50 protein-coding genes, 2 tRNA genes, 1 other RNA gene and 1 pseudogene (2 of these 54 running past the window's edge) are annotated in these 57,671 nt (G+C 58.4%); 16 read left to right on the forward strand and 38 right to left on the reverse strand.

Annotated features, from left to right (window positions below):
• The 15 genes from pnp to rlmE all read right to left on the reverse strand — a co-directional run.
• A protein-coding gene (pnp, locus tag HK44_RS22030; RefSeq protein ID WP_019691798.1) for a polyribonucleotide nucleotidyltransferase crosses the window boundary here: on the reverse strand, window positions 1-1,702 show its 5' portion. The gene continues 404 nt to the left of window position 1, outside the view; 1,702 of the gene's 2,106 nt are visible here — the first part of the coding sequence; the start codon lies at window positions 1,700-1,702; its stop codon lies beyond the left edge, outside the window.
• Window positions 1,703-1,898: 196 nt separating this feature from the next.
• Entirely contained in the window at window positions 1,899-2,168 is a 270-nt protein-coding gene (gene rpsO / locus HK44_RS22035) for a 30S ribosomal protein S15 (protein ID WP_019691797.1), read from the reverse strand.
• A gap of 115 nt (window positions 2,169-2,283) precedes the next feature.
• Window positions 2,284-3,201, reverse strand: coding sequence for a tRNA pseudouridine(55) synthase TruB (gene truB / locus HK44_RS22040; RefSeq protein ID WP_019691796.1), 918 nt, complete (start codon window positions 3,199-3,201; stop codon window positions 2,284-2,286).
• A 3-nt stretch (window positions 3,202-3,204) separates the two neighbouring features.
• Window positions 3,205-3,606, reverse strand: coding sequence for a 30S ribosome-binding factor RbfA (gene rbfA, locus HK44_RS22045; protein WP_019691795.1), 402 nt, complete (start codon window positions 3,604-3,606; stop codon window positions 3,205-3,207).
• 159 nt (window positions 3,607-3,765) lie between these two features.
• Window positions 3,766-6,279: a translation initiation factor IF-2 gene (gene infB, locus HK44_RS22050; RefSeq protein WP_019691794.1), complete on the reverse strand. Its 2,514-nt coding sequence runs from the start codon at window positions 6,277-6,279 to the stop codon at window positions 3,766-3,768.
• A gap of 26 nt (window positions 6,280-6,305) precedes the next feature.
• Complete coding sequence (gene nusA, locus HK44_RS22055; protein ID WP_019691793.1) at window positions 6,306-7,787, reverse strand: transcription termination factor NusA; 1,482 nt, start codon at window positions 7,785-7,787, stop codon at window positions 6,306-6,308.
• A gap of 47 nt (window positions 7,788-7,834) precedes the next feature.
• Entirely contained in the window at window positions 7,835-8,293 is a 459-nt protein-coding gene (rimP, locus tag HK44_RS22060) for a ribosome maturation factor RimP (protein ID WP_024265126.1), read from the reverse strand.
• A gap of 139 nt (window positions 8,294-8,432) precedes the next feature.
• Window positions 8,433-8,509: transfer RNA gene (locus HK44_RS22065), tRNA-Met, on the reverse strand.
• A 96-nt stretch (window positions 8,510-8,605) separates the two neighbouring features.
• Window positions 8,606-8,691 (reverse strand) — tRNA-Leu (locus HK44_RS22070).
• A 22-nt stretch (window positions 8,692-8,713) separates the two neighbouring features.
• On the reverse strand, window positions 8,714-9,097 hold the full coding sequence (secG, locus tag HK44_RS22075) for a preprotein translocase subunit SecG (RefSeq protein ID WP_019691791.1): 384 nt from the start codon (window positions 9,095-9,097) through the stop codon (window positions 8,714-8,716).
• Between the two features lie 4 nt (window positions 9,098-9,101).
• Window positions 9,102-9,857: a triose-phosphate isomerase gene (gene tpiA / locus HK44_RS22080; protein ID WP_019691790.1), complete on the reverse strand. Its 756-nt coding sequence runs from the start codon at window positions 9,855-9,857 to the stop codon at window positions 9,102-9,104.
• Window positions 9,858-9,923: 66 nt separating this feature from the next.
• Window positions 9,924-11,261, reverse strand: coding sequence for a phosphoglucosamine mutase (gene glmM, locus HK44_RS22085; protein ID WP_019691789.1), 1,338 nt, complete (start codon window positions 11,259-11,261; stop codon window positions 9,924-9,926).
• A gap of 16 nt (window positions 11,262-11,277) precedes the next feature.
• On the reverse strand, window positions 11,278-12,129 hold the full coding sequence (gene folP / locus HK44_RS22090; protein ID WP_019691788.1) for a dihydropteroate synthase: 852 nt from the start codon (window positions 12,127-12,129) through the stop codon (window positions 11,278-11,280).
• Between the two features lie 8 nt (window positions 12,130-12,137).
• Window positions 12,138-14,039, reverse strand: a complete 1,902-nt coding sequence (ftsH, locus tag HK44_RS22095) for an ATP-dependent zinc metalloprotease FtsH (protein WP_019691787.1) — start codon at window positions 14,037-14,039, stop codon at window positions 12,138-12,140.
• A 190-nt stretch (window positions 14,040-14,229) separates the two neighbouring features.
• Window positions 14,230-14,880 (reverse strand): 23S rRNA (uridine(2552)-2'-O)-methyltransferase RlmE, encoded by a 651-nt coding sequence (gene rlmE / locus HK44_RS22100; protein WP_019691786.1) that lies wholly within the window; start codon window positions 14,878-14,880, stop codon window positions 14,230-14,232.
• A 106-nt stretch (window positions 14,881-14,986) separates the two neighbouring features.
• Here rlmE and HK44_RS22105 point away from each other — a divergent pair, with 106 nt between their 5' ends.
• Window positions 14,987-15,295, forward strand: coding sequence for a YhbY family RNA-binding protein (locus HK44_RS22105; RefSeq protein WP_019691785.1), 309 nt, complete (start codon window positions 14,987-14,989; stop codon window positions 15,293-15,295).
• 9 nt (window positions 15,296-15,304) lie between these two features.
• Here HK44_RS22105 and HK44_RS22110 read toward each other — a convergent pair whose 3' ends face one another.
• From HK44_RS22110 to grpE, 8 genes are all read right to left on the reverse strand, one after another.
• The gene (locus HK44_RS22110) at window positions 15,305-15,709 is read right to left on the reverse strand and encodes a hypothetical protein (RefSeq protein WP_019691784.1); all 405 of its coding nucleotides are present in this window, start codon (window positions 15,707-15,709) and stop codon (window positions 15,305-15,307) included.
• A gap of 28 nt (window positions 15,710-15,737) precedes the next feature.
• Window positions 15,738-16,214 (reverse strand): transcription elongation factor GreA, encoded by a 477-nt coding sequence (gene greA, locus HK44_RS22115; RefSeq protein WP_024265127.1) that lies wholly within the window; start codon window positions 16,212-16,214, stop codon window positions 15,738-15,740.
• 2 nt (window positions 16,215-16,216) lie between these two features.
• Window positions 16,217-19,438: a carbamoyl-phosphate synthase large subunit gene (gene carB / locus HK44_RS22120; RefSeq protein WP_019691782.1), complete on the reverse strand. Its 3,222-nt coding sequence runs from the start codon at window positions 19,436-19,438 to the stop codon at window positions 16,217-16,219.
• A 139-nt stretch (window positions 19,439-19,577) separates the two neighbouring features.
• Window positions 19,578-20,714: a glutamine-hydrolyzing carbamoyl-phosphate synthase small subunit gene (gene carA, locus HK44_RS22125; protein ID WP_019691781.1), complete on the reverse strand. Its 1,137-nt coding sequence runs from the start codon at window positions 20,712-20,714 to the stop codon at window positions 19,578-19,580.
• Between the two features lie 258 nt (window positions 20,715-20,972).
• Entirely contained in the window at window positions 20,973-21,779 is an 807-nt protein-coding gene (gene dapB / locus HK44_RS22130; RefSeq protein WP_019691780.1) for a 4-hydroxy-tetrahydrodipicolinate reductase, read from the reverse strand.
• A 10-nt stretch (window positions 21,780-21,789) separates the two neighbouring features.
• The gene (dnaJ, locus tag HK44_RS22135; RefSeq protein ID WP_019691779.1) at window positions 21,790-22,914 is read right to left on the reverse strand and encodes a molecular chaperone DnaJ; all 1,125 of its coding nucleotides are present in this window, start codon (window positions 22,912-22,914) and stop codon (window positions 21,790-21,792) included.
• Between the two features lie 297 nt (window positions 22,915-23,211).
• Window positions 23,212-25,128 carry a molecular chaperone DnaK gene (gene dnaK, locus HK44_RS22140; protein ID WP_019691778.1) on the reverse strand — a complete coding sequence of 639 codons (1,917 nt, stop codon included), beginning with the start codon at window positions 25,126-25,128 and terminating at the stop codon, window positions 23,212-23,214.
• A 102-nt stretch (window positions 25,129-25,230) separates the two neighbouring features.
• Window positions 25,231-25,797 (reverse strand): nucleotide exchange factor GrpE, encoded by a 567-nt coding sequence (gene grpE / locus HK44_RS22145; RefSeq protein WP_019691777.1) that lies wholly within the window; start codon window positions 25,795-25,797, stop codon window positions 25,231-25,233.
• A gap of 248 nt (window positions 25,798-26,045) precedes the next feature.
• Between grpE and recN the strand changes: the two genes are divergently transcribed.
• A complete protein-coding gene (recN, locus tag HK44_RS22150) occupies window positions 26,046-27,719 on the forward strand; it encodes a DNA repair protein RecN (protein WP_019691776.1) in 1,674 nt (557 codons plus the stop codon).
• A gap of 75 nt (window positions 27,720-27,794) precedes the next feature.
• Here recN and fur read toward each other — a convergent pair whose 3' ends face one another.
• On the reverse strand, window positions 27,795-28,199 hold the full coding sequence (gene fur / locus HK44_RS22155; protein WP_019691775.1) for a ferric iron uptake transcriptional regulator: 405 nt from the start codon (window positions 28,197-28,199) through the stop codon (window positions 27,795-27,797).
• 97 nt (window positions 28,200-28,296) lie between these two features.
• On the opposite strand from fur, the gene HK44_RS22160 reads away from it, so the two are divergent.
• Complete coding sequence (locus tag HK44_RS22160) at window positions 28,297-28,824, forward strand: outer membrane protein assembly factor BamE (protein ID WP_019691774.1); 528 nt, start codon at window positions 28,297-28,299, stop codon at window positions 28,822-28,824.
• Between the two features lie 60 nt (window positions 28,825-28,884).
• Here the strand turns inward: HK44_RS22160 and HK44_RS22165 are convergent, their stop codons facing one another.
• Genes HK44_RS22165 through HK44_RS22175 form a run of 3 tightly spaced genes read right to left on the reverse strand, consistent with a single transcriptional unit; the run spans window position 28,885 to window position 31,040 of the window.
• Window positions 28,885-29,202 (reverse strand): RnfH family protein, encoded by a 318-nt coding sequence (locus HK44_RS22165; RefSeq protein WP_019691773.1) that lies wholly within the window; start codon window positions 29,200-29,202, stop codon window positions 28,885-28,887.
• A complete protein-coding gene (locus HK44_RS22170; RefSeq protein WP_019691772.1) occupies window positions 29,195-29,629 on the reverse strand; it encodes a type II toxin-antitoxin system RatA family toxin in 435 nt (144 codons plus the stop codon). Before HK44_RS22170 ends, HK44_RS22165 begins: the two co-directional genes overlap by 8 nt.
• A 7-nt stretch (window positions 29,630-29,636) precedes the next feature.
• Complete coding sequence (locus HK44_RS22175; RefSeq protein ID WP_019691771.1) at window positions 29,637-31,040, reverse strand: sodium-dependent transporter; 1,404 nt, start codon at window positions 31,038-31,040, stop codon at window positions 29,637-29,639.
• A gap of 118 nt (window positions 31,041-31,158) precedes the next feature.
• On the opposite strand from HK44_RS22175, the gene smpB reads away from it, so the two are divergent.
• Window positions 31,159-31,641, forward strand: a complete 483-nt coding sequence (gene smpB, locus HK44_RS22180; RefSeq protein ID WP_019691770.1) for an SsrA-binding protein SmpB — start codon at window positions 31,159-31,161, stop codon at window positions 31,639-31,641.
• 151 nt (window positions 31,642-31,792) lie between these two features.
• On the opposite strand, the gene HK44_RS22185 is transcribed toward smpB, so the two are convergent.
• Window positions 31,793-32,560, reverse strand: coding sequence for an FCD domain-containing protein (locus tag HK44_RS22185; RefSeq protein WP_019691769.1), 768 nt, complete (start codon window positions 32,558-32,560; stop codon window positions 31,793-31,795).
• Window positions 32,561-32,821: 261 nt separating this feature from the next.
• On the opposite strand from HK44_RS22185, the gene HK44_RS22190 reads away from it, so the two are divergent.
• The 8 genes from HK44_RS22190 (at window position 32,822) to HK44_RS22225 (ending at window position 42,778) form a co-directional block, all read left to right on the forward strand.
• Window positions 32,822-34,510: a lactate permease LctP family transporter gene (locus HK44_RS22190; protein WP_019691768.1), complete on the forward strand. Its 1,689-nt coding sequence runs from the start codon at window positions 32,822-32,824 to the stop codon at window positions 34,508-34,510.
• A 145-nt stretch (window positions 34,511-34,655) separates the two neighbouring features.
• Window positions 34,656-35,480 (forward strand): (Fe-S)-binding protein, encoded by an 825-nt coding sequence (locus tag HK44_RS22195; protein ID WP_019691767.1) that lies wholly within the window; start codon window positions 34,656-34,658, stop codon window positions 35,478-35,480.
• Window positions 35,477-36,931: a LutB/LldF family L-lactate oxidation iron-sulfur protein gene (locus HK44_RS22200; protein ID WP_019691766.1), complete on the forward strand. Its 1,455-nt coding sequence runs from the start codon at window positions 35,477-35,479 to the stop codon at window positions 36,929-36,931. The genes HK44_RS22195 and HK44_RS22200 overlap by 4 nt, the downstream gene beginning before the upstream one ends.
• The gene (locus HK44_RS22205) at window positions 36,931-37,602 is read left to right on the forward strand and encodes a LutC/YkgG family protein (RefSeq protein ID WP_019691765.1); all 672 of its coding nucleotides are present in this window, start codon (window positions 36,931-36,933) and stop codon (window positions 37,600-37,602) included. Before HK44_RS22200 ends, HK44_RS22205 begins: the two co-directional genes overlap by 1 nt.
• Complete coding sequence (locus HK44_RS22210) at window positions 37,599-40,409, forward strand: FAD-binding and (Fe-S)-binding domain-containing protein (protein WP_019691764.1); 2,811 nt, start codon at window positions 37,599-37,601, stop codon at window positions 40,407-40,409. Before HK44_RS22205 ends, HK44_RS22210 begins: the two co-directional genes overlap by 4 nt.
• A 164-nt stretch (window positions 40,410-40,573) precedes the next feature.
• Window positions 40,574-40,849, forward strand: coding sequence for a hypothetical protein (locus tag HK44_RS22215; RefSeq protein WP_019691763.1), 276 nt, complete (start codon window positions 40,574-40,576; stop codon window positions 40,847-40,849).
• A 93-nt stretch (window positions 40,850-40,942) separates the two neighbouring features.
• Window positions 40,943-41,336, forward strand: a transfer-messenger RNA (tmRNA) gene (ssrA, locus tag HK44_RS22220).
• Between the two features lie 185 nt (window positions 41,337-41,521).
• On the forward strand, window positions 41,522-42,778 hold the full coding sequence (locus HK44_RS22225; RefSeq protein ID WP_019691762.1) for an integrase domain-containing protein: 1,257 nt from the start codon (window positions 41,522-41,524) through the stop codon (window positions 42,776-42,778).
• A gap of 167 nt (window positions 42,779-42,945) precedes the next feature.
• Here HK44_RS22225 and HK44_RS29930 read toward each other — a convergent pair whose 3' ends face one another.
• From HK44_RS29930 to HK44_RS22255, 8 genes are all read right to left on the reverse strand, one after another.
• A complete protein-coding gene (locus HK44_RS29930) occupies window positions 42,946-43,212 on the reverse strand; it encodes a hypothetical protein (protein ID WP_019691761.1) in 267 nt (88 codons plus the stop codon).
• 76 nt (window positions 43,213-43,288) lie between these two features.
• Window positions 43,289-43,810 carry an aldo/keto reductase gene (locus HK44_RS30680; protein ID WP_431357344.1) on the reverse strand — a complete coding sequence of 174 codons (522 nt, stop codon included), beginning with the start codon at window positions 43,808-43,810 and terminating at the stop codon, window positions 43,289-43,291.
• Complete coding sequence (locus tag HK44_RS30685) at window positions 43,729-44,292, reverse strand: aldo/keto reductase (protein ID WP_431357345.1); 564 nt, start codon at window positions 44,290-44,292, stop codon at window positions 43,729-43,731. The genes HK44_RS30680 and HK44_RS30685 overlap by 82 nt, the downstream gene beginning before the upstream one ends.
• Window positions 44,293-44,434: 142 nt before the next feature.
• The gene (locus HK44_RS22235; RefSeq protein ID WP_019691760.1) at window positions 44,435-44,836 is read right to left on the reverse strand and encodes an ExbD/TolR family protein; all 402 of its coding nucleotides are present in this window, start codon (window positions 44,834-44,836) and stop codon (window positions 44,435-44,437) included.
• A 1-nt stretch (window position 44,837) separates the two neighbouring features.
• The gene (locus HK44_RS22240) at window positions 44,838-45,563 is read right to left on the reverse strand and encodes a MotA/TolQ/ExbB proton channel family protein (protein ID WP_019691759.1); all 726 of its coding nucleotides are present in this window, start codon (window positions 45,561-45,563) and stop codon (window positions 44,838-44,840) included.
• Window positions 45,564-45,607: 44 nt separating this feature from the next.
• Window positions 45,608-46,414 carry an energy transducer TonB gene (locus HK44_RS22245; RefSeq protein WP_019691758.1) on the reverse strand — a complete coding sequence of 269 codons (807 nt, stop codon included), beginning with the start codon at window positions 46,412-46,414 and terminating at the stop codon, window positions 45,608-45,610.
• 273 nt (window positions 46,415-46,687) lie between these two features.
• Window positions 46,688-48,031 carry an aryl-sulfate sulfotransferase gene (locus HK44_RS22250; RefSeq protein WP_019691757.1) on the reverse strand — a complete coding sequence of 448 codons (1,344 nt, stop codon included), beginning with the start codon at window positions 48,029-48,031 and terminating at the stop codon, window positions 46,688-46,690.
• Window positions 48,032-48,054: 23 nt separating this feature from the next.
• Window positions 48,055-50,427 carry a TonB-dependent receptor gene (locus HK44_RS22255; RefSeq protein WP_019691756.1) on the reverse strand — a complete coding sequence of 791 codons (2,373 nt, stop codon included), beginning with the start codon at window positions 50,425-50,427 and terminating at the stop codon, window positions 48,055-48,057.
• A 166-nt stretch (window positions 50,428-50,593) separates the two neighbouring features.
• On the opposite strand from HK44_RS22255, the gene HK44_RS22260 reads away from it, so the two are divergent.
• Both HK44_RS22260 and HK44_RS22265 read left to right on the forward strand, forming a co-directional pair.
• Complete coding sequence (locus HK44_RS22260) at window positions 50,594-51,538, forward strand: LysR family transcriptional regulator (protein ID WP_019691755.1); 945 nt, start codon at window positions 50,594-50,596, stop codon at window positions 51,536-51,538.
• Between the two features lie 215 nt (window positions 51,539-51,753).
• A complete protein-coding gene (locus tag HK44_RS22265) occupies window positions 51,754-53,370 on the forward strand; it encodes an alkaline phosphatase family protein (protein ID WP_019691754.1) in 1,617 nt (538 codons plus the stop codon).
• A gap of 106 nt (window positions 53,371-53,476) precedes the next feature.
• On the opposite strand, the gene HK44_RS22270 is transcribed toward HK44_RS22265, so the two are convergent.
• The gene (locus tag HK44_RS22270; protein WP_019691753.1) at window positions 53,477-54,397 is read right to left on the reverse strand and encodes a TauD/TfdA dioxygenase family protein; all 921 of its coding nucleotides are present in this window, start codon (window positions 54,395-54,397) and stop codon (window positions 53,477-53,479) included.
• 183 nt (window positions 54,398-54,580) lie between these two features.
• Between HK44_RS22270 and HK44_RS22275 the strand changes: the two genes are divergently transcribed.
• Both HK44_RS22275 and HK44_RS22280 read left to right on the forward strand, forming a co-directional pair.
• A complete protein-coding gene (locus HK44_RS22275; protein WP_019691752.1) occupies window positions 54,581-55,501 on the forward strand; it encodes a LysR family transcriptional regulator in 921 nt (306 codons plus the stop codon).
• A 150-nt stretch (window positions 55,502-55,651) separates the two neighbouring features.
• Window positions 55,652-56,677, forward strand: a pseudogene (locus HK44_RS22280) (IS110 family transposase).
• Between the two features lie 292 nt (window positions 56,678-56,969).
• Here the strand turns inward: HK44_RS22280 and HK44_RS22285 are convergent.
• Window positions 56,970-57,671 carry the 3' portion of an ABC transporter substrate-binding protein gene (locus HK44_RS22285; RefSeq protein WP_019691751.1) on the reverse strand. It continues 312 nt past the right edge of the window, so the window shows 702 of its 1,014 coding nt (coding positions 313-1,014); its start codon lies beyond the right edge, outside the window — the gene reads right to left on this strand; it ends in the stop codon at window positions 56,970-56,972.

Here is a 57,671-nt window from a genome sequence, read left to right on the forward strand (position 1 = left end):
CACGGATTTTGTCGGTGTCGATTTTCATCGCGATCATGGTCGGAGCGTTTTCCGACAGCTCGGTACGCGACTGGGCAATGATCTGGTTCATCTGGCCGAGGATGTTCAGGCGCGCTTCCAGGGCTTGGCCCAGAGCGATCTCCATGATTTCTTCGGTGATGCCTTTGATCTTGATGTCCATCTGCAGCGCGGTAACACCTTTGGAGGTACCGGCTACCTTGAAGTCCATGTCGCCCAGGTGGTCTTCGTCACCCAGGATGTCGGTCAGGACGGCGAATTTCTCGCCTTCTTTAACCAGACCCATGGCGATACCGGCAACCGGCGCCTTCATCGGCACACCAGCGTCCATCAGAGCCAGGGAAGCGCCGCAAACCGACGCCATCGAGCTGGAGCCGTTGGACTCGGTGATTTCCGATACCACACGGATGGTGTACGGGAACACGTCAGCAGCAGGCAGCATGGCCTGAACCGAACGGCGGGCCAGACGGCCGTGACCGATTTCGCGACGACCGGCGCCACCCATGCGGCCACACTCGCCCACCGAGAACGGAGGGAAGTTGTAGTGCAGCATGAACGGGTCTTTTTTCTCGCCTTCCAGGGTGTCCAGCAGTTGTGCGTCACGGGCGGTGCCCAGAGTCGCGACTACCAGAGCCTGGGTTTCGCCACGGGTGAACAGCGCCGAACCGTGGGTCTTCGGCAGAACGCCAACTTCGATGTTCAGCGGACGTACGGTGCGGGTGTCCCGGCCGTCGATACGTGGCTTGCCGTTTACGATGTTCTCGCGAACGGTGCGGTATTCGATTTCACCGAAAGCCGCTTTGACTTCGCTGGAAGAAGGCTGGCCTTCTTCACCGGACAACTTGGCAACAACCTGGTCTTTCAGTTCGCCCAGGCGAGCGTAACGGTCGGCCTTGACGGTGATGGTGTAAGCCTGGGAGATCGCGTCGCCGAACTCGGCACGGATAGCGCCCAGCAGTGCGGTGGCTTCAGGCGCAGGAGCCCAGGTCCAGGTTGGCTTGGCAGCTTCGGCAGCCAGTTCTTTGACAGCGTTGATCACAACCTGGAACTCGTCGTGAGCAAACAGTACCGCGCCCAGCATCTGGTCTTCGGTCAGCTCTTTGGCTTCCGATTCAACCATCAATACCGCTTCCGAAGTACCGGCAACGACCATGTCCAGGCTCGAGGCTTTCAGTTGTTCGTAAGTCGGGTTCAGCAGGTAACCGGTGCTTTCGTGGAACGCGACGCGGGCAGCGCCGATCGGGCCATCGAAAGGAATGCCGGAGATGGCCAGTGCAGCCGAGGTACCGATCATCGCAGCGATGTCCGGATCGGTCTTCTTGCTGGTGGAAACGACGGTGCAGACTACCTGCACTTCGTTCATGAAGCCTTCCGGGAACAGCGGACGGATCGGACGGTCGATCAGTCGGGAAGTCAGGGTTTCTTTCTCGGAAGGACGGCCTTCGCGCTTGAAGAAACCGCCAGGGATCTTACCGGCAGCGTAGGTTTTTTCCTGGTAGTGAACAGACAGGGGGAAGAAGCCCTTGCCTGGATCGGCTTGCTTGGCACCGACTACGGTCACCAATACGCTGACGTCGTCGTCAACGGTGACCAATACTGCGCCGGAGGCCTGACGGGCGATACGGCCAGTCTCGAGGGTAACGGTCGACTGACCGAACTGGAATTTTTTGATTACCGGGTTCACGGTGTCCTACCTTCTTTGTGGCTCTTGGGGGAACTGGTTTTCTTGCGAAATTCTTGGGCAATGTCGGGAATCGGCCCAACCCTTGTCCAGGGGTAAAACGTGTGTCCAGATAAAACTTGAGGCTGGGAGCCTGCCATGCGCCTGCAGGAAACCCGCAGACGCACGACAGACAACCAACCTCTAGCGCAATCGCTGATTAGCGACGCAGACCCAGGCGACCGATCAGAGCCTGGTAACGGCTCAGATCTTTGCCTTTCAGGTAGTCCAGCAGCTTACGGCGCTGGTTTACCATGCGGATCAGACCACGACGGGAGTGGTGATCTTTACCGTTGGCCTTGAAGTGACCTTGCAGCTTGTTGATGTTGTGGGTCAGCAGTGCAACTTGCACTTCTGGCGAACCAGTGTCACCAACAGCTTGCTGGTAGTCAGCTACGATTTGAGCTTTTTCTTGAACGTCGAGAGCCATGAGGCAATCCTTTTATCAGGAAACCACCCAAAGGGCGATTTCAACAGGCCAGGGACAAATCCCTGTATCTAAAAATGAGTAGTGACCGTGCCTGTTAACAGCCACCCTCGTTCGGTCATTCTGACCGAATCAGTCGACGCGGTGCGATGCGCCCGTCTTCGCTCACTTCACCGATACCGATGAAGCGACCATTGTGATCCTGTACGCGTACCATGCCAAACTTCGGTGCATCCGGGGCGCGTACCGGCTGGCCGTTGAGCCAGTAGAACGAGCTGTGCTCCGAGAACTGCAACAGTGGCCAATCCAGCAGGCCGCTGTCCGATGGCATCAGGAAGCGATCAACCGCTTCGTTGCCGCCTTCGGCATGTACTGCTTCCAACTCTTCCAGCGTGACCGTCTGGGCCAGGCTGAACGGACCGGCCTGGGTACGTCGCAACTGCGCAACGTAAGCGCCACAACCGAGTGCTTCACCAATATCCTCCACGAGGGTGCGGATATAGGTGCCTTTGCTGCAATCTACGGCGAAGCGCGCAGTATCACCTTCAAAGGCCAGCAATTCCAAGCGCGCAATAGTAACAGAACGCGGTTCGCGCTCCACCACTTCACCTGCACGAGCCAACTTGTACAACGGCTGACCGTCACGCTTGAGGGCTGAGTACATCGGCGGTATCTGACTGATTTGCCCACGAAATTTCGGCAAAACCGCTTCGATATCGGCGCGACCAACGGTCACCGGGCGCTCCTGCAAAACTTCGCCTTCAGCGTCTGCCGTGGTGGTGGTCTTGCCCAATTGCGCCAGGGTTTCATAGCCCTTGTCGGAGTCGAGCAGGTATTGCGAGAACTTGGTCGCCTCACCGAAGCACAGCGGCAACACGCCGGTGGCCAACGGATCAAGACTGCCGGTGTGCCCGGCCTTCTCGGCATTGAGCAGCCAGCGAACCTTCTGCAACGCCGCGTTGGAGGTGAACCCCAGCGGCTTGTCGAGCAGGATGATGCCGCTGACGTTACGACGGATACGTTTGACCTGAGCCACCGATTACTCCTTGGTGTCTACGGGTTCTGCCGCAACCGGGTGCTGATTGTCTTCAGCCACGGCGCGTTCGATCAATGCCGACAGATGAGCGCCACGCACGACGCTTTCGTCGTAGTGGAAGTGCAGCTGAGGAACGCTGCGCAGCTTCATCTCGCGAGCCAACTGCATGCGCAGGAAACCGGCAGCCGAGTTCAGTACTTTGATGCTTTGAGCAATATCGTCTGCGCTGTCCTGGCCCATTACGGTGATGAAGATCTTGGCGTGACCGACGTCACGGCTGACTTCAACAGCGGTAATGGTGACCAGGCCGACGCGTGGGTCTTTGACTTCACGACGGATCAGCTGTGCCAGCTCACGCTGCATCTGATCGCCGATACGTTGGGTACGGCTGTATTCTTTTGCCATGTCTTGTTACCTGTTACTGCCTCACGGTGAAACCCGTGTGGTCTGAAAGCGGCAAACGCCCGGCCTGACAGAAGCCAGACCGGGCGTTGCGTTTAGAGTCCGGGCGATGCGCCGTGCATTTGCATGCGGCTGCCCATCACGGCTCTTGAAGTGCGCGAGTTAGAGGCTGCGAGCAACCTGAACCTTCTCGAAGACTTCGATCTTGTCACCGACTTTGACGTCGTTGTAGCTCTTCACGCCGATACCGCATTCCATGCCGGCACGTACTTCGGAAGCGTCATCCTTGAAGCGGCGCAGGGATTCCAGCTCGCCTTCGAAGATAACGATGTCTTCACGCAGCACACGGATTGGACGGTTACGGTGCACAACACCTTCGATAACCATGCAACCGGCGATCGCGCCAAACTTCGGCGAACGGAACACGTCGCGGACTTCAGCGATACCCAGGATGTTCTCCCGAACGTCGCTGCCAAGCATACCGGTCAGGGCTTTCTTGACGTCTTCGATGATGTCGTAGATCACGTTGTAGTAACGCATATCCAGACCTTCCTGCTCGACGATCTTGCGAGCGCCGGCATCGGCACGCACGTTGAAGCCGAACAGTACAGCGTTGGAGGCCAGTGCCAGGTTGGCGTCGCTCTCGGTGATACCACCGACACCGCCACCGACTACACGCACTTGCACTTCGTCGTTACCCAGGCCGTTCAAGGCGCCGTTCAACGCTTCCAGCGAACCACGGACGTCGGATTTGAGGACGATGTTAAGCGTCTTCTTCTCTTCCTGGCCCATGTTCTCGAAGATGTTTTCCAGCTTGCCTGCGTGAGCACGAGCCAGTTTGACTTCACGGAACTTGCCTTGACGGAACAGAGCCACTTCACGGGCTTTCTTCTCGTCGGCAACCACGCTCATCTCGTCGCCAGCGTCCGGGGTACCGTCCAGGCCGAGAATCTCGACAGGGATGGAAGGACCGGCTTCCTTGATTGGCTTGCCGTTCTCGTCGAGCATGGCGCGAACGCGGCCATAGTTCGAACCGACCAGCACCATGTCGCCTTGGCGCAGGGTGCCGTCCTGAACCAGAACGGTTGCAACCGGGCCACGACCTTTGTCGAGACGCGATTCAACCACGACACCACGGCCAGGAGCCGAAGGAGTCGCTTTCAGTTCGAGAACTTCAGCTTGCAGCAGAACAGCTTCGAGCAGCTCGTCTACACCCGTACCGACTTTCGCCGAAACCGATACGAACGGAGTGTCGCCGCCCCACTCTTCCGAGGTCACGCCGTGAACCGACAGTTCGCTACGGATGCGATCGAGATCGGCGCCCGGCTTGTCGATTTTGTTCACTGCAACAACCAGTGGAACACCAGCAGCCTTGGCGTGCTGTACGGCTTCAATGGTCTGCGGCATTACGCCGTCGTCCGCTGCAACCACCAGGATCACGATGTCGGTCGCCTTGGCACCACGAGCACGCATGGCGGTAAACGCGGCGTGACCCGGGGTGTCGAGGAAGGTGACCATGCCGCGTTCGGTTTCAACGTGGTATGCACCGATGTGCTGGGTGATACCGCCGGCTTCGCCAGCCGCTACCTTGGCACGACGGATATAGTCGAGCAGCGAGGTCTTACCATGGTCAACGTGGCCCATTACGGTCACGACTGGCGCACGGGAGAAAGCCTCACCTTCAAACTTCAGGGACTCGGCCAGGGAATCTTCCAGGGCGGTGTCGCTGACCAGGGTCACTTTGTGGCCCAGCTCTTCAGCAACCAGTTGAGCAGTTTCCTGATCAAGTACCTGGTTGATGGTCGCTGGGGTACCCAGTTTGAACATGAACTTGATGATTTCAGCAGCCTTGACCGACATCTGCTGAGCGAGATCGCCAACAGTGATGGTCTCGCCGATCTTCACTTCACGCACGACAGGGCCGGTTGGGCTCTGGAAACCGTGGGCGTTGCGTTTCTTCAGCTTGGCCTTGCCGCGACCGCCACGACGGAAACCATCGCTTTCTTCGTCGGTAGTCCGTGGAGCAACGCGTGGAGCAGGCGCCTTTTCCTTGACCGACGCACGATGTGGAGCGTTTTTGCGCTCACCATCACCCGCGCCACGACGATTGTTATCGTCGGCACGTGGTTTGTCCGGACGACGCTGTTCGTCGCGTTTGCGAGTGTCAGCCGCTGGCGCAGCTGCTACAACCGGTGCTTCACGCACTGGCTCGGCAACTGCAGCAGGTGCTGCAACAGCTTCAGTAGCAGGTTGCACAGCAGCAGGCTGGCGACGCGCTTCTTCTTCGGCGCGACGCTTGGCTTCTTCTTCAGCCTTCTGACGTGCAGCATTTTCTACTGCGCGACGTTCTTCCAGCTCGCGTTTGCGCTCGGCTTCGATTTCTTCCGGGCTGCGCTGTACGAAGACTTTCTTCTTGCGTACTTCAACGCTGATGCTTTTGCTGCCAGCAACACGCAGGGTGCTGGTGGTTTTACGCTGCAACGTGATTTTGCGCGGTTCTTCCACTTTCGCCTTGTGGCTGCTTTTCAAGTGAGTCAGCAAAGATTGCTTCTCACTGTCGGTCACATGTTCCTCGGCGGCGGTGTGCGGCAGACCTGCCTCACGCATCTGCTGCAGCAGGCGCTCTACCGGTGTTTTGACCTCATCGGCCAGTTGTTTCACCGTGACTTGCGTCATGCACTTCTCTCCTCAGGCCGCGCCTATTACTCGAACCAATGGGCTCGGGCGGCCATGATCAACTTGCCGGCACGATCATCGTCAATGCCGTCGATGTCGAGCAGGTCGTCAATAGACTGCTCGGCCAGGTCTTCGCGGGTAATTACGCCGCGCACCGCCAGTTCCATCGCCAAATCCTTGTCCATACCCTCAAGCGAGAGCAGGTCTTCGGCCGGATGGGCGTCTGCCAGCTTTTCCTCAGTAGCGATGGCTTTAGTCAACAAACGATCCTTGGCGCGAGCGCGAAGCTCGTTGACGGTGTCTTCGTCAAAGCCATCGATGTTGAGCATTTCTTCCAACGGTACGTAGGCAATCTCTTCCAGGCTGGTGAAGCCCTCATCAACCAGCACCTGTGCCAGATCTTCGTCGACTTCCAGCTCGTCGATGAAGTTGCGCAGGATATCGCCGGTTTCTGCTTGCTGCTTAGCCTGGATGTCCGATTCGGTCATCACGTTCAGGGTCCAGCCAGTCAACTGGCTAGCCAGACGCACGTTCTGACCACCGCGACCGATGGCCTGAGCCAGATTGTCTGCGCCAACGGCGATGTCCATTGCATGGGCATCTTCGTCAACGATAATTGCCGCAACCTCAGCCGGGGACATGGCGTTGATCACGAACTGCGCCGGGTTGTCGTCCCACAGGACGATATCCACACGCTCACCACCCAATTCGCCCGACACTGCCTGGACGCGCGAACCGCGCATACCAATGCAAGCACCTTGCGGGTCGATGCGTTTGTCTTTGGAGCGGACCGCGATCTTGGCGCGCGAACCCGGGTCACGGGACGCAGCCATTACTTCGATCAGGCCTTCAGCGATTTCCGGCACTTCGATGCGGAACAATTCGATCAGCATTTCTGGCGCGGTACGCGACAGAATCAGCTGTGGGCCACGGTTCTCGGTGCGGATTTCCTTGAGCAGTGCACGCAGGCGCACACCTACCCGGAAAGTTTCACGAGAAATGATGTCTTCACGAGCCAGCAGCGCTTCAGCGTTGTTACCCAGATCAACGATCACGTTGTCGCGGGTTACTTTTTTCACAGTGCCGGAGATGATTTCTCCCAGGCGCTCGCGGTAGGCATCAACGACTTGAGCACGCTCGGCTTCGCGGACTTTCTGCACGATAACCTGCTTGGCAGTCTGCGCAGCGATACGGCCGAACTCGATGGACTCGATTTTTTCTTCGACAACATCACCGACCTTCGCGCCAGGATGCGTTTCCTGGACCTTGCTCGGCCAGGTTTCAACAGCCGGATCATCCAGGTCAGCTTCTTCAACTACCGTCCAGCGACGGAAAGTTTCATAAGCACCGGTGTGGCGATTGATTTCCACACGCAGATCAACTTCGTCTTCAAAACGCTTTTTGGTAGCAGTGGCCAGAGCCAGCTCCAGCGCTTCAAAAATTACGTTTGCCGGTACGCCCTTTTCATTGGATACCGACTCAACAACCAGCAGTACTTCTTTGCTCATCGTACGCCTCGCCTTTCGCAAGCCATTGGATCCGCGGGATCCGCGTCTCAGTCAAAACTGGGAATAATGTTGGCCTTGTCGATCATATCGATCGGCAACAGGAATTCATGGTCTTCAACCTGCACCACGACGTCCTGCTCTTCTACACCGCGCAGAAGGCCCTGAAAGTTGCGTCGTCCTTCGAAAGGCGAGCGCAGCTTGATCTTCACTTGGTCACCGGCAAACTTTGCAAACTGTTCAAGCGTGAACAGCGGGCGTTCCATGCCAGGCGAGGAAACTTCAAGGGTGTATTCAACGGAGATCGGATCTTCAACATCCAGCACACCGCTGATCTGACGGCTGACGATGGCACAATCGTCCACCAGCACACCGCCTTCTTTATCGATATAAACGCGCAACAGTGAGTGGCGACCTTGAGCCGAAAACTCAATACCCCAGCATTCATAGCCAAGGGCCACGACCACCGGGGCCAACAAGGCCTGCAACTGTTCTAGCTTGCTCGACACCTGAACCCCCTCGTGCATGTAAATGCATGCTATGCAAAATAAAAAAATGGGCGAAACGCCCATCCCTGAAACGCCGTTGAACAGCGGCGTTATAAAGTGTCCAGCTAACAAAAAGCCCCTGAAAAGGGGCTCCTGAAACTGGTTGCGGGGGCCGGATTTGAACCGACGACCTTCGGGTTATGAGCCCGACGAGCTACCAGACTGCTCCACCCCGCGACAAAGCTGGGGCGGAAGTATACGACCGATCCCTAACAGGGTCAATGTAACCTTCCACCTACAAGAAAGCCCGCAACAGCGGGCTCTCCTGATAATTGGTACCGAGAAGGGGACTCGAACCCCTACACCCTATGGGCACAACCACCTCAAGGTTGCGTGTCTACCAATTCCACCACCTCGGCAATACTACGTTTGAAACCCTTCTTACTTTTGCTCTTGAGCTGGAGGTACGTCAGTCGCATTGGTTGCCGACTTTTGCTCTTGAAGCACCGGGACGTCATCAGAAGCCGGTTTTTGCTTTGGAACTTCCAACACTGCCGGACTTGGTAAACCTACTTGAGTCAGCTGGTGAGCTTTCTCTTTAGCAAAGTAACCTAACCCTAAGCTGGTTATGAAGAAACCTGCGGCAAGTATAGCAGTAAACTTACTAAGAAAGGTAGAGGAACCTTGGCTTCCGAACACAGTATTTGAAGCACCTGCTCCGAAAGACGCGCCAGCATCCGCACCTTTACCCTGCTGCAGCAATACGAGAGCAACTACGCCCAGTGCACCCAGCAGATGAAAAACGACTACGACTGTTTCCAGCATTTTTTCAGTTTCCCGCGGCGCGACAAATCGCACCGAACTCATCTGCATTCAGGGAAGCTCCACCAATGAGCCCCCCATCGATATCCGGCATGCCGAACAGTTCGACCGCATTGGCCGCCTTCACGCTGCCGCCGTATAGAAGCCGCACACCTTGTGCGACCTCAGAATTCTCTGCCGCCAACTGCTCACGAATGGCTGCGTGCACATCCTGCGCTTGTTGCGGCGAAGCAGTCAGCCCGGTGCCAATGGCCCAGACCGGCTCGTAAGCGATTACCGCTTTTGCAAACACACCAACACCCAGCTCATCGATGATGCTACCCAGCTGACGCCCGACAACCTCAAGCGTTTTTCCGGCTTCACGCTGCTCAAGGGTCTCCCCTATGCACAACACCGGAATCAAGCCACATGCCTGTGCTGCTGCAAACTTGCGAATCAGCGTCTCCTCACGCTCGCCGATGATCTGGCGACGCTCGGAGTGCCCAATGAGCACCAGGGAGCAACCTGCATCCACCAATTGACTCGGTGCAATCTCACCGGTCAATGCACCTTGCATGGCTTCCACCGCAGAATTCTGCGCGCCGACCGAAATCGACGTGCCTTCCAGTCCATCAACCACTTGATTGATATACAAGCAAGGCGGGAATACCGCGACCTCAACATCGCTCGGCAAGGCCAGATGACGAAGGCCGTTAATCAGCTCAGCGACGCTGGCGCGGGTACCGTGCATCTTCCAGTTACCAGCTACCATAGGGCGACGCATGCTGTACCTCGTCGGTCAAAGTGGGCGCAGATGTTACCCAACCACATCATTACTGGCAAGCCGAAATCAGGCAGAAACTTCAGCAACCAGTTTTGCCAGCTCTTCGGCGTAACCGCGAACCAGTGTTTCGTCCTCGCCTTCGACCATGACCCGCACCAACGGCTCTGTGCCAGACTTGCGCAACAACACGCGACCACGCCCGGCCATGGCCTTGGTGACGCGCTCGCTGACTTCTTTGACAGTCGCATGCTCGACCGGGTTTTCACCGCCGCCGAAACGCACATTGATCAATACCTGAGGGCACTTGTGCAGTGCCTGACGCGATTGCGCAAGACCTTCGGAACGGCGTTTCAGAGACATCAACACCTGCAACGCAGCGATAATCGCGTCACCCGTGGTGGTATGACTGAAGCACACGACGTGACCGGAGTTTTCACCACCCACCAGCCAGTTACGCTCAAGCAGTTCGGCGATTACATAGCGGTCACCGACGTTGGCCCGCACAAAAGGAATCCCCAGATCCGCCAGGGCCAGTTCCAGCCCCAGGTTACTCATCAAGGTTCCAACAACACCGCCTTGCAATTTGCCACACTCATGCAGGTCGCGCGCGATGATGAACAACAACTCGTCGCCATCGACGATCGCGCCCGTGTGATCAACCATCAACACCCTGTCGCCATCACCATCGAAGGCAATGCCCAGATCTGCGCGCTCGGCCACTACGGCCGCCTGCAATTGCCCCATATGGGTCGAACCGCAATTGTGATTGATGTTCAGGCCATCAGGCTGCGCAGAAAGCACCGTCACCTGCGCGCCCAACTCACGAAAAACACTCGGGGCCACCTTATAGGTGGCACCGTGTGCGCAATCAATCACAATTTTCAGACCCGCGAAATTGGTGCCGGTCGGCACACTGCTTTTGCAGAACTCGATGTAACGACCGGAGGCATCATTGATTCGCGAGACCTTGCCGATCTTGCTCGACTCGACCACGGTCATCGGCATATCAAGCAATTCTTCGATCATCAATTCAACATCATCCGGCAGTTTCGTGCCTTGGCCGGAGAAGAACTTGATGCCGTTATCGTCATGCGGATTGTGCGAGGCACTGATTACAATACCGGCCTCAGCATTGAAGGTACGCGTCAAATAGGCGATAGCCGGAGTAGGCATCGGCCCCAGCAGCATGACGTCGGCCCCGGCAGAGGTTAGCCCGGCCTCAAGCGCCGATTCGAACATATAACCAGAGATTCGAGTGTCCTTGCCGACCAGAACCTTGCAAGTACCCTTACTGCGGAAGGCCATGCCCGCGGCCCAACCAAGCTTGAGCATGAATTCTGGGGTAATCGGATACTCGCCGACCCGACCGCGAATGCCGTCGGTGCCAAAATATTTCTTAGTCATAAGTGCTCCATCATTCTTATTCGGCTGATTCAACTGCAGTGATCATCCGTACCACATCGACTGTTTCGGCCACGTCATGCACGCGCAAGATGCGCGCACCCTTGGCAACAGCCAATGCCGCGAGAGCCAGACCGCCATGCAGCCGCTCTCCCACCGGACGATTCAATGCCTGCCCGATCATGCTCTTTCGCGAAACCCCGACCAACAGGGGCCGCCCCAAGGCATGCAGGGCTTCCATATGCTTGAACAGACTCAAATTGTGCTGCAAATTTTTTGCAAACCCGAAACCCGGATCAAGAATGATCCGTTCGTGCGCAATACCGACCGCAGCACATGACGCCATACGCTCGGCAAGAAACTCACCAACCTCTTTCGTCACGTCATCATAATGCGGGTTGTCCTGCATATCTCCCGGTTCACCGAGCATATGCATCAGGCACACCGGCAATCCGGTGGCTGCTGCCGCATCCAGCGCGCCGTCTCGACGTAGCGAACGCACGTCGTTGATCAGACCCGCTCCCAGGCGGGCAGTTTCACGCATGACCGCAGGTGTCGAGGTATCGACCGAAATAATCACATCCAGTTCGCGATGAATACGCTCGACGATCGGCGCCACGCGCTCTAGCTCCTCAAGCGGCGAGACCGCACGAGCGCCGGGCCGGGTCGACTCCCCCCCCACATCAATGAGGGTCGCACCGGCAGCCACCATCGCCTCAGCGTGCCGCAGAGCAGCTTCGAGCTGACTGAAGCGACCACCGTCGGAGAAGGAATCGGGAGTGACATTGAGGATGCCCATGACATGTGCATGAGCCAAATCAAGAACCCGGTTGCCGCAAGGCAACCGGGCTGAGGACTGTACTAGAGTCATTTCAAACCTTAGACGTCGGCAGCCGGGCCACCGATGGGAGTTTCCGGACGCTCTTCCTGTACGACGGGAGGAGTACCCGTACCACCCGACCAATCACGAGGCTCACGCGGCATGCGACCTGCCATGATGTCGTCGATCTGATCAGCATCAATGGTTTCGTACTTCATCAGCGCATCAGCCATGGCGTCGAGCTTGTCGCGGTTATCCGTCAGGATCTGCTTGGCCGTGCCGTAGCACTGGTCAATGATGCTGCGCACTTCAGAGTCGATCAGCTTGGCAGTCTCGCCCGAGAAGCTGGCGTGTTGACCACCACCACCGCGACCGAGGAATACTTCGCCCTCTTCTTCGGCATACATCAAAGGACCGAGTTTTTCCGACAGGCCCCACTTGGTGACCATGTTTCGCGCAATCTGGCTGGCACGCATGATGTCGTTCGACGCACCCGTGGTTACACCATCGAAGCCCAAGGTCATCTCTTCAGCAATACGCCCACCGTACAGCGAGCAGATCTGGCTGATCAACGCACGCTTGGACAGGCTATAGCGATCCTCTTCCGGCAGGAACATCGTCACACCCAACGCTCGGCCGCGCGGGATGATCGAGACCTTGTAGACCGGATCGTGCTCGGGAACCACACGACCAACGATCGCGTGACCCGCTTCGTGATAAGCGGTGTTCTGCTTCTCTTTCTCGGACATGACCATGGACTTGCGCTCAGCGCCCATCATGATCTTGTCTTTCGCCAGTTCGAACTCTTTCATCTCGACAATGCGCTTGCCGGTACGGGCAGCGAACAGCGAAGCCTCGTTCACCAGATTGGCCAGGTCCGCACCGGAGAAACCAGGCGTACCACGCGCAATAACCGCCGGAGCAACGTCATCACCCATCGGCACTTTGCGCATGTGGACTTTCAGGATTTGCTCACGACCACGAATATCCGGCAGCCCCACGACAACCTGACGGTCGAAACGACCTGGACGCAGCAGCGCAGGGTCAAGCACGTCAGGACGGTTGGTTGCGGCGATGACGATGATGCCGTCATTCATTTCGAAACCATCCATCTCTACCAGCAACTGGTTGAGAGTCTGTTCACGCTCGTCGTGACCACCGCCCATGCCAGCACCACGATGGCGACCGACAGCGTCGATTTCATCGATGAAAATGATGCACGGAGCGTGTTTTTTCGCCTGCTCGAACATGTCGCGAACTCGGCTGGCACCCACACCGACGAACATTTCGACAAAGTCGGAACCGGAGATGGTGAAAAACGGTACTTTGGCTTCACCGGCAATGGCTTTGGCCAACAGCGTTTTACCGGTACCCGGTGGACCTACCATCAGTACGCCGCGAGGAATACGACCACCCAGGCGCTGGAACTTGCCCGGATCTCGCAGGAACTCGACCAGTTCACCCACTTCTTCCTTCGCTTCGTCGCAACCGGCAACGTCAGCCAGGGTAGTTTTCACCTGATCTTCGGAGAGCAGGCGCGCCTTGCTCTTGCCGAAGCTCATCGGTCCGCCCTTGCCGCCGGCACCGCCCTGCATCTGCCGCATGAAGAACATGAAGACGGCGATGATTACCAGGATCGGGAAGCTGGCGACCAGGAGTTGAGTCCAGATGCTTTGCTGTTCTGGCTGCTTGCCTTCAACGACTACATGGTTATCCACCAGGTCGCCGATCAGACCGTTGTCCTGAATGGCCGGACGAATGGTCTTGAAGTTGTCGCCATCATTGCGCTTGCCAGTAATGACATAGCCGTCCACGGCTACGCGCTCGACCTTGCCATCCTTGACCTGCTGGATGAAGTCGGAATAGTTGAGGGTCTGTGGCTCGTTAGGGCTGGAGAAGTTGTTCATCACCGTCACGAGGACAGCTGCGATGATCAACCACAGGATCAGATTCTTTGCCATATCGTTCAATTAACTACCCTCTGAAGCAAGCTCCGCTACTGGCGCGCGCTTCGCATGATATTCACCGGCCTAACTTACTACATTACCTACGGCTCTGGCAGGCGCCGTCTGTAACCCTTTGTGAAACAATGACTACACAATATTCGTTATACCGGCTCTGTAAAGCGATACAAAAAAACCTATCGCCCCCTTAGAAACGCTCGACGCTCTCGGAACCTTCAACACCGCGGAAACCGCGTCCCAGCAAGTACTGCTCGCGAGACCTGTCACGCGAAGACAAAGGCTTGCGCATCTGTACCTTGTCAAACAGCTTGCGGATTTCCTTGTGGTATTCGTCGAAGCCTTCACCCTGGAAGACCTTGATCAAAAAATCACCACCGGGCCGTAAAACCCGACCGGCGAGATCCAGTGCCAACTCGCAGAGGAACATCGCCCGTGGCATATCTACAGCTGCCAATCCACTCATATTGGGGGCCATATCGGAAATCACAAGGTCTACCTGTGTATTTCCGACCGCCTCGAGGATCTGAGCCAGCACCGCATCTTCGGTAAAGTCGCCCTGAATGAACGTCACATCAGGGATGCTGTCCATTTCCAGGATGTCAGAGGCGATCAAACGACCCTGACCACCAATCAGACGACTGGTCACTTGCGACCAACCACCCGGTGCTGCACCGAGATCGATTACGGTCATGCCCGGACGGATCAGGCGATCCTTTTCCTGGATCTCCAGCAATTTGTAACTGGCACGCGAACGATACCCGTCTTTTTGCGCCATTTTGACGTACGGGTCGTTGAAATGCTCTTTCAGCCAGTTAAGGCTAGTCTTGGAACGGGCCACGGGCCACCTCAAAAAAATAAACGAGTCGCGATTAACTGGGCGGTCCCGGACTTGCTCGGGTAAACTGGCCGCCGCTTTTTACAAGATCAGACGCAGGGGTCAGATTATGCCGCTCACTCAAGAGCAGAAGAAACAGTACAAGTCCATTGGCCACCATCTGAAACCAGTTTTGACTGTGGCTGACAACGGCTTGACTGAAGGTGTTTTAGCCGAACTGGAACGCGCACTGGGCGATCACGAGCTGATCAAGATCAAGCTCAGCATCCTCGATCGCGAATCGCGCCTGGCAGCCATTGCAGAACTGTGCAAGGCCGGCAAAGCGGATCTGGTGCAAGTCATCGGCAAGATGGCGCTGATTTACCGCAAGAACTTCAGCGTCAACAAGCAGTTGTCGAACGTTCATCGCTTCAAGTGATGATACGGGTCAAGGGTGTGCTTCGCGCACCCTGCCACCCCATCCCGGCACCGGCTGCAAAACCAGCAGCAACCCGGAAAAACCCAGCACAAGATAGCTGAACAACAACCAGTGCTGTGCCTGCGGCCAGTCGATTCGCACGACGAAGTACATCGCACTCGCGTATAGCGCTATCAACAGCAGTTGCCCGCGAATATCGCGCCATAGACTGACAAGGCCCTTGGCCTGAACCAGCACCAAAACCTGAAAAACCACGCACGCCGCTGAAAACCCGACCAGCAGCGCACTCAGCATGCTTGAAATTTCTTCGACCAACAGCGGCGCCAGGCCAATACGACCCAGCACCGGCAGCAGACCGATGTGCAACAACCACAGGCCGCCAACCCACAACATCTGAGTCAGTTGCCAAAGCATGGCGCCCGCGCGAAGCAGGCGCTTGCCTTCAGATATGGCGGACTTCGACAATCTCGTACTCGATAACGCCGCTAGGCGTTTTGACGGCCACCACATCACCCTCTACCTTGGCAATCAAGGCACGAGCAAGTGGCGAACTGACGGAGATCTTGCCGAGTTTGAAGTCAGCCTCATCCTCGCCCACGATGTGGTAAGTGACACTTTCATCCGTTTCGACATTGGCGATTTCAACGGTGGTACCGAAAATCACTTTGCCGGTGTGAGGAATGCTCGTGACATCAATGATCACCGCATTCTGCATGCGGCCTTCGATGTCACGGATCCGCGCCTCGACCATACCCTGCTGCTCGCGAGCAGCGTGGTATTCAGCGTTTTCCTTCAAATCACCCAACTCGCGGGCCGTACCGATGTCCTGGCTGAGCTTTGGACGGACGACCTTGGTCAGGTGAGCGTGTTCTTCTTCCAGGGCCTTCGCGCCCTTAACGGTCATTGGGTACTTGGTTATGCTCATGCCTTCAATCCTGCGTGTAGATCCTGCAAGCGGCGCACAGTCTTCTCGGGACCGAACTTCAGCGCTTCACAGATAGCTTCGCCAGCAGCAATGGTGGTAGTGCAGTAAATCTTGTGCTGCAAGGCATTACGACGAATGGAGTACGAATCAGCGATCGACTGACGACCTTCGGTGGTGTTGATGATCAGCGTGACTTCGTCATTCTTGATCATGTCGACCACGTGCGGACGACCTTCGGTCACCTTGTTCACACGGCGCACTTTCAGGCCTGCTGCTTCAATCAGCTTGGCAGTACCGGCAGTGGCGACCACTTCGAAGCCCAAGTTGATCAGATCACGGGCTACACCTGCAACCAGTGGTTTGTCATCGTCACGCACGCTGATGAATGCAGTACCGCCGGTCGGCAGCACTTCGCTGGCGCCCATCTGGGCTTTGGCAAAGGCTTCGCCGAAGGTGTCGCCCACGCCCATCACCTCACCGGTGGACTTCATCTCCGGGCCAAGGATCGGGTCAACGCCAGGGAATTTGGCGAATGGGAACACCGCCTCTTTCACGCTGTAGAAGTTAGGAATGATTTCTTTGGTGAAACCTATTTCCTTCAGGGTTTTACCGGCCATCACGCGAGCCGCGATCATTGCCAGGGAAACACCGATGCACTTGGACACGAACGGCACGGTACGGGAAGCGCGCGGGTTGACTTCGATGACGTAGATGTCTTCGCCTTGCAGCGCCAACTGAACGTTCATCAGGCCGACCACGCCCAGTTCCAGGGCCATTTTCTTGACCTGCTCACGCATCTCGTCCTGGATATGTGCAGGCAGCGAGTACGGCGGCAGCGAGCACGCGGAGTCACCGGAGTGAACACCTGCCTGTTCGATGTGCTGCATGATCGCGCCGATTACCACGTCGGTGCCGTCGCAAACCGCATCCACGTCCATTTCGATGGCGCAGTTGAGGAAGTGGTCCAGCAGCACAGGACTGTCGTTGGACACTTGAACCGCTTCACGCAGGTAGCGCTTGAGCTCGTCTTCTTCGTAGACGATTTCCATCGCCCGGCCGCCCAATACGTAGGATGGACGCACTACCAGCGGGTAGCCGATCTTGCTGGCAGCGCGAATCGCTTCGTCTTCGCTGCGCACGGTGGCGTTCGGCGGCTGACGCAGGTTCAGACGCTCAACCATTTGCTGGAAGCGCTCACGGTCTTCAGCACGGTCGATGGCATCGGGGCTGGTGCCGATGATCGGTACGCCAGCAGCTTCCAGAGCACGCGCCAGTTTCAACGGGGTCTGGCCGCCGTATTGAACGATCACGCCTTTTGGCTTCTCGACGCGGACGATTTCCAGCACGTCTTCCAGGGTCACTGGCTCGAAGTACAGACGATCGGAGGTGTCGTAATCGGTGGAAACGGTTTCCGGGTTGCAGTTGACCATGATGGTCTCGTACCCGTCTTCGCGCAGCGCCAGTGCTGCGTGTACGCAGCAGTAGTCAAACTCGATGCCCTGGCCGATACGGTTAGGACCGCCCCCCAAAATCATGATCTTGTCGCGACCCGATGGCGCGGCTTCACACTCTTCCTCGTAGGTCGAGTAGAGGTAAGCGGTATCGGTGGCGAACTCGGCCGCGCAGGTGTCGACGCGCTTGTAGACCGGGAACACCTCCAGCTTGTGGCGGTGAGTCCGCAAGCTCTTCTCGGTGACCCCCAGCAACTTGGCCAGACGCTGATCGGAGAAGCCCTTACGCTTGAGACGGAACATCATGTCGCGGTCAATGCTGGACATGCCCAGGGTCTTGACCTTTTCTTCTTCCTTGATCAGGTCTTCGATCTGCACCAGGAACCAAGGATCGATCATGTTCATGCCGAAGATGTCTTCGACGCTCATGCCGGCACGGAAGGCGTCAGCCACGTACCAGATACGCTCGGCGCCCGGCACGGTCAGCTCGCGCTTGAGCACGCTCATGCTTTCCGGGTTGCTCAGGTCGAGTTTCTCGTCCAGACCGCAAACACCGACTTCCAGACCGCGCAGGGCTTTCTGCAGGGATTCCTGGAAGGTCCGGCCGATGGCCATGACTTCACCCACCGACTTCATTTGAGTGGTCAGGCGGGCGTCGGCTTTCGGGAATTTTTCAAAGGCGAAGCGCGGCAGCTTGGTCACGACGTAGTCGATGGACGGCTCGAAAGACGCTGGGGTTTTACCGCCAGTGATGTCGTTCGACAGTTCATCCAGGGTGTAACCCACAGCCAGCTTGGCCGCGACCTTGGCAATCGGGAAACCGGTTGCTTTCGAAGCCAGCGCCGAGGAACGGGATACCCGCGGGTTCATCTCGATGACCACCATGCGACCGGTGTTCGGGCAGATGCCGAACTGGACGTTGGAGCCGCCGGTTTCCACGCCGATCTCGCGCAGTACCGCCAGGGAGGCGTTACGCAGGATCTGGTATTCCTTGTCGGTCAGGGTCTGTGCCGGAGCCACGGTGATCGAGTCACCGGTGTGTACGCCCATCGGGTCGAAGTTTTCGATCGAGCAGACGATGATGCAGTTGTCCTTTTTATCGCGGACAACCTCCATTTCGTACTCTTTCCAGCCGATCAGCGATTCGTCGATCAGCAGCTCTTTGGTCGGCGACAAGTCCAGACCGCGGGCGCAGATTTCTTCGAACTCTTCACGGTTGTAAGCGATACCGCCGCCGGTGCCGCCCATGGTGAAGGACGGACGGATGATGCACGGGAAGCCGAGCTTCTCGAGGACCGCGTTGGCTTCTTCCATGCTGTGGGCGATGCCGGAACGCGGGCAAGCCAGGCCGATGGATTTCATCGCCTTGTCGAAACGCGAACGGTCTTCAGCCTTGTCGATGGTGTCGGCGTTGGCACCGATCATCTCTACGCCGAACTTCTCCAGAACGCCTTCGCGCTCCAGGTCCAGGGCACAGTTCAGAGCGGTCTGGCCGCCCATGGTCGGCAGCAGCGCGTCCGGACGTTCTTTCTCGATGATCTTGGCAACGGTCTGCCACTTGATCGGTTCGATGTAGGTGGCGTCGGCCATGGCCGGGTCGGTCATGATGGTGGCCGGGTTGGAGTTCACCAGGATGACGCGGTAACCCTCTTCGCGCAGGGCTTTGCAAGCCTGGGCGCCGGAGTAGTCGAATTCGCAAGCCTGGCCGATCACGATCGGGCCAGCGCCGAGAATCAGGATGCTTTTAATGTCTGTACGTTTTGGCATGGGTAGTCACTCAAATCCGCAGGTCCGACGGCAATCCCCGAGGAGAAGCCGTCTTGATCAATCTCTGAAGCCCTTCAGGGACCGCCGGGTTACCGGGGCCACCCTCAGGGGCTTCTCGCTACATGCTCAAGCCCGGCGATTAACGTCGCTTGGCCATCTCGTTGATGAAGCGATCGAACAGCGGCGCCACATCGTTCGGACCAGGACTGGCTTCAGGGTGACCCTGGAAGCTGAACGCGCTCTTGTCGGTACGCTCGATGCCTTGCAGGGTGCCGTCGAACAGCGATTTGTGGATCGCACGAACGTTGCCTGGCAGGGTCGCTTCGTCTACCGCAAAGCCGTGGTTCTGACTGGTAATCATCACGACACCGGAATCCAGATCCTGAACCGGGTGGTTGGCACCGTGGTGACCGTGACCCATTTTCAGGGTCTTGGCGCCAGAGGCCAGGGCCAGCAGTTGGTGGCCGAGGCAGATGCCGAACACCGGGATCTCGGTTTCAAGGATGTCCTTGATCGCCTGGATCGCGTAGTCGCATGGCTCAGGGTCACCCGGGCCGTTGGACAGGAACACACCGTCCGGCTTGAGTGCCAGCACTTCGCTGGCCGGGGTTTGCGCCGGCACCACAGTCACGCGACAGCCGCGCTCAACCAACATGCGCAGGATGTTCAGCTTGACGCCGTAGTCGTAAGCCACCACGTGATGCGGCAGCTCGCAGGCTTCGAGGGTCGCGTGGCTGTCGGTTTTAAGATCCCAGACAGTCGAGCGCCATTCGTACTGCTTCTTGGTGCTGACGACTTTTGCCAGATCCATGCCCTTCAGACCCGGGAAACCGCGCGCCGCTGCAATCGCAGCCTCGTCGGAAATGTTGTCGCCAGCCATGATGCAGCCGTTCTGCGCGCCCTTTTCACGCAGGATGCGTGTCAGGCGACGGGTGTCGATACCGGCGATTGCCACAACATTGTTGGCTTTCAGGTAGTCGGACAGGGACATCGTGTTACGCCAGTTGCTCGCAACCAGTGGCAGGTCACGAATCACCAGACCTGCAGACCAGACGCGGTCAGACTCGGCGTCTTCCGGCGTAGTGCCGGTGTTGCCGATGTGCGGGTAAGTCAGAGTAACGATCTGTTGGGCGTAGGAAGGATCGGTAAGGATTTCCTGATAGCCGGTCATGGCAGTGTTAAACACCACCTCACCAACGGTTTGACCGTCGGCTCCAATGGCTTCGCCGCGAAAAATGCTGCCATCAGCAAGGGCGAGTATGGCTGGCTTAGTCAAGAAGACCTCCCGTAAATAAAGCCTGAAAGGGCGATCGCAGGTTGTAAAAAAGCGGAGTGACGTATGGACACGTCACCCCGCTTCTTCACTGAATTATTCTGCGCGCTTTTAGTGGACACACTAAAGCTGTAGCTTACAGAAAAAGGCTTTTTTGGTCTACCGCCAATGAGCCTTAAAGGCCGGGGAATGCGACAGGACGTCGCTTGGCGGGATAAATCGGGCTCAAACGCTGCGTTTGAACCCGATTTCGGCTGCATCTTAACGCAGGTCGAGCACGTCTTGCATGTCGTAAAGACCCGGCTCACGACCATCCAGCCACAACGCGGCACGCACCGCCCCCTTGGCGAAGGTCATGCGACTGGAGGCTTTGTGGGTGATTTCCAGTCGCTCGCCCTCACAGGCGAACAGCACTGTATGATCGCCGACCACATCACCGCCGCGAACCGTGGCAAAGCCAATGGTTTCGCGCTCGCGCACACCGGTGTGGCCTTCGCGCCCATAGACCGCAACCTTCTGCAGATCACGATCCAGTGCACTGGCGATCACTTCGCCCATGCGCAAAGCCGTACCCGAAGGCGCATCGATCTTGTGCCGATGATGGGCTTCGATGATTTCGATATCAGCATCATCGCCCAGCACACGAGCCGCCATATCGAGCAACTTCAACGACAGGTTCACGCCAACACTGAAATTGGCTGCGAAGACAATTGGAATGTCCTTACCCGCCTCGGCCAGCAACTGCTTTTGCGCGGCATCCAGCCCCGTAGTGCCGATGACCATGGCCTTACCCACCTTGCGGCAGAACGCCAGGTTTTTCAGCATGACCTCCGGGAGCGTGAAGTCGATCAACACATCGAACTCAGCCGCCACCGCATCCAGGTTACCGGACAGTGGCACACCGATCCGCCCCAGCGAGGCCAGCTCACCGGCATCCACCCCGATCAGCGTGCTGCCGGGACGCACGATTGCCGCCGTCAGCCCGGCGAGTGGTGCGCGCTGCTGCACCGCTTCGATCAGGATCTTGCCCATGCGCCCGGCAGCGCCCATCACAGCTATACGTCGCATGCCCGACTCCTTACAGATCGCCGAAGAAGCGCTTCACGCCTTCGAACCAACCGGTGGTTTTCGGCGAATGGCTGTTGTCGTCTGCCAGAGAACTACGGAATTCTTCCAGCAATTCGCGCTGACGACGCCCGAGATTGACCGGCGTCTCGACTACCACACTGCACATCAAGTCACCTGCACCACCACCGCGAACCGGCGCAACGCCTTTGCCACGCACCCGGAACTGCTTGCCGGTTTGCGTACCCTCAGGAATCTTCAGCTTGACCCGACCATCGAGGGTCGGAATCTCCAGCTCACCACCCAGCGCCGCATCAACGAAGCTGATGGGCACTTCGCAGAACAGATGCTTGCCGTCACGCTGGAAAATCGCGTGCTCGCGCACGTTGATCACCACGTACAGGTCGCCAGTCGGCCCGCCTTGAGTACCCGCCTCGCCTTCGCCAGACAGACGAATACGGTCGCCGGTATCAACGCCAGCGGGCACTTTCACCGACAGGGTCTTGTACTCTTCGACACGGCCTTCGCCATTGCAGGAGTTGCACGGGTCGGAAATGATCCTGCCCTGACCATGGCAACGCGGGCAGGTTTGCTGCACCGAGAAGAAGCCTTGCTGCATGCGCACCTGACCGATACCACCGCAGGTCGGGCACGTGACCGGCGCAGAACCCTTCTTGGCACCCGAACCGTCGCACGGTTTGCAGTTGACCAGTGTCGGAACACGGATATTCACGGTCGTACCGCGCACCGCCTCTTCCAGATTCAGCTCCAGGGTGTAACGCAGATCGCTACCGCGCTGAGCACCGCCACGGGAACCGCCGCGACCACCACCGAAGAAGTCGCTGAACACATCACCGAAGATATCGGAGAAGTTCTGACCACCAAAACCAGCGCCGCCGCCCCCCATGCTTGGGTCGACACCGGCATGACCGTACTGATCGTACGCCGCGCGCTTGCTGGAATCGGACAGTACTTCGTAGGCCTCGTTGGCCTCCTTGAATTTTTCTTCCGACGCCTTGTCGTCAGGATTACGGTCCGGGTGGTGCTTCATCGCCAAGCGACGGTAGGCCTTTTTGAGGTCTGCTTCGCTCGTGCCACGCTCAACACCCAACACTTCGTAATAGTCACGCTTTGCCATAAGTCTTTGCACTCTTAAGGACGTTCGGCAAACCCCTCCTGAGCTTCGCCAAACTCGTTGAGCCCCAATACAGGCCCGGACCCAACTCACGTCAATTCAACGATCCTGGTCTTTGATTCGATGCGATACCTGTGGATCGGAAAGCAGGAGCATCCCCGTCCGCACCGCCAGCACACGAACGCTGTCGCATGCTGTAAAAATTCGTCTACTCCAGACACGCCAACGCGGGAGCAAGCTCCCGCGCGGCGACATCCTACCAGCCACCGCACAAAGGCAGTCAACCGGCCGACCAACAACTTACTTGTGTTCTTTGACTTCTTCGAACTCAGCGTCGACAACGTCGTCAGCCTTTTCAGCTTTTTCAGCGTGCGGTGCAGCACCTTCAGCTGGCTGGGCCTGTTCGGCGTACATCTTCTGCGCCACTGGAGCGGAGACTTTCGACAGCTCTTCAACCTTGGCTTCAATGGCAGCCTTGTCGTCGCCTTTGATGGCGGCTTCCAGGGCAACCACGGCCGCTTCGATTGCAGTCTTCTCTTCAGCAGTCACTTTTTCGCCAGCGTCTGCGACCATTTTGCGCGTCGAGTGAACCAGCGCGTCGCCCTGGTTGCGGGCAGTGGCCAGCTCTTCGAACTTGCGATCTTCGTCGGCGTTGGTTTCAGCATCGCGAATCATCTGCTGAATCTCTTCCTCGGACAGACCGGAGTTGGCCTTGATCACGATCGACTGAGTCTTGCCGGTGGCCTTGTCTTTGGCGCCTACGTGCAGGATGCCGTTGGCGTCGATGTCGAAGGTCACTTCAATTTGTGGCACGCCACGCGGTGCTGGCGGGATCTCGGCCAGGTCGAACTTGCCCAGGGACTTGTTCTGGGCAGCTTGTTTACGCTCGCCTTGCAGCACGTGAATGGTCACTGCGCCCTGGTTGTCATCGGCAGTCGAGAACACTTGCGATTTCTTGGTAGGAATCGTGGTGTTTTTCTCGATCAGCGCAGTCATCACGCCGCCCATGGTTTCGATACCCAGAGTCAGCGGGCTGACGTCGAGCAGCAGAACGTCTTTCACGTCACCAGCCAATACTGCGCCCTGGATAGCAGCACCCATGGCAACCGCTTCGTCCGGGTTCACGTCTTTACGGGCTTCTTTACCGAAGAAATCGGTAACAGCCTTCTGAACCAGAGGCATACGGGTCTGACCGCCGACCAGGATCACGTCGTTGATCGCGCCAACGTCGATACCCGAGTCTTTCAGGGCAATGCGGCAAGGTTCGATGGTGCGTTGAACCAGGTCTTCAACCAGCGCTTCCAGCTTGGCGCGGGAGATTTTCACGTTCAAGTGCTTAGGACCGGTCGCGTCTGCAGTGATGTACGGCAGGTTAACATCAGTCTGCAGGCTCGAGGACAGCTCGATCTTGGCTTTTTCAGCGGCTTCTTTCAGGCGCTGCATGGCCAGCGGGTCACCTTTGAGGTTCATGCCGCTTTCTTTCTTGAATTCGTCAACGAGGTAGTCGATCAGACGAATGTCGAAGTCTTCACCGCCCAGGAAGGTGTCACCGTTGGTGGCCAACACTTCGAACTGGTGCTCGCCATCGACCTCGGCGATTTCGATGACGGAAACGTCGAAAGTACCGCCACCCAGGTCATAAACGATCACGGTGTGATCGCCCTTGGCCTTGTCCATACCGTAAGCCAGAGCGGCCGCGGTAGGTTCGTTGATGATACGTTTTACGTCCAGACCCGCAATACGGCCGGCGTCTTTGGTCGCCTGACGCTGACTGTCGTTGAAGTACGCAGGAACGGTGATGACCGCTTCAGTTACAGTCTCGCCGAGGTAGTCTTCGGCGGTTTTCTTCATTTTTTTCAGGATTTCAGCCGAGATCTGTGGCGGCGACATTTTCTGGCCGTTCACTTCAACCCATGCGTCGCCATTGTCTGCCTTGGCGATTTTGTAAGGGACCATCTTGATGTCTTTCTGTACGACTTCTTCGTCGAACTTACGACCGATCAGACGCTTCACCGCATACAGAGTGTTGTGCGGATTGGTCACAGCCTGACGCTTGGCAGACTGCCCCACCAGGATCTCGCCATCGTTGGCATAAGCGATGATCGACGGCGTCGTGCGCGCGCCTTCAGCGTTTTCGATAACTTTGGCTACGCCGTTTTCCAGCACGGAGACGCAGGAGTTGGTAGTCCCCAGGTCGATACCGATAATTTTGCCCATGTTCACTCTCCCGAAACTTTGGATTTGGTTGCCGCAGCAGTGGTGGCTAACCGCGGTAGCACTTAAACGCTTGACTTCTAAATGGGGGCCTTACGGCGGATTTCAAGCTTGCTCGTCAATCGAAGGCGAAACCGGCGCCGGAGCCTTGCTGACCACGACCATGGCCGGGCGCAGCAAACGACCGTTGAGCATGTAGCCCTTCTGGAACACCTTGAGCACGCTGTTGGGCTCAACGTCGGCACTTTCCTGCATGGCCATCGCCTGGTGGTGTGCCGCGTTGAACGGCTCACCTACAGGATCGATCGTCTCCAACTGATAACGCTTCAGGGTGTCCTGGAACATTTTCAGGGTCAGCTGGATACCTTCACGCATAGGGCGAATGCTTTCGTCGTCCGGGTTGGACAGCTCAAGGCCACGCTCCAGGCTGTCGATGATCGGCAGCAGGTCGTTGGCGAACTTTTCCAACGCGAATTTGTGAGCTTTTTCTACATCCTGCTCGGCGCGACGACGGACGTTCTGCAGATCGGCAGCAACACGCAAAGACTGATCCTGCGCCCCAGCCAGTTGCTCTTCGAGCACTTGTACACGAGCCACCAGGTCTTCACCCGATGTTTCGGGAGCCTGATCGGCGTCTAGATTTTGCGTATCCAGCGTCTGTTCGTCAGCCATAGATTTCTCCTTTCAAAATCGTGCGCGAACTCGACTCGCGCTTCTGCCCCGGTATATGGGGTCGCAAATTCCAGGTTCAAGGGCTGCCGGAGCGCTGAGCGCTATTACCCTTACAAAACGACTGATTTAACATTCCAGCGGTTTTAAAAAAAACCATTTGCCAAGCGAATCGAGCTAACCAAGGGCATTGTCAGGCAGAAACAAAACACTGTATAAATAACCAGACTTAAAGCCTGGGAGCGGCCTCTATGCTGGTGCACCTGTCCGTACATAACTACGCCATCGTTGAACATCTCGATCTGGAACTCGATCGCGGGATGAGCGTGATCACAGGGGAAACCGGCGCCGGCAAGTCGATCATGCTCGACGCCCTGGGCCTGACCCTTGGCGATCGCGCCGACAGCGGCGTGGTTCGCCCAGGCGCCGAGAAGGCCGACATCCTGGCCACTTTCGATCTCGCCGATATCCCGGAAGCCGGTGCCTGGCTGGCCGAGCGCGACCTCGATACCGACGGCCCGTGCATCCTGCGCAGGGTGATTACCGCCGAAGGTCGCTCGCGCGGCTACATCAATGGCAGCCCCTGCCCGCTTGGCGATCTTAAAGCCCTTGGCGAACTGCTGATCGATATCCACAGCCAACATGAACACCAATCGTTACTGAAAACCGACACGCACCGTCGACTGCTCGACGAATACGCCGGCGCCACGGACCTCGCCCGCCAGGTGCAACTGGCCGCCCAGCGTTGGCGCCAGACCCGCCAGGAGCTGGAGCGCCTCTCCAACTCGGGCGACGAGCAGCGTGCTCGCCACCAATTGCTCAGCTACCAACTGGAAGAACTGGAAAACCTCGGCCTCGGCGAGAGTGAGCTGGAGCAACTGGAGCAGGAACACAAAAACCTGACCAACGCCGAAACCTTGCTCGGCATTTGCCGACAAGTGGTCGAGCAGTGCAGCGAAAGCGATTCCGGCAATGTACTGAACGCCCTGACAGCCAGCCTCAACCGCCTGTCGAGCGTGAACAATTCGGTCGGCGCCCTGGGCGAAGCGACCAATCTGCTGACCAGTGCACAGATTCAGGTGGAAGAAGCCGTTGGTGAACTGAACCGCTTTCTCGACCATTTCGATGCCGATCCGGCACGCCTCCAGCAACTCGAAGAACGCCTGGATTCGATCTACACCCTGGCGCGCAAACACCGGATCCAGCCCACCGAAGTCGCAGAGCTTCAGCAAAGGCTGCTGGACGAAATCGAAACGCTGAATGCCAACGACGAATCCATCGAACGACTGAGCGAAGAGTTGGGTGCATTCGCCCGGCACTACCAGGAAAAAGCCCGGGAGCTGAGTGATCTGCGTCATCAGGCTTCCACCAGCCTGGCCAATGCCGTCGAACAGGAAATTCAGCGCCTGGGCATGCCCGGCGGCCGCTTCACCATTGAGCTACGCCCCAACGCCAGCACCGAACTGCTGCCCAACGGCCTCGAACAGGTGGAACTGCTGGTCAGCGCCAATCCTGGGCAACCGCTCAAGGCACTGGCAAAAGTCGCATCGGGTGGTGAGCTGTCACGAATCAGCCTGGCCATCCAGGTGATCACCGCACAAACCTCGCGAGTGCCAACACTGGTGTTCGACGAAGTGGACGTCGGCATTGGCGGCCCGACCGCTGAAATTGTCGGCCAGCTCTTGCGCCGCCTCGGGGAGCGCGGACAGGTGCTGACCGTCACTCACTTGCCGCAAGTAGCTTCCCAGGGCCATCAGCATCTATTTGTCCACAAGGTGCGCGGTCACGATGCCACGCACACCGCCGTGTCCAAGCTGAGTAAAAACGAGCGTATTGAAGAAGTGGCGCGAATGCTGGGAGGGATCGACCTGACCAAGGAATCCCTGGCCCATGCAAAGAAAATGGTCGTGACGGCAAAAATTTAAAGTCACCAGACAGCACGAAGGCGACCCTTGGGTCGCCTTCGTTCGTATCGCGGACCAGAAATCCGCGCGACATGCCTACTTTTTCTTGCGTACGTACAGCACCAGGTTGTGATCCACCAACTCGAAGCCGTGCTTCTCGACAATTGCCTTCTGAAGCTTTTCGATTTCTTCCTCGAAGAACTCGATCACTTCACCGTTCTCCACGTTAACCATATGGTCGTGGTGACCGCCGTCAGCCAACTCGAAGACCGCGTGGCCGCCGTCGAAATTGTGACGGACCACAAGACCAGCCGCTTCGAATTGGGTCAGTACACGGTAAACCGTGGCCAGACCGACATCCTCGCCAGCTTCCATCAGCGCCTTGTAAACATCTTCAGCACTCATGTGACGTTGCTCGGCGGAATCGAGCATTTGCAGAATTTTGACCCGTGGCAGGGTCACTTTGAGGCCGGCTTTGCGTAGTTCGCTATTTTCAACCATGGTCAGCTTTCTCGCGATGCTGCTTCGCAGCTTCTCTTAATGCGGGTATGATCGGCGTTTACGTTGTCCCAGCCAAGATAGTGGAAGTCGCCCACCGATGCAAAACACCAAGCTCTTGCTAACCAGTTTCACCTTTGTGGGACTGCTCGCACTCGCCGGTTGTTCATTCCCCGGGGTTTACAAAATCGACATCCAGCAGGGCAATGTCGTCACGCAGGACATGATAGACCAGTTACGCCCGGGAATGACCCGTCGGCAAGTACGGTTTATCATGGGCAACCCACTGCTGACCGACACGTTCCATGCCGATCGCTGGGATTACTTGTATAGCCTGCAGCCAGGCGGCGGTGAACGCCAACAGGAACGCATCAGCGTTATCTTCAACCCTAACGACCAGCTTGTCAGCCTGTCGGGCGATTTCATGCCTGGTGTGAGCCGTGACGAAGCGATTCTCGGCAAGAACAGCGGCACCACCGTAACCGCCCCGACTGAAAACGCCGAGAAGCCGAAGCCAGAGAAACCGGTAAAACCGGGTTCGCTGCTGGACCAGATCCAGAAGGACGTCGACAAGGTCGAAACCGTTCCAGTCCCGACACCAACACCGTTGGACACCGCGCCGCAATAAATTGCGACACCACAAAAAGCCCGGCATGCCGGGCTTTTTGTTGGCTGTCATTTGGGAAGTTTACTGATCCCGGGCCTTGGCCTGCGCCGCAGCCTTGGCCGCACGTAACCGACGAACCTCTTTTGGATCCGCCAGCAACGCTCGATAAATCTCAATGCGGTCACCCGCCTGAACCTGACGGCTCTTGGCATCGGCAATCACCTTGCCGAAAATCCCTACCGGGCACGTCGCCAGGTCCAATTCAGGGAACTGCTCGGCGATACCTGATTCAGCCAGTGCTGCAGGTAAAGTTGTGCCCACGGGCACTGCTATCTTGAGCAACACCTGGCGGTCGACGGCGGCATACACCACCTCGACGTCAATCATCGACTCAACCATGCAACTGCTTGGCGCGCTGACAGAACGCGTCCACCAGCGTGTTCGCCGCCTGATTGAACAACGGCCCCAGGGTCGCCCGAACAATCGGCCCGGCATAATCGAACGACAGGTCCAGGCTGATCTTGCAGGCTTTCTCGCCCAACGGCTTGAACACCCAAACACCATGCAACTGATTGAACGGCCCCTCTTCGAGATGCATCTCGATCGAAGACCCGACTACCAATGTATTGCGCGTCACGAAGTGCTGGCTTAACCCGCCCTTGGCCACACCTACGCTCGCACGCATGTGCACGGCAGAGCTTTCCAGCACTTCAGCCTCGGAACACCAGGGCAAAAATTCCGGATAGCGCGCCACGTCATTAACCAGGTCATACAGCGCTTGCGCCGGATACGGCAACAGGGCCGAACGTTGAATATGTGTCGTCATGTCAGCGTCACTTCCACAGCTGGGCGGCAAACACTACAAGAATGCCAATTGGCGCCACATAGCGCATCAAGAACAATGTCAGAGCAAACAACGCCGGGCTGCGCATCGACAGTTCGTCGCGCACCGCTTCACGGCCCATCACCCAACCTGCAAACACTACAAAGCACAAACCACCTAGCGGCAACATGATCCGCGAGGTGAAGAAATCGATCACGCCAAAGAAGTCCAGACCGCTTTGCGCCCCCCACTGGTAGAGGTGAAACGCACCGCCATCATTCACGAAAAACTTGGCCTGTTTCCCTATATTGAAGGAAAACACCGTTCCCAGGCCAACAAACCAGCAACTGAACGCCAGCCAGAACGTCACCCAGCCACGACGGATGTTGGTCCGCTCAACCAGGTAGGCCACCATCGGTTCCAGCAAGGAAATCGCTGAACTCCAGGCCGCAATTGCCACCAGCACGAAGAACACCACCCCCATCAACTGGCCGAATGCAACGTTACCAAAAGCAAATGGCAGGCTGACGAACATCAATCCAGGCCCTTCGCTTGGGTTCAAACCCGCCGCAAACACAATCGGAAACAACGCCAAGCCGGCCAGCAGCGAAACAAAGGTATCCAGTAACGCAACGCCGACGATGGTCCCGGAAATCGACGAATGCTTAGGCATATAAGCACCGTAGATCATGATTGAACCCACACCGACGCTCAGGGAAAAAAACGCATGCCCCATGGCCGGCAGCAAGCCGTCCAGCAACTTGTCCGGGTTGAAGTCGAACATGAAATGCACGCCTTCCATGAAGTGCCCGGTGGTCAGGCTGTAGCCCAACAGAATCACCAGCATCACGAACAGCAACGGCATCATGATCCGCAGACTGCGCTCGAGCCCCGCGACTACGCCTTTGGCGATAACGAACGCCGAAAGCAACATGAAGAGAGTGTGCCACAGCGTCAGACGCCAAGGGTCGGCGATCACCCCATCAAAATGGGCGCCGACCTGATCGGCCGTAACGCCCTGGAAGTCACCACGCCCCATGTCGATGATGTAATCCAGCGACCAACCGCCTACCACACTATAAAAAGACAGAATCAGCAGTGCCGTGATCATCCCGGCAAACGCGCCCCAGGACCATTTCGCCGAATGCCCAGCTTCAAGCGCAAGCACCTTCAAGGCATTTGCCGGACTTTGCCGGGCACGACGACCGATCAGGGTTTCGGCCAACATCACCGGCACGCCAATCAGCGCAATACACGCCAGAAACACCAACACAAACGCGCCGCCGCCATAGACGCCGACCATATAGGGAAATTTCCAGATACTACCCAACCCCACGGCTGAACCGGTCGCAGCGAGTATGAAAACCCAACGGCTAGCCCAACTACCGTGGACTGAAACCTTGTCTGACGACATCCCGAACACGCCCAACCGATCAAAAAAGAGGGCGCATTGTCCGGGATTCACTCAATGCGCTCAAGCACGCAGGTTCACCGTAGCCGACTCGCGCGCAACTCCCTATAATGCCGCCCCTATGGCTAAACAGAAGAAACACCCCGAAGGGACCATCGCGCAGAATAAAAAGGCGCGACACGATTACTTCATCGAACACCGGTTCGAGGCTGGCATGGTCCTGGCCGGCTGGGAAGTAAAGAGTCTGCGTGCAGGCAAGGCACAACTGGTCGACAGTTATGTGCTGCTCAAGGATGGCGAGGCGTGGCTGCTCGGCAGTCATATCACTCCGCTGACCACCGCCAGCACCCACGTCATCGCCGACCCGACGCGCACGCGCAAGCTGCTGCTCAACCAGCGCGAGCTGGAGAAGCTGTTTGCCGCCGTGCAACAGAAGGGTTACGCCTGCGTCTGCCTGTCGTTGTACTGGAGCAAGCACTTGATCAAGTGCGAGATCGCTCTGGGCAAGGGCAAGAAGGAATACGACAAGCGTGATACCGAGCGCGAGCGCGATGCCGGTCGCGAGCTGCAGCGTGCAGTGCGTAACAAGGGCAAGGAAGATTAATTTTCCTGCTGCTTGAAACTGCTATCGCGAGCTCGCTCCCACACGATCTATAGATGCCGACATTTATGTGGCAGACCTGGAACCTGTGGGAGCGAGCTTGCTCGCGAAGACAATCGCACAAGCGATAAAGATTTAACTGACAAAACCCAACCTACATTCCCTTGCGCCGCTCCGCCCGAGCCATGCGCTGTATTTCCTGACGCACCTCTTCGAGCACTTCCTGCACATACAAAATGTGTCGGCTGGAAATTTCTCGCGCCTGCTCTGCGTGCCCTTCAACAATCGCCTGATACAAGTCCCGGTGCTGACTGATCAGCATGTCACGGGTTTCGGCGCGCTGTTTGTACATGCCACCGATGTTGGTCACCACGTTGCGCTTGAGCAGATCGAACAGCCCGCGAATGGTGTGCAACAGCACCGCGTTGTGACTGGCTTCGGCGATGGCCAGGTGAAAGTTCGCATCCGCCGCGCCCTCTTCCGCACGACTCACTTGATCATGGCGCGAGTAGCAATCCTGCAACTCTTCGAATGCCGCAGTCAGTCGCTCGCGGTCAACATCCGTCGCGCGCAACGCGGCGTAATAGGCGCATGACGCTTCCAGCGTATGGCGAAACTCCAGCAGATCACGCTGGGCTTCGGGATTGCTTTCCAGCAGGTGCAGCAACGGATCGCTGAAGGTTGAACCGAGCGATTCAACCACATAGTTGCCACCGCCCTGGCGGCTGACCAGCAGCCCTTTGGCCGTCAGTTTCTGGATCGCCTCACGCAATGAAGGGCGCGATACACCGAACTGCTCGGCCAAGGCGCGCTCCGCCGGCAATCGCTCACCGGATTTCAGCGTGCCCTCAAGGATCATCCCCTCAAGCTGCTCGACAATATCGTCAGACAAACGGCGCTGACGAATCTGATCAAACCCCATAACTCATTCTCCACGGTCCCGACGGCTCGCCGGGCTCTCTATTCTGGCCTATTGGCGTCGTACCAGCACCTACCAGACGGCGTTTGATCGAACAGATCAGATGAACTCTGTACCGCTCATTCGACGAAAGTTTCAGGGCGGCAAATTGACACACCACACCCAAGGCTTTTACCCTAGCCAACAGCGATTGTAAATTGGTATTACCAATTATCCAAGAACGCTGACCAGTGCCTGACCAACAACAATTAGGGGCCACCCCATATGCAAACCTGGCAACAGCTCTACAGCCCGCTCGGCAGCCTCGGCTTGTCCGCACTCGCGGCCGTTATCCCCATCGTATTTTTCTTCCTGGCTCTGGCCGTGTTCCGCCTCAAAGGACACGTCGCCGGGAGCATTACCCTGGCGCTGTCGATTCTGGTGGCGATCTTTGCCTTCCAGATGCCTGTCGACATGGCCTTCGCTGCTGCTGGCTATGGATTTGCCTATGGACTGTGGCCGATTGCCTGGATCATCGTGGCTGCGGTGTTCCTCTACAAACTGACGGTCAAGAGCGGACAGTTCGAAGTGATCCGCAGCTCGGTGCTGTCGATTACCGACGACCAACGCCTGCAAGTGCTACTGATCGGTTTCTGCTTCGGCGCATTCCTGGAAGGTGCCGCCGGATTCGGCGCACCGGTAGCGATTACCGCCGCGCTGCTGGTAGGACTGGGTTTCAACCCGCTGTACGCCGCCGGCCTGTGCCTGATTGCCAACACTGCGCCGGTAGCCTTCGGCGCGCTGGGGATTCCGATCATCGTCGCCGGCCAAGTAACCGGCATCGACGCGTTCAAGATCGGCGCCATGGCGGGTCGCCAACTGCCACTGTTGTCAGTGTTCGTGCCGTTCTGGCTGGTGTTCATGATGGACGGCCTGCGCGGCATCAAAGAGACCTGGCCGGCAGCGTTGGTGGCGGGCTTGAGCTTTGCCGTGACCCAGTTTTTCACCTCGAACTTCATTGGCCCCGAGCTGCCGGACATTACGTCGGCGCTGGTCAGTCTGGTTTCCCTGACCCTGTTCCTCAAGGTCTGGCAGCCCAAGCGTTCGTTCGCCGAAGCGACCGCCAGCGTCGGCGCCGCAACTGTGAAAAGCGCCGGTGGCTTCGGTCAACCGCGTACGACCCAGCCTTCGCCGTACAGCTTCGGCGAGATCTTCAAGGCCTGGTCGCCGTTCCTGATCCTTACCGCGCTGGTGACCATTTGGACCTTGAAACCCTTCAAGGCAATGTTCGCCGCCGGCGGCTCGATGTACGGCTGGGTGTTCAACTTCGCCATCCCGCACCTGGACCAACTGGTAATCAAGACTGCTCCAATCGTAGCCGCTCCGACTGCGATTCCTGCAGTGTTCAAACTTGATCCGATTTCGGCGACCGGCACGGCGATTTTCTTCTCCGCACTGATCTCGATGCTGATCCTGAAGATCAACTTAAAAATTGGTCTTACCATATTAAAAGAGACCTTCTTTGAACTGCGCTGGCCGATTCTGTCGATCGGCATGGTGCTGGCCTTCGCCTTCGTCACCAACTATTCAGGCATGTCGTCGACCATGGCGCTGGTGCTGGCAGCCACCGGCGCGGCCTTCCCGTTCTTCTCGCCATTCCTCGGCTGGCTGGGCGTGTTCCTGACCGGTTCGGACACCTCGTCCAACGCGCTGTTCAGCTCGCTGCAAGCGACCACCGCCCACCAGATCGGCGTCAACGACGTGCTGTTGGTGGCGGCGAACACCAGCGGTGGCGTGACCGGCAAAATGATCTCGCCACAATCGATCGCCGTGGCCTGCGCCGCGACCGGTCTGGTGGGCAAGGAATCCGACCTGTTCCGCTTCACTCTCAAGCACAGCCTATTCTTTGCCACTATCGTCGGCCTGATTACGCTGGCCCAGGCCTACTGGTTTACCGGCATGCTGGTGCACTAAGACTACAAGCAACACAGAAAGAACCGACGCCGGACTTTGACTTCGGCGTCAGCGACTCACCACCCGGTCTGCAAGGCTGCTGAAAGCTTCCCGCTTTATAGTCAGCAGCCTCAGCGGACGGATAACCGGCCGAGAGACACGCCTGATGAGCGAGCTTTTTTACAACGCTGTGCCGAACGCGACCCGTGTCGCCCCGCCACTGCCGGAACCGCGCCAGTACCCCAGCGAGAAACCACAGCGGGTCTACCTGTTCGGCACATGCGTGGTCGACCTGTTTTATCCCGAGGCCGGGATGGACGCGATTCACCTGCTCGAACGCGAAGGCATTCGCGTGGAGTACCCGCAAGGGCAAAGCTGCTGCGGACAACCGGCCTACACCTCGGGTTACACCGAACAGGCCCGTACCGTAGCGCGCTCGCAACTGGCGCTGTTTGCCGGGGATGATCCGGTGGTGGTGCCTTCAGGCTCCTGCGCGGGAATGCTGCGTGAACATTACGCCGACTTGTTCAAGGACGAGCCGGATACGTTGAAACAGGTTCAGGCCCTGGCGGCGCGAACCTATGAGCTGGCCGAGTTTCTGCTGTTCGTCTGCAAGGTGCAGCTCAAGGACAGCGGCAATCCGGTCAAAGTGGCGCTGCACACCTCGTGCTCGGCACGGCGTGAAATGAACACCCACTTGCACGGGCGCGAGCTGTTGTCGCAACTGAGCAACGTGAAGCGGGTCGACCACGATCACGAAAGTGAATGCTGTGGCTTTGGTGGGACATTCAGCGTCCGAATGCCAGACATTTCCGGTGCGATGGTCGCAGACAAGACCAAAGCCCTGAAGGAGTCCGGCGCGCACACGGTGCTGAGTGCCGACTGCGGCTGCTTGATGAATATCAACGGCTCGTTGGAAAAACAGAACGAAGCGTTACGCGGCCAACATCTGGCCAGCTTCCTCTGGCAGCGAACCGGAGGTGCAAAATGAGCACTTCCACGCTGATTCCAACGGTGGCGGTTGAAGAAGATTTTCGCACCCGGGCTCACGAGGCGTTGGGTGACAAGCAACTGCGAAACAACTTTCGCAGTGCAATGGATTCACTGATGGCAAAGCGGGCAGCGTCCTTCAGCGATGCCTTCGAGCGAGAACACTTACGCGCCCTGGGCAATGCTGTTCGTGCCCGCGCGTTATCCAGGTTGCCCGACCTGCTCGAGCAACTGGAACAGAACCTGACCCGCAACGGTGTGACAGTGCACTGGGCGGAAACGGTGGACGAGGCCAATGGCATCGTCTTGTCGATCATCCGTGCTCACGAGGCGCGGCAAGTGATCAAGGGCAAATCGATGGTCAGCGAAGAGATGGAGATGAACCATGTCCTCGCTGAACAAGGCGTTGAATGCCTTGAGTCGGACATGGGCGAGTTCATCGTCCAGCTCGACCACGAGAAGCCTTCACACATTATTATGCCGGCGATCCACAAGAATGCCGGTCAGGTCGCGTCCTTGTTCCACGACAAACTTGGCGTGGAATACACCAAGGACGTTGACCAACTCATTCAGATCGGTCGCAAGGTCTTGCGGCAGAAATTCTTCGAAGCCGACATCGGCGTCTCTGGCGTCAACTTCGCCGTGGCCGAAACCGGCACCCTGCTGCTGGTGGAAAACGAAGGCAACGGCCGCATGTCGACCACCGTGCCGCCAGTACACATCGCCGTCACCGGGATCGAGAAAGTCGTCGAAAACCTGCGCGACGTTGTACCCCTGCTCTCCTTGCTGACACGCTCGGCCCTCGGCCAGCCAATCACCACTTACGTCAACATGATCTCCGGCCCGCGCAAGGAACATGAACTCGACGGCCCGCAAGAAGTGCACTTGGTATTGCTCGACAACGGTCGCAGCCAGGCCTTTGCCGACAGCAAACTGCGCCAGACCCTGAACTGCATCCGCTGCGGCGCCTGCATGAACCATTGCCCGGTTTACACGCGCATCGGCGGTCATGCCTATGGCGAGGTTTACCCGGGCCCGATCGGCAAGATCATCACCCCGCACATGGTCGGCCTGGCGAAAGTCCCGGACCACCCGAGCGCCTCGTCGCTGTGCGGCGCCTGCGGTGAAGTCTGCCCGGTAAAAATTCCGATCCCGGCACTGCTGCGCCGCCTACGCGAAGAAAACGTCAAAGCCCCTGACAGCCCGCATCAAGTGATGCGCGGCCAAGGCAGCAAGTACTCGCGCAAAGAGCGCTTCGTCTGGAACGCCTGGGCCAAGCTCAACAGCTCGCCGACGCTGTATCGGCTGTTCGGCTTCTTCGCCACTCGCCTGCGCGCCCTCACGCCAAACAACATTGGCCCTTGGACGCAAAACCATAGCGCGCCAAAACCCGCCGCTCGCTCACTGCACGATATGGCCCGCGAGCATTTGGCCAAACAGGGAGATCGCTGATGAGCGCCAAGCAAAACATCCTCGCCAAACTGCGCAACAGCCTGACCGGCACCACGCCAGTGCCTGACAACTTCGATGAAGCGCTGGTGACCGAGCCTTACACCTACACCCCAGAGCAACGCATCCCGCAACTGCGCAAACTGATGGAAGCGGTGCACACCGAAATCCACCTGACCAGCGAGCAAGGCTGGCCCGAGTTGCTCGCGCAATTACTGCGCGACCGTCAGTTACCGAGCCTGCTGATCGCACCGACTACGCCACACGGCCAACGTGTCACGCAGCATTGGGCGAATAACCCTGACCTGCCCACACTGAAGGCCTACGACCGTCCGGTAGAAGAATGGAAAGCCGAGCTGTTCAACGACACCCCGGCCAGCCTGACCACCACCCTCGGCGCGATCGCCGCCACCGGCAGCCTGATCATCTGGCCCACCCGCGAAGAACCACGACTGATGAGCCTGGTGCCGCCGGTGCATTTCGCCCTGCTCAAGGCCAGTGAAATTCGCGACAACTTCTATCAAGTGCAACAAGAGTACGAGTGGGCCCAAGGCATGCCGACCAACGCTTTGCTGGTGTCCGGCCCGTCGAAAACCGCCGACATCGAGCAAGTCCTGGCTTACGGCGCCCACGGCCCGAAAGACCTGGTGGTGCTGATCCTGGAGGACCAATGAGTCTACCGGCGGCTTTCCTGCGTGATGCGCAGCAACTGATTCCACAGGACCGGCGTTTCGACGATCCGCTGTCGACCCTGGCCTTCGGTACCGACGCCAGTTTCTATCGGCTGATCCCGAAGCTGGTGATTCGTGTCGAGTCTGAAGACGAAGTGGTTGCCCTGCTGAAACTGGCCCAGCGTGACCGGGTGCCGGTGACCTTCCGCGCCGCTGGCACCAGTCTCTCCGGCCAGGCCATCAGCGACTCGGTGCTGATCGTCCTTGGCGACAACTGGAACGGTCGCGAGATCCGTAGTCAGGGCACGCAAATCCGCCTGCAACCAGGCGTGATCGGCGCACAGGCGAACGCCTGGCTAGCACCGTTTGGCCGCAAGATCGGCCCCGACCCGGCGTCAATCAACGCCTGTAAAATCGGTGGCATCGTCGCCAACAACGCCAGCGGCATGTGCTGCGGCACCGCGCAAAATACCTACCACACGCTGGCCGGCATTCGCCTGGTACTGGCCGATGGCAGCCGCCTCGACACCGAGGATGCCGCCAGTGTCGCGGCATTTCGCAACAGTCATTCCGAGTTGCTGGAACGTCTGGCGACACTCGGCCGCGAGACCCGCGCCAATAGCCAATTGGCCGCAAGGATTCGCCACAAATACCGTCTGAAAAATACCACCGGCCTGTCGCTCAATGCCTTGGTGGATTTCGACGAGCCTGTGGATATCTTGAGCCACTTGCTGGTGGGCTCCGAAGGCACGCTGGGGTTTATCAGCGCGGTGACCTACGACACGGTGATCGATCATCCGAACAAAGCCTCGGCGCTGATCGTCTTCCCGGATGTCGAAACCTGCTGCAACGCCGTGACCGTACTGAAAAGCCAACCGGTCTCGGCCGTGGAGCTGCTCGACCGCCGCAGCCTGCGCTCGGTGCAGGACAAACCCGGAATGCCGGCCTTCGTCCAGCAACTGTCGGCCAACGCCTGCGCCTTGTTGATTGAATCCCGCGCTGCATCAACTGCGTTGTTGCACGAACAGCTGGCGCAGATCATGAATTCACTGGCGGCGTTCCCGGTGGAGAAACAGGTCGACTTCACGCAAGACCCGGCAGAAAACGCCAAGCTGTGGGCGATCCGCAAAGACACCTTCCCCGCCGTCGGCGCGGTGCGCAAAACCGGCACCACAGTGATCATCGAAGACGTAACCTTCCCGGTGGAGCAACTGGCGGCAGGCGTGAACCGCTTGATCGAGCTGTTCGACAAACATCACTACGACGAAGCAATCCTTTTCGGCCACGCACTGGAAGGCAATCTGCACTTCGTCTTCACCCAAGGCTTCAACAGCACGGAAGAAGTCGCACGCTACCAGGCGTTCATGGATGACGTAGCGCACTTGGTCGCCGTCGAGTTTGGCGGCTCGCTGAAAGCCGAACACGGCACCGGGCGCAACATGGCGCCCTTCGTTGAACTGGAATGGGGCAGCGATGCCTATCAGTTGATGTGGCAGCTCAAGCGCCTGCTCGACCCGAACGGCATTCTTAACCCGGACGTGGTGCTCAGCGAGGATCCGCAGATCCACCTCAAACACCTGAAACCGCTGCCGGCCGCCGACGAGATTGTGGACAAGTGCATCGAATGCGGTTTCTGCGAACCGGTCTGCCCATCGAAAGGCCTGACCTTGAGCCCGCGCCAGCGCATCGTGATCTGGCGTGACATTCAGGCAAAAAAACGCGCTGGCGTCGACACCTCCCAGCTGGAAGAGGCTTATCAATACCAAGGCCTCGACACCTGCGCCGCCACCGGCCTCTGCGCACAACGCTGCCCGGTCGGAATCAACACCGGCGAACTGGTGAAAAAACTCCGTAGCCGCACGGCAACCCGGACGAAAACCGCCAACTGGCTGGAAGGAAATTTCGCCACCGCACTGCAAGGTGCACGCTTCACTCTGCACGTGGCCAACGGTGCGCGGATGCTGCTGGGCGCGCCACGGCTGACAAAAATTTCTGCTGCACTGACCAAGCTGTCCAAAGGACAAATCCCGCAGTGGACCAACGCCATGCCACAACCGGAACGAGCAATTCGCTTCAGCCCGCCGGTGACCGACGAGCGCCCGCGCGTGGTCTATCTGGCGGCGTGCGTGTCCCGGGTGATGGGCCCGGCGGCGGGAGACAAGGAGCAAATGTCGCTCTATGACAAAACCCGTGGCCTGCTGGAAAAAGCCGGCTACCACGTAGTCTCGCCAGACAATCAGGACGACCTCTGCTGCGGTCAACCGTTCGCCTCCAAAGGCTATACCGAGCAAGCCGAGCGCAAACGCCAGGAGCTGATCAGTGCGTTGCTGCACGCCAGCCGCGGCGGGCTCGATCCGATCTATTGCGACACCAGTCCCTGCATCTTGCGCCTGGTGCAAGACCTTGGCGATGTGCGCCTGGACCTGTACGACCCGGTGCGCTTCATTCGTATGCACTTGATGGACCGACTGGACTTCACGCCCCAGGAAGCACCGATTGCAGTCCACGTCACCTGCAGCACTCAGCACCTCGGCGAGAGCCAGGCGCTGATCGATCTGGCACGACGTTGCAGTAAGAACGTGGTGATTCCGGAAGGCATTCACTGCTGCGGGTTTGCTGGCGACAAGGGGTTTACCACGCCCGAGCTGAACGCCCACTCACTGCGCACATTGAAAGACGCCGTGCAGCATTGCAGCGAAGGCGTCTCCACCAGTCGCACTTGTGAAATCGGCCTGAGCCAGCATGGCGGGATCGACTACCACGGGTTGGTTTACCTGGTGGACCGGGTGACCCAAGCCAAAACGCTCTGAAATCGACGTTATCCAGCAAGGGGCGCTCTGCCCCTTTGCTGTACTCTCCTGCCGACGAAATACAACGCTATTTTTCCCACACCACAAGAACCCTTGTGCGCCGCCACAGTCTATCTGTTAAGCCCAAGCCCCTTGGTTCCCGACGCTGTTCAAGGAGAAACCCCATGAAGCGATCCGCCCTGGCCGGACTGCTTATCTGCGCAACACTGACAACCGCCCACGCCTTTGCCTCGAACGAGAGCGATATGTGCGCAAGGAACCTTCAAACACTCACCAGCGAACTGGCCAATGCGACCAAGCTCGATGCCGCCACCCAAAGCGACGCCACGAGCAAACTCCAGCAAGCCAAATCGGCCTATGCCGCGAAAAACGACCGGGAATGCGTATCCCTGACGCAGCAAGCGCTGCAGTCCGTTCAAAGCCACAAGAACAGCCAGTAATCCGCTACCGATCCGCAAGCGTGGACAGAAAGTCGACTCGCACCACGCATTGGCGTACACTGTGTTCACCTGCTGGTTACACACAGCAGGTTCGGGGCCGTTTAGGATTCGACGCCGGTTGCGAAACTTTAGGTGCATGCCGAGTTGGTAACAGAACTCGTAAATCCACTGTTGCAACTTCCTATAGTTGCCAATGACGAAACCTACGGGGAATACGCTCTCGCTGCGTAAGCAGCCTTAGCCCTTCCCTCCTGGTACCTTCGGGTCCAGCAATCATCAGGGGATGTCTGTAAACCCAAAGTGATTGTCATATAGAACAGAATCGCCGTGCAGTACGTTGTGGACGAAGCGGCTAAAACTTACACAACTCGCCCAAAGCACCCTGCCCGTCGGGTCGCTGAGGGTTAACTTAATAGACACGGCTACGCATGTAGTACCGACAGCGGAGTACTGGCGGACGGGGGTTCAAATCCCCCCGGCTCCACCACTTCATCATCTAAAGACGTCCACGGACGTCTTTTTTTGTGCCTGAAATCCAATAAATACGGGGGCTTCAGCGCTTATGGGAGCTTTGGAGAATTTCGGAGTTCCAGCCGCTTTGGTATCCCAGGTGGTATCCCGGACTGCCAAATGCTATTTTCAGGATACCAAAACGATGCTGGAGGTATCCCAATGCCTACTAACGCAACCCGCCTCTCCGATCGCCAGCTCAAGGCGGTCAAGGCAACTGGTAAAGACTTCGTCCTCAGCGACGGCGATGGCTTGCAGCTTCGAGTACGCGCCAGCGGCTCGATGATGTGGAATTTCAATTACCGCGAGCCGTTGACCAGAAGCCGTATCAACATGGCGCTTGGTCCATACCCTGACCTCTCGCTAGCCAACGCCCGGAAGAAAGCCGCAGAGGCACGTGAGCTGCTCGCTTTGGGCACTGATCCCAAAACCCAGCGTGATGAGGTAAGGCAAGCCAAACTTGCTGAGACTGAACACACTTTCGAGAAGGTGGCCACGGCCTGGTTCGAGCTGAAGAAAGACTCCGTAACCAAAGCCTACGCCGAAGACATTTGGAGATCGCTGACGCTCCATGTTTTCCCAAGCATGAAAACAACGCCGCTCTTTCAGATCACTGCTCCGATGGTTATCAAGATCCTTCGCCCAATCGAGGCCAAAGGGAGCCTCGAAACCGTGAAACGATTGAGCCAACGACTCAACGAGATCATGACCTACGGGGTCAACTCCGGGCTGATCTTTGCGAACCCCCTCAATGGCATTCGGGCGGTGTTCAAGAAACCCAAGAAAGAGAACATGGCTGCGCTACCACCTGAAGAGCTTCCCGAGCTCATGATGGAAATCGCGAACGCCAGCATCAAGCGCACGACCCGCTGCCTGATCGAATGGCAGTTGCATACGATGACCCGCCCTGCCGAAGCAGCCACCACACGATGGGCAGATATCGACTTCGACAAGCGCATTTGGACCATTCCGCCAGAGCGCATGAAAAAGCGTCGGCCGCACACAATCCCCCTTACCGATCAGGCACTTTCGTTACTGGAGACGCTCAAGCAACTCAGCGGTAACAGAGAGTACGTGTTCCCCTCAGATAGAAACCCCCGCACCCATGCCAATAGCCAGACCACCAACATGGCGTTGAAGCGCATGGGCTTTCAGGACCGCCTAGTCAGCCACGGCTTGCGCTCGATGGCGAGCACCATCCTGAATGAGCATGGCTGGGATCCGGAGCTGATCGAGGTCGCGCTGGCGCATGTCGACAAGGACGAAGTTCGTAGCGCCTACAACCGGACGGATTACATCGAACGCCGTCGTCCAATGATGGCTTGGTGGAGTGAACATATCCAGAAGGCGGCCACCGGCAGCCTGTCGGCATCGGCCATCAATCAAACCAGGGACCGCAACGTCGCACCGACTCGCTGAGCACCCAAAGGTACGCGACGCCAGCTACAATCCGTGTCGTGCAGCAGGGCGACAGGAGTGACGACTGTCGCTAAATCGCTGGTATGCCTACGCCTCTTCAGCCAAGCCTCTGAGTATGGGAAGGCTCCGCATTCCCATACTCAGGGGCTCACGCTTAAAAGCGTCTATCAGACAACCACGAGTCGCGCCTTTCTGCGGCGGATCAACCCTGCTGTTAATTCGTAGTAGACGGTCGCCGGTGCTGAGCAACGCAGATAGTGCTCCAGAAACCATCTCACGTGTTTGCTCCTCCAGGACCAGGGTGTTGCGCAACTCCAGCGCTCACGGATTACCTCGTGCATCCTTTCTGCTTGCCTGATGTGCCGCTGCCGCGTGGCATGCGCACCTTTGAGCACGGGGCTCAGAAACAACGTCATGTCGAACTCAGACTTCATTGCCGTCCTCCGATGTAGGCAGTCACCACGTCGATAACTCTTCTCGAGGGATCGCGCATAGACGTGGTGGACCGGATCAGGCATCGGCCAATTGCACTAACTCCTCTGCATTGAATTCCAGATTGGCTAAGGCTTGCAGGTTTTCCATCAATTGCTCAGGTGTGCTGACACCCGCCAACACCGAGGTGATCCGCGGGTCACGCAGCGTCCAGGAAAGTGCCAGTTGCGAGAGAGTTTGCCCGCGCCGAGCCGCCACGTTCTCAAAGGACTGAATACGCGCGTGCTGACTGTCGTTCAACACTTGCTCCGGCAAATAGTGGCTGCCCTTGCCAATACGCGAGTCCGCCGGGATACCTAGGGCGTACTTGCCCGAGAGCAATCCCTGAGCCAACGGCGAGAAGCTGATCACCCCGGCCCCTCGATCCTGCGCACCTTGCAGCACGCCGTTAGTTTCAATCGACCGATCCAGCAAGTTGTACAGCGGCTGCTGGAGCACCAGCGGCACTTGGCGCGCGTTCAACAGCGCGGCAATTTCATCCGCCTGCTCTGCCGAGTAAGAAGAGATGCCGATGTACAGGGCCTTGCCCTGGCGCACCACGCAGGCCAATGCTCAGCGGTTTCTTCTAGCGGCGTATCGGGGTCGAAGCGGTGGGAGTAGAAGACGCCAACGTAATCCAGGCCCAGCCGAGCCAGGCTGTGGTCGAGGCTGGCAATCAGGTATTTGCGTGGGCTGCCGCCCTGCCCGTAAGGTCCGGGCCACATGTCCCAGCCGGCCTTGGTGGAAATGATCAACTCATCGCGATGGGTACCGAAGTCCTGACGTAACAACCGCCCCAAATTGCTTTCGGCACTGCCATAGGGCACGCCGTAGTTGTTGGCGAGGTCGAAATGGGTGATGCCGTGATCGAACGCGGTACGCAAAATGTCGCGCTGGCGCGCCAGCGGTGTGTCATCGCCAAAGTTGTGCCAGAGCCCGAGTGACAGTGCTGGCAACAACAAGCCGCTGCGACCGGCGCGACGGTAATCACGACCCTGATAGCGTTGCGGGTCGGCGGTGTAAGAGGTGTGCGGTTGACTCATTGCGCGGTGTCCTTGGTGATCACCCACAAGATTGCGCCCATGCTGGGCGCACACAAAAAAAGACGTCCGTGGACGTCTTTAGATGATGAAGAGGTGGGGCCGCACCCTGCCAAGGAGACGGCCCCGGAAAATCGAAAATCTGTCAGCGCGCGGTGATCACCGACAACTTGGTAATCCCTGCCCGCTCAATCGACGCCATGGCCCGCGCCACTTCGCCGTAATTCACGCCGTCGTCGGCCTGCAGTTGCACCCGCACTTCGGGGTCCTTGGCCTTGGCCGCCTGTAGCTTGAACTCCAGCAAGTCCGGCTGGATTTCATCCTTGTTGATAAACAGCTTTCCGGCCCCGTCGATGCTCACCACCAGCGGGTCCTTCTGCTCCACCCGCGCCACGGCTTCGGTCTTGGGCAGGTTGATCGGGATCGCGTTGGTCAGTAGCGGCGCGGTGACAATGAACACCACCAGCAGTACCAACATGACATCTACCAGCGGTGTCACGTTGATCTCGCTGAGCACTTCATCGCTGTCTTGCGTGGAGAAGGCCATGTCAGGAGGCCTCCTTGACTTTCTGACCGGCGACCGTGGCCCCGGACTTGCTCAATACCGGGTGCAACAGCACGCGGAACGAATGCTTCTGCGCCAGGCTGTAGAAGTCGTGGGCGAAGTCGTCCAGATCCGCCGCCGTCAGTTTCAAACGGCGCAAAAAGTAGTTGTAAACCAGCACCGCCGGTACGGCGACAGCGATCCCCACACCCGTGGCGACCAACGCCGCCCCGATGGGGCCGGCAACTGTTTCCAGGCTTGCCGAGCCCGCTGCGCTGATGCCTTTCAACGCCTCCATGATTCCCCACACCGTGCCGAACAAACCAATGAACGGCGACGTACTACCAATACTTGCAACCACCGCCAACCCGGTTTCCAGCGAACGGCGCTCGCGCACGATCTGCTGACGCAAGGCCCGCTCCAGGCGATCCTGATGATTGATCGCCTGGCTCAAATCCGCCGCCAGTGGCGCCTCGCCCACCTGGATCGCCGCATAACCAGCCTGTGCCACCCGCGCCGCCGCGCCGGGTTGGGTTTCGGCTAATTCTGCCGCCGAATCGAGACTCGAAGCGGCCCAAAACCGGTTATGGAATTTGCGGTCCTGAGCTTTCAGGCGACCGAACTGCACACCCTTGAGCAACGCCAAGCCCCAAGTGGCGACGGAAAAAACCACCAGCAGCCAGATCACCGCGCTTTCGATGGATTCAAGTGGAGATGCCAATAACGTCATGGTGAATTCCTCGTGTAAACGTTTCGCGCGAATTAGGTTTCGGTTTAATGGATCTTGAAATCGATGGGTACGCTGACCCAGCCGTCCTGGGCGACATCACCCTGCTTGGCAGGCACGAAACTCCAGCGTTTCACGGCGCTTAATGCCGCCTCATCGAGGGCTTCGCGGCCGCTGCTTTTTTGAATTTGGATCTCGCCGGGTTTGCCGCTGGCCAGCACATGCACCCGCAACAACACCGTGCCTTCCCAACCGCGACGCTGGGCCAGCGACGGGTATTCCGGTGCCGGGTTTTTCAGGTACGCGGCGTTGGCCGAGGCAGGTGTCACAGGTGCGGGCGCCGGTGGTGCAGGTGGCGCCGAAGCCGCAAACGGAGCAGCCGGTTGTGGCGGCGCGGGCGGTTGCTCGATTGCTTTGGGCGCCGGTTTTTGTACTGGTTTGACCACTGGTTTTGGCTTGGGAATCGGTTTTGGCGGCGCCGGTTTGGCCGCCAGTTCATCCACCACTGGCGACGTCGGTTCCACCACCGGCTGCGGAGGTGGCGGCGGCGGCTCGACCACTGGCGGCGCCGGACGCGAAAACTCGATGGTCATCGGCGGAATTTCCGGCGGCACGATCGGCAGAACTGTGGTCGGCTGCTGATTGACCCAGTAGATCACCGCGCCGTGCACCAGCAACGCCAGCACACCGAGCAGGATCGCTTCGCGTGGGCTCAGGATACCCTTGGGCGCTCGCTGCAAACGCAGCTGGCCCAAGGGCACGCGGTGTGCCCGCCCGAGGTCGACCAACTCGCCACCTGGCGCCTGGCGCCAAAGCACCTTGTGTGCGCTGGCGGCGGTCTGGACATTGCCCATTGATTTACTCCCTGCGATTTCTTTGCGAATTACCCGATACGCCGAACCCGACATCCCCGAACGACGTATCGATGGGTTAATCATTGAGCTAGACGCTTATCTCTTAAAGTTATTTTTATTATTTAAGCTAGACCTAAAACGAATATAAAAACCACCCGATTCGCTGCAAGCCTTACCCCATAAGGGCTCCGGCCAGGTGATCGAAACCACATGCTTTTTATGCATTGAAAATATTCCAGGAGGGCATCGTTTTCGGCGCGCCAGCGACGCGGATCAGCGACTGGCACTGGTCTGCGGCACACCAAGTTCCGGCGCGATCACCGCCGTTTCCGAGCGCGGCGTACCTTTCGGCACCCAGTCGTAACTCACCGGCAAAGCGCGGTAGACCCAATTGCTGATGGCATCGCTGCCCGGCGCCTTGCCCAGATAAGGGCTGACGTATTCCCAGACGTTTTCACCGCTGGCCGTCACCTGGAAAAACCGTCCGTTCATGCCTTCATCGATCAACGTATTGCCGTTGGGCAAGCGTCGAGCGCTGCTGATGAATGAGCTGTAGAACGCCCAGCCTGGTTGTTTCGAGTTGGCGGCGCTGTATTGCCAGACGATCTCGTTTTTCAGCGGGTCGATTTCCAACACCCGCGAGCCGGAAATCAGCCCCAGAGTGACCGACGGATAACCCGCCGAGCCCTGGTTATCGAACACCAGCAGATTGCCTGCGCCCGGCAGGCCGGCGGAAATGATGTGGGCGTCATGCTGCCCCACGAACTGATCCACCGGACGCGGCAGTTTTTGCTCGGTTTTCGGGTCGATCAGCGGCAGGTTCGGGCCGAGGCGCCAGACCACTTTGCCGCTGAGCTTGTCGATGATTGCGATGAAGTTGGCGTTGCGCGAATCGATCAGCAGGTTGTCCGGGCTGAAGCGTTTGTCGCCCGCGTCGAACCACTTGTTCGGCCCCACGAGGCTGAGGTTATTGATGTGCAGGTAGTCCGGGTTGTCGCTGGCATGCACCAGTTTCAGTTGCTCTGGGGTAAAGCCGAATTCATCGAGGTGCTCGGACGCCAGCCACTGCCATTTGACCTCGCCCTTGGGGCTGACTTCGTAGATGGCGTCGTCGATGACTTCGGGCACTTTGAACCCGGCAACCTTGTGCACCTTGTTCGCCAGAACCACGGTGTTGCCATTGCTCAAACGACGCTGATCGTGGTGCTGCTGCGCGGCTCCGCCGGTTGGCTTGTCGCCCCATTGCCAGACCACTTTGCCGTTCCAGTCCAGCTCGCCGACGCTCTGATTGCCCAGCCCATTGCCGGCCGAACCGAGTTTGCCGGGGTCCTTGTCACTCAGTTGCAGCAATACATGACCGCGCTCACCACCCACCAGTTTCGGATCGATGATCGCCGAAGGAAAACCGGCCTGCGGCCAGGTTTTCACGTCGTTGCCGTTCATGTCGATCAGGTGCGTCTGTTTGTCGGCGCCGCTGAAAATCACGTACTGGTTGAAGGCCTTCGCCGGGTCGTAGCGGGTGACACCCGTGGGGTAAACGCTAGGCGCCGCAAGGGCTTCGGCACTGACTACTACGCCGGACAACAACACCGGTATAGCCGCTTTGATGCTCAACATGATGGTGCTCCTTGAATGTCAGATCAGAAGTCGTAGCGACCAGTCACGCCCAGGGTCCGTGGTGTGCCGAGCAAGCCCTCGTAACCGCCGTTGGAACCGGTCCAGAGAGTCGTGTAGTAGGTTTTATCAAAGGCATTTTTCAGCCACAGTGAGACGTCCCACTGCCCCTGCTTGAAGTCGCCGCGCAGGCCGGTGGACAGGTTGACTACGGCGTAACTCGGGATCTGGCCGAAGTCGGAATCCTCCACCGTACCCACCGCTTTGGAGCGGAACGCGTAGCTGGCGGTGACGTACTCTTCGAAGCCGTTACTCAGGTTCCATTTGTATTCGCCATTGGCGTTGCCGATCCATTTCGACGCGCCGACCACCTGGTGGCCGGTGAGGTCGCAAGACGCTGGAGCCCCCGGCGCCAGGCTAACTTCCGGCGGGCATGGCGCATCTTTGTACGAGAGGTAGCTGACGTCGTTGTAGGAACCGTTGAAGTTCAGCGTCAGGCCGCGCAACGGGATCAGCGTGCTGTCGAATTCCACGCCGCGCGAACGCACCGAGCCGGCGTTGGTCAGGTATTGCACGCGGTTGACGTCGTCGTAGGCGTTGGTCTGATAGCCGTTGACCTGGGTCCAGAAGACGTTGGCGTTGAGCTGCAGGCGGCGGTCCCACAGCGTGCTTTTGAAACCGAGTTCGGCGTTGTTGGCGCGCTCGGTGCCAATCAGCAACGAGTCGGCGCCAGCGACCGGTGCCGTGCCGACGGCCAGGTTCACACCACCGGATTTCTCGCCGTGGGACACGGTCGCGTAGCCGAGCAGGTTATCAGTGAAGTGGTAGCTGAGGTTGAGCAGCCCCGAAGGACTGGAGCTGTACTGATTCAAATCACCGGAGTCGTAAACCCCAGCGCGACCGCGCCTGACTGTCGCCGCCGCACCGGTGACCGCCGCACCACCCACGGGTGCATCGCGGTTGACCCAGGCATTTTTCTCTTCATAAGTGCCACGCACGCCGGCGGTGAAATCCAGCTGCTCTGTGAGGTGCCAGGTGCCCTGGGCAAACAGTGCGAAGCTGTCGGTCTTGATGTGGCCTCTGCCAACGCTGTCGATGTTGGCCAGCGCACCCGCTGGCGTGCCGTTCCAGATGTCCGCCTGCGGGCCGTAATAGGCGAAGGATTTGTTGTCCAGGTCGTTGCCGAAGTAATAGGCGCCGAGCACGTACTCGAAGAAGCCGCCAGTGGGCGAGGCCAGGCGAAATTCCTGGGAGTATTGTTTGTCTTCTACAGAGACCCCGCCGTTGTAGGTCGCCGAGACATTCAGGCCGTCATCGTTACGCGGGGTGAAATTCCACCAGCGATAGGAGCTGATCGAGGTTAGGGTGAAGTCGCTCGGTAGCGTCCAGTTCGCCTCGACCGAGGTGCCGCCCTGATGCACAGTGACGTGCTGATCGTTGTTCAAGTTGACCTTGCGATGTGTGCCATCGACCAGCGTGGCCCCCGCGGCATTGGCCCGGGCCTGATAAAGGTTGACGCCGTTGATGGTCGGCCCGGTATTGTACAACACGCGGGTGCCAGCGCTGGAATCCTCTTCGTTGTAGTCACCGATCCAGCGCAGGTTGAACGATTCGTTGGGCTTGAACAGCAGCTGCCCACGGAAGCCGTCGCGCGAGCCACCGTTCAGGTCGTGGCCGTCGTATTCGTTTTTGATGTCGCCATCGCTGCGGGTGCGATAAGCGGAAAAACGCCCGGCGAGTTGGTCATTCAACGGGCCGGAAATCGTGCCCTTGGTCTGGAAATAACCGTCCTCGCCCACCGAACTCTCGATGCTGCGCTCCGGGGTGAAGGTCGGCGCGCGCGTGCTGATGTTGATCACGCCGGCCGTGGTGTTCTTGCCGAACAAAGTACCTTGCGGGCCGCGCAGCACTTCGAGCTGCTCGATGTCCATCAGGTCGAACACCGCCATGCCCGGCCGCCCTAGGTAGACGTTATCGATGTACAGCCCGACGCTGCCTTCCAGGCCATCGCTGGCCGGATTGTTGCCCAGGCCACGGATCGACACGCTGGACTGGCGCGCATGCATGTAGGCGACGTTGACGCTGGGCACCAGTTGCTGCAAATCCTGGATGCGATAGACCCGCTGGCTTTCCAGCACCTGGCCGCTGACCACGCTCATCGGTGTCGGTACATCCTGCGAGCTTTCCTCGCGACGGCGGGTGGTGACCGTCACGGTTTCCAGCTGCGCGCCATCGGCTTTGGCCTGGCCTGCAACGGTGGCTGCGGGAACCGTTTCGGGCGTGCTGGCGTCAGCGGCCTGTGCCTGGGTCCAACTGGCGCTCCCCGCCAGCAGCAGGGCCAGGGGCAGGCGTTTGAGCCGTCGGGGCGTGAGGGGTGAGGCGAGGTTCAACGGGCTCATTTAGCGGCTCCAGGTCAAAAAACACACAAAGACTTTTCAGTAGTGCATATTCTTTAAAGTTATTTATTTATGTTTTTACAAAAATTTACTGCATAAGAGATTGCCTTTATAAGGAGTCGACCTAATGCATATCCAATGCATTTCCCCGATATTTTTTATGTGAAAAATGCATATCGATTTGCGCCAGCTCCGTCACTTCATTGCCCTCGCCGACCAGCGCAGCTTCGTCGCGGGCGCGATGGCGGTGAACCTGTCGCAGTCGGCCTTCAGCCGCAGCATTCAGGCGCTGGAACACAGCGTCGGTTGTCAGTTGGTGGACCGTGGACGCAAGGACCTGGCGCCCACAAAACAGGGCCAGGTGTTGCTCGAACATGCGCGGCGGCTGGTCAGCGGCGCACAGCAGATGGCCAACGAGATCAGCCAGTTCAATGGCCTGGAGGCCGGCGAGCTGCGTTTCGGCTGTGGTCCGGCGCCCGCAGCAGGGCTGGTCCCCCGGGCGATCGGCAGCTTCATCGGCCGCTACCCCAAGGCACGGGTGCAATTTCAGGTGGATGACTGGCAAAGCCTGAGCAAGCGCCTGCTGAGTGAAGAGTTCGAATTCTTCGTCGCCGACACCCGGCAATTCGAAGCCGACCCGGACTACCTGACCCAACGCCTGCGTCCGCGCAAATGGCACTTCTGCTGCCGCGCCGGACATCCACTGGCCACTCGCGAAAGCGTCAGTGCCGCCGAGTTGATGAGTTATTCGATGGCGGTGACCATCCGCCCGCCCAACCTGCGCAAAGTCATCGTCGACTTGAGTGGCCGGCCGGATTTCACGCCCAACGTGGAATGCGAAAACAGCTACAGCCTGCTCGGTGTGGTGATGCGTTCGGATGCGATTGGCATCATCGGCGAGTATTCCGATGCACTGCATAACGCCAAGGGTCAGATGGTGCGCTTGAAGATCGACGGGCTGGCCGATGACCTGGAAGAGTTGTACACCCGCTATGGGATTGTCAGTCGCGCGGGGTATCGGTTGTCACCGTTGGCCGAGGCGATGATTGCGCAGATCAAGGAGGTGGATGCACAGGATGAAGAGGTGTGTTCGCTGGAGAACTTCGCTGTTTGAGCTGGCCTCATCGCTGGCAAGCCAGTTCCCACAGGGATCAATGGTGTTCACAAATTATGTGTCCGCCACAGAACCTTGTGGGTGCTGGCTTGCCAGCGATAGCGTCAGCCCAGGCAGCGATGCACCCCCTGCATAAAAACCATTTCCCAAACGCACTTGCCTCAACCCCTCTCCAGCAGCGAAAAACCTCGCCTGTCTTTCGATCTGTGAACCCCATGTCCAACACCCCAAACCCTGTGCGCAACGTGCTGTACATCATGTGCGATCAACTGCGGCGCGATTACCTGTCGTGCTACGGCCACCCGCATCTGCACACGCCCAACATCGATCGCCTGGCCGACGCCGGCGTGCGTTTCAGTCGTGCCTATACCCAAGGCACGATCTGCGGGCCGTCGCGAATGTCGGCCTACACCGGGCGCTATGTCAGCAGTCATCAGGTCGCCTGGAACGCCGTGCCGCTGCCGCTGGATGAACTGACCCTCGGTGATTACCTGCGGCCCCATGGCATACGCACCGCACTGGTGGGCAAGACCCACGCCACACCCAATCTCGATGCCTTGCAGCGACTGGCCATCGACCCGCTGGGCGATCAGGCGGCGGTGCTGAACGAAGTCGGTTTCGAGCCGTTTTTCCGGCATGACGGGATCTTCCCGGACGACCCATTGTTCGATGACAAGCGCGAGTCCGCGCCCTACACCCACTACCTGCGTGACCTCAGTTTCGAAGGCCGCAACCCGTGGCACGACTGGGCCAACGCGGCTGAAGGTGAACAGGGCGAAATCCTCAGCGGCTGGAAAATGCGCTACGCCCATTTGCCGGCGCGCGTGCCGGAGCAGCATTCGGAAACCGTCTACACCACCGGCCGCGCCCTGGACTTCATCGCCGAACAAGGCGAGCAGCCATGGTGCCTGCACCTGTCGTACATCAAGCCCCACTGGCCCTACATCGCCCCGGCGCCGTATCACGCGCTGTATGGCGCAGAACAGGTGATCGAGCCGGTGCGTGCGTCGGCAAGCGCAGCCAGTGATCACCCGGTGTACAACGCGTTTCGCCAGCACGAAGAGAGCCTGAATTTTTCCAGGGACGAAGTGCGCTTGAACGTGGTCCCGACGTACATGGGCCTGATCAAGCAGGTCGATGACCAGCTTGGGCGGCTGTTTGATTTTCTGCAGAGCAGCGGGCGTTGGGATGACACCCTGATCGTGTTCACCAGCGATCACGGCGACTTCCTTGGCGACCATTACCTGGGGAAAAAAGAGTTTCTGCTGGAGCCGGCGGTGGGTATTCCGCTGATCGTTCGCGACCCACGCCCGGCCGCGGACATCACCCGCGGATCGGTGGACGAAAGGCTGGTGGAAACCATCGACGCATTGCCGACATTTCTTCAGGCTTTGGGGTTGCCGAGCGCCGAGCATCGGCTTGAAGGACGCTCGCTGATTCCCTTGCTGCATGGCGCGCAAACCGACTGGCGCCGCTTTGTGATCAGTGAATACGACTACGCGTTTCAAGCGCCGGCACGGGAGCGATTGTCTCAACCGATCGACCGCTGCCGCACGACCATGGTGCGCAGCGAGCGCTGGAAATACCTGGCGTACGACGGCTTCCAGCCGCAGCTGTTTGACCTGCTCAATGATACGCAGGAGTTACGGGATTTGGGTGCGGACCCGGCGTATGCGTCGGTTCGAGAAGAGCATGCGGGGTATTTGTTTGAGTGGGTACGTGGTTTGAAACGGAGGACGACGATCAGCCATCAGGAGATTGATTTGCGTGGGCAGCGGTTTCGTTATGGCGAGCCCGAAAGCGAGAAATTGGTACAGATCGGCGTTTGGTGAAAAAACATCGCTGGCAAGCCCGCTCCCACAGGGTTTGGTGTCGTTCACGTCCATTGTGTTCAACACCATTCATTGTGGGAGCTGGCTTGCCAGCGAAGGCGTCAGATCAAACGCCGCCGATATCCGGCCCCTTCACCGTCTGACTGCGTTGCCCCGAAACCCCGATTGCCACTTCGCCCTTGAGCGTCACACGACGCACCACACGGTCCTGGGTGCCATAGTCGTCCACCGCGTAATGCTGGGTGGAGCGGTTATCCCAGATCGCCACATCACCGGCCTTCCAGCGCCAGCGCACGGTGTTTTCCTGGCGGATGACGTGGCTTTGCAGCAGGCCGAACAGGTGCGCCGAATCCGCCTGGGAATAGCCCTTGATGCGCTTGACGAAATGCCCCAGCAGCAAGCTTTTCTCGCCGCTGATCGGGTGCACGCGAACCACCGGATGCTCGGTCTCGTACACGGTCGAGGTGAAGACCTTGCGGTAGCGCTCCAGCTTCTCCGCCGAAACGTCAGGCTTGGCGCTGGCGTAGTCATATTCGTTGCTGTGCACGGCCACGAGTTTATCCGCCAGTTCACGCAACTCCGGCGCCAGTTCGTTGTAAGCGGTGGCGGTGTTGGCCCATACCGTGTCGCCGCCGAAGGCCGGTGCCACCACCGAGCGCAGGATCGAAGCTTTCGGGTAGGCATCGACGAAGGTCACATCGGTGTGCCAGGAGTTGGCGCGCTGGCCTTGGGCACCATCCAGTTCGAACAGAAAACGGGTGCCGTCACGGACCGGCACGGTTGGGTGCGCCACTGGTTCGCCTAGCAGTTGAGCGAAGGCTTCCTGGAGCTGATCGTCGAGGTGGGCCTGCTCGCGGAAAAAGATCACTTTGTACTGCACCAGCGCTTGCTGGATCGCTTCGACGGTGGCGGCATCCAGCTCACCGGAGAGGTGCACGCCACGGATCTCGGCACCGATCCGACCGGCCACCGGATGGATTTCAAGCGCGTGAACAGCGGGTTTTACAGCTAAAGCGGCATTGCTCATGGGTAGACCCTCGATCGGACTGCTGACGGTGGAGTGGCAGCGAAACAACGCTCTATCTATATTCTATCTAGATCTAATAGATATTCACGTGATTCGTTGACGGAATAAGAGCTTGCATTTAAAACCTCAATCAACCTTTGTCGCAAATGCCTTCGAGCTATTTTTAGGATGCCGGGAAAGCATATGGATCTTCGCCAGTTACGCTACTTCATCGCCCTCAACGAACACCGCAGTTTCGTCCGCGCGGCGGATGCCATGGGCATCACCCAACCGGCGTTCAGCCGCAGTATTCAAGGGCTCGAGCAGGAGTTCGGCTGCGTGCTGGTGGACCGAGGCAACAAGGATTTGCGCCCCACGCCCGAAGGCCAGGTGGTGCTGCAACATGCACGGAGCCTGGTGCAAGGCGCAGCGCTGCTCAGCGCCGAAGTGAAGCAGATGACCAAGCTCGACGCCGGTGAGTTGCGCTTCGGTTGTGGAACCGCCCCGGCGGTGAAACTGGTTCCGGATGCGGTGGCGCAATTCATCAATGCCCACCCCAAAGTGCGCACCTGTTTCGAAGTGGATAATTGGGAGAAACTCAGCCGTGCACTGAGCCGCGAAGAGATCGAATTCTTCATCGCCGACATCCGCCATTTCGAAGCCGACCCGAACTTCCAGACCCAGGCCCTGAGACCCAAGCGCGGAGTGTTTTTCTGCCGTCCCGGGCATCCGCTGCTGGCCAAGGAAAGCCTGTCGACTAACGACATGTTCGACTACCCGCTGGCAACCACGCTTATTCCGCCGGGCATCCGCAAACTGCTGGCGAACCTCAGCGGGCGCATGGACTTTTCCCCGACCATCGAGACCGAGCATTTCCCGGCGCTGGTGAAAATCGTGCTGCAATCGAATGCCATTGGCGTGGGCACAGAAGAAGCGTTCGTCGAGGACATTGCCCAGGGTTCGCTGGTGCTGCTGCACTGGCGCAATCTGCCGCAGAACATCGAGAGCATGAATGCCCGGTGCGGGATCGTCAGCCGCACCGGGTTCAGGTTGTCGCCGGCGGCGCGGGCGATGATTGAGATGTTGGTGGCGGTGGACAAGCAGGAGATCCCTATTGCAGTTTAGGGCCTCTTCGCGAGCAAGCCCGCTCCCACACTCGACCGTGGCGAACACAACATCTGTGTACGACGCAGATCAATAATGAAATGGCTACCCCCGCCGCCCCCTGTGATCGCCCACTAAGCTTTCGCAGGGGGCTCATCGGAGACCGTTGCCATGAACAAAGTAGCTATTGCCGCCATCGATCTGGGAAAACACTCTTTCCATCTACACGCGCAAGATGATCGTGGTCATGAGCTTTACCGCAAAAAGTTTACTCGTGCGGCGCTCATGCAGCACCTGATGAATCTCGAACCCTGCACCGTTGTGATGGAAGCCTGCGGCGGAGCCCACTTCATGGCGCAGGAGGTCGCGAAGCTGGGACATACGCCCAAGCTCATTGCCCCGCATCTCGTACGCCCTTACGTGAAAAGCAACAAAAACGACTTCGCTGATGCCGAGCGATCTGCGAGGCGGCGACTCGTCCAACAATGCGCTTTGTACACCCCAAAACCCAGGCTCAGCAGCTGCTGGCCATGCTCAACTCGACACGCGATTCGTTCATCAAAGAGCGCACCGCGACCGTCAATCGGATTCACGCAGCGCTTTTGGAGGTCGGCGTCAGTCTGGCCACAGGCTTCAAGCCCATCAAAGAACTGCCCGCTCGGCTTGAAGCGAGTTCAATTCCTGTGCCCATCAAAAAACTTCTGACGAGGTTGCAGGAGCACTTCACCTATCTGGATGGGCAGATCAAGACGCTGGACAAGGAAGTGGAATGCCAGGCCGCCGAAGATGATCTGGCGGCTCGTTTGATGACCATGCCCTGCGTAGGCCCGATCACCTCCAGCGTCCTGGCTGCCGAATTGGGCGATGGCAAGCAGTTCAAATGCGGCCGAGGCTATTCGGCCTCAATCGGGCTGATACCCAAACAGCATTCTACGGGCGGCAAGACCGTCCTGCTGGGCATCAGCAAGCGAGGTGATCGCAACCAGCGGCGCCTGCTTGTCCAATGTGCCCGTGTTTACCTGATGCAACTGGACCGACAGAAAGGCTGGCTGGCGGACTGGGTCCGGCAGCTATTGGCCCACCATCACTCCAACCATGTGGTCTGCGCGCTGGCCAACAAGCTGGCAAGGATCGCCTGGGCGATTGCTGGCCCACCACACTGAATTTGATGCAGGGCCAACCGCGATGAACGCCTGACCCTGCTGTCACCCGAGCACCACCCACCTGGTTTTGCGATGCTGGATAACAGATGACGTGAACGGCTAACCGGCCTGACGACAACCCTGAGCTCCCACACGGCTGAAAGGCCGTTCGAATAATTAGGATCGTTAGGCATCGATTCTCATCGAGGCGCGGGGTTGCCACCCCACACAGACGCCGGATAGATGAAAGCAAGCCAAACACGCATCAAAAACAGTATTGCAGAAAAGGGGGTAACCATAGATGTGGGAGCTTGCTCACGATGAGGCCAGCAAGCCCGCTAAAAATTTTAGAGTTTTGCCGCAGCCAACTTAGGCGCCACCCAATCGCTTACCTTGAACGCCTTGCGAATCAGCTTCTGCTGCGAAGCCAAATCCACCGCATCCTGTAATTTACCCAGGAACACCGGGTCCAGGGTCGAGGGGAAAACTTCGCTCAATTTCTGGTCCTTCAAATCCTGGGTAAGAATCACCGGCGGGTAACTCGCCAGCCCTGACACCAACTGAATGTACGCTTCCTTGTTGCTGTCCTGGGTCAGCCATTGCACCGCCTGCTGCTGGGCCTTGAGCAATTTCGCCACCACCTCCGGGTGCTCGTCCACGAACTTTCCATTGCCCACCAAGACGGCCTGGACACTGCCTGCGCCCCCCAGGTCCTTGGTGGTCAACGGCAACTCGGCCAGGCCTTTGGCTTGCAATGCCGTCAAGTTGGAACCGCCCCACGATGCGTCAATTTGCTTGGCAGCGAGGGCCGCAACCGCTCCGTTGAAATCCAGGTTGATGATCTTCAGGTCTTTCTCGCTCAGACCCTGGCTGGCCAGCGCCGCATCGAAAGACAGCTGGCTGGCGGTGCCACGAAAGATCGCCACGCGCTTGCCCTTGAGGTCCTGCAGGGTCTTGATCCCCGAGCCCGGCACCACGCCGAGGTAATGCTTCACCCCGCGCGCCGAGGCACTCAACACCCGCGTATCCAGGCCATTGGATTTGCCGAT

It is taken from the genome of Pseudomonas fluorescens HK44 (assembly GCF_000217955.3).
Lineage (GTDB): Bacteria > Pseudomonadota > Gammaproteobacteria > Pseudomonadales > Pseudomonadaceae > Aquipseudomonas > Aquipseudomonas fluorescens_AQ.

Coding starts and splice junctions, on each gene's coding strand:
- HK44_RS22110 (WP_019691784.1), bottom strand. CDS start 15,709: ATGCTTTGGCAACTGACTCAGATGTTGTGGGTTGGCGGCCTGTGGTTG.
- recN (WP_019691776.1), top strand. CDS start 26,046: ATGCTGGTGCACCTGTCCGTACATAACTACGCCATCGTTGAACATCTC.
- HK44_RS22260 (WP_019691755.1), top strand. CDS start 50,594: ATGCATATCGATTTGCGCCAGCTCCGTCACTTCATTGCCCTCGCCGAC.
- HK44_RS22175 (WP_019691771.1), bottom strand. CDS start 31,040: ATGTCGTCAGACAAGGTTTCAGTCCACGGTAGTTGGGCTAGCCGTTGG.
- HK44_RS22265 (WP_019691754.1), top strand. CDS start 51,754: ATGTCCAACACCCCAAACCCTGTGCGCAACGTGCTGTACATCATGTGC.
- tpiA (WP_019691790.1), bottom strand. CDS start 9,857: ATGCGTCGCCCTATGGTAGCTGGTAACTGGAAGATGCACGGTACCCGC.
- HK44_RS22240 (WP_019691759.1), bottom strand. CDS start 45,563: ATGACGTTATTGGCATCTCCACTTGAATCCATCGAAAGCGCGGTGATC.
- HK44_RS29930 (WP_019691761.1), bottom strand. CDS start 43,212: ATGAAGTCTGAGTTCGACATGACGTTGTTTCTGAGCCCCGTGCTCAAA.
- ftsH (WP_019691787.1), bottom strand. CDS start 14,039: ATGGCAAAGAATCTGATCCTGTGGTTGATCATCGCAGCTGTCCTCGTG.
- HK44_RS22270 (WP_019691753.1), bottom strand. CDS start 54,397: ATGAGCAATGCCGCTTTAGCTGTAAAACCCGCTGTTCACGCGCTTGAA.
- nusA (WP_019691793.1), bottom strand. CDS start 7,787: ATGAGCAAAGAAGTACTGCTGGTTGTTGAGTCGGTATCCAATGAAAAG.
- HK44_RS22165 (WP_019691773.1), bottom strand. CDS start 29,202: ATGGTTGAGTCGATGATTGACGTCGAGGTGGTGTATGCCGCCGTCGAC.
- HK44_RS22245 (WP_019691758.1), bottom strand. CDS start 46,414: ATGGGCAATGTCCAGACCGCCGCCAGCGCACACAAGGTGCTTTGGCGC.
- HK44_RS22160 (WP_019691774.1), top strand. CDS start 28,297: ATGCAAAACACCAAGCTCTTGCTAACCAGTTTCACCTTTGTGGGACTG.
- dnaK (WP_019691778.1), bottom strand. CDS start 25,128: ATGGGCAAAATTATCGGTATCGACCTGGGGACTACCAACTCCTGCGTC.
- HK44_RS22190 (WP_019691768.1), top strand. CDS start 32,822: ATGCAAACCTGGCAACAGCTCTACAGCCCGCTCGGCAGCCTCGGCTTG.
- HK44_RS22170 (WP_019691772.1), bottom strand. CDS start 29,629: ATGACGACACATATTCAACGTTCGGCCCTGTTGCCGTATCCGGCGCAA.
- grpE (WP_019691777.1), bottom strand. CDS start 25,797: ATGGCTGACGAACAGACGCTGGATACGCAAAATCTAGACGCCGATCAG.
- dnaJ (WP_019691779.1), bottom strand. CDS start 22,914: ATGGCAAAGCGTGACTATTACGAAGTGTTGGGTGTTGAGCGTGGCACG.
- infB (WP_019691794.1), bottom strand. CDS start 6,279: ATGACGCAAGTCACGGTGAAACAACTGGCCGATGAGGTCAAAACACCG.
- fur (WP_019691775.1), bottom strand. CDS start 28,199: ATGGTTGAAAATAGCGAACTACGCAAAGCCGGCCTCAAAGTGACCCTG.
- secG (WP_019691791.1), bottom strand. CDS start 9,097: ATGCTGGAAACAGTCGTAGTCGTTTTTCATCTGCTGGGTGCACTGGGC.
- dapB (WP_019691780.1), bottom strand. CDS start 21,779: ATGCGACGTATAGCTGTGATGGGCGCTGCCGGGCGCATGGGCAAGATC.
- HK44_RS22200 (WP_019691766.1), top strand. CDS start 35,477: ATGAGCACTTCCACGCTGATTCCAACGGTGGCGGTTGAAGAAGATTTT.
- smpB (WP_019691770.1), top strand. CDS start 31,159: ATGGCTAAACAGAAGAAACACCCCGAAGGGACCATCGCGCAGAATAAA.
- HK44_RS22275 (WP_019691752.1), top strand. CDS start 54,581: ATGGATCTTCGCCAGTTACGCTACTTCATCGCCCTCAACGAACACCGC.
- HK44_RS22185 (WP_019691769.1), bottom strand. CDS start 32,560: ATGGGGTTTGATCAGATTCGTCAGCGCCGTTTGTCTGACGATATTGTC.
- HK44_RS22205 (WP_019691765.1), top strand. CDS start 36,931: ATGAGCGCCAAGCAAAACATCCTCGCCAAACTGCGCAACAGCCTGACC.
- carB (WP_019691782.1), bottom strand. CDS start 19,438: ATGCCAAAACGTACAGACATTAAAAGCATCCTGATTCTCGGCGCTGGC.
- HK44_RS22215 (WP_019691763.1), top strand. CDS start 40,574: ATGAAGCGATCCGCCCTGGCCGGACTGCTTATCTGCGCAACACTGACA.
- HK44_RS22225 (WP_019691762.1), top strand. CDS start 41,522: ATGCCTACTAACGCAACCCGCCTCTCCGATCGCCAGCTCAAGGCGGTC.
- HK44_RS22210 (WP_019691764.1), top strand. CDS start 37,599: ATGAGTCTACCGGCGGCTTTCCTGCGTGATGCGCAGCAACTGATTCCA.
- HK44_RS22250 (WP_019691757.1), bottom strand. CDS start 48,031: ATGTTGAGCATCAAAGCGGCTATACCGGTGTTGTTGTCCGGCGTAGTA.
- HK44_RS22255 (WP_019691756.1), bottom strand. CDS start 50,427: ATGAGCCCGTTGAACCTCGCCTCACCCCTCACGCCCCGACGGCTCAAA.
- rpsO (WP_019691797.1), bottom strand. CDS start 2,168: ATGGCTCTCGACGTTCAAGAAAAAGCTCAAATCGTAGCTGACTACCAG.
- HK44_RS22105 (WP_019691785.1), top strand. CDS start 14,987: ATGCCGCTCACTCAAGAGCAGAAGAAACAGTACAAGTCCATTGGCCAC.
- folP (WP_019691788.1), bottom strand. CDS start 12,129: ATGACTCTAGTACAGTCCTCAGCCCGGTTGCCTTGCGGCAACCGGGTT.
- HK44_RS22235 (WP_019691760.1), bottom strand. CDS start 44,836: ATGGCCTTCTCCACGCAAGACAGCGATGAAGTGCTCAGCGAGATCAAC.
- HK44_RS30685 (WP_431357345.1), bottom strand. CDS start 44,292: ATGAGTCAACCGCACACCTCTTACACCGCCGACCCGCAACGCTATCAG.
- rbfA (WP_019691795.1), bottom strand. CDS start 3,606: ATGGCAAAAGAATACAGCCGTACCCAACGTATCGGCGATCAGATGCAG.
- HK44_RS22195 (WP_019691767.1), top strand. CDS start 34,656: ATGAGCGAGCTTTTTTACAACGCTGTGCCGAACGCGACCCGTGTCGCC.
- glmM (WP_019691789.1), bottom strand. CDS start 11,261: ATGACTAAGAAATATTTTGGCACCGACGGCATTCGCGGTCGGGTCGGC.